The 42,505-nt window shown below is 60.3% G+C and carries 34 protein-coding genes; 15 read left to right on the top strand and 19 right to left on the bottom strand.

Translation table 11 applies throughout. The features are described 5' to 3' along the window. The 4 genes from IT585_10070 to IT585_10085 form a co-directional block, all read left to right on the top strand. Window positions 1–391 (top strand): hypothetical protein (locus tag IT585_10070; protein ID MCC6963584.1); only part of this gene is annotated, 391 nt, incomplete at its 5' end. After that, a complete protein-coding gene (locus IT585_10075; GenBank protein ID MCC6963585.1) occupies window positions 360–641 on the top strand; it encodes a hypothetical protein in 282 nt (93 codons plus the stop codon). The genes IT585_10070 and IT585_10075, both read left to right, overlap by 32 nt. A gap of 12 nt (window positions 642–653) precedes the next feature. Next, window positions 654–1,565, top strand: coding sequence for a hypothetical protein (locus IT585_10080; GenBank protein ID MCC6963586.1), 912 nt, complete (start codon window positions 654–656; stop codon window positions 1,563–1,565). A gap of 54 nt (window positions 1,566–1,619) precedes the next feature. Beyond that, window positions 1,620–2,585, top strand: coding sequence for a hypothetical protein (locus IT585_10085; GenBank protein MCC6963587.1), 966 nt, complete (start codon window positions 1,620–1,622; stop codon window positions 2,583–2,585). A gap of 78 nt (window positions 2,586–2,663) precedes the next feature. Here IT585_10085 and IT585_10090 read toward each other — a convergent pair whose 3' ends face one another. Continuing rightward, window positions 2,664–8,003: a discoidin domain-containing protein gene (locus IT585_10090; protein ID MCC6963588.1), complete on the bottom strand. Its 5,340-nt coding sequence runs from the start codon at window positions 8,001–8,003 to the stop codon at window positions 2,664–2,666. A gap of 391 nt (window positions 8,004–8,394) precedes the next feature. Beyond that, window positions 8,395–9,489, bottom strand: coding sequence for a UDP-N-acetylglucosamine 2-epimerase (non-hydrolyzing) (gene wecB / locus IT585_10095; GenBank protein ID MCC6963589.1), 1,095 nt, complete (start codon window positions 9,487–9,489; stop codon window positions 8,395–8,397). Between the two features lie 153 nt (window positions 9,490–9,642). Here wecB and IT585_10100 point away from each other — a divergent pair, with 153 nt between their 5' ends. Together IT585_10100 and IT585_10105 are read left to right on the top strand one after the other, a co-directional pair. Continuing rightward, a complete protein-coding gene (locus IT585_10100) occupies window positions 9,643–11,133 on the top strand; it encodes an oligosaccharide flippase family protein (protein ID MCC6963590.1) in 1,491 nt (496 codons plus the stop codon). Window positions 11,134–11,181: 48 nt separating this feature from the next. Then, window positions 11,182–12,546: a glycosyltransferase gene (locus IT585_10105; protein MCC6963591.1), complete on the top strand. Its 1,365-nt coding sequence runs from the start codon at window positions 11,182–11,184 to the stop codon at window positions 12,544–12,546. Between the two features lie 13 nt (window positions 12,547–12,559). On the opposite strand, the gene IT585_10110 is transcribed toward IT585_10105, so the two are convergent. The 14 genes from IT585_10110 to IT585_10175 form a co-directional block, all read right to left on the bottom strand. Beyond that, on the bottom strand, window positions 12,560–13,588 hold the full coding sequence (locus IT585_10110) for a glycosyltransferase family 2 protein (protein MCC6963592.1): 1,029 nt from the start codon (window positions 13,586–13,588) through the stop codon (window positions 12,560–12,562). Between the two features lie 58 nt (window positions 13,589–13,646). Continuing rightward, complete coding sequence (locus tag IT585_10115) at window positions 13,647–14,717, bottom strand: polysaccharide deacetylase family protein (GenBank protein MCC6963593.1); 1,071 nt, start codon at window positions 14,715–14,717, stop codon at window positions 13,647–13,649. Between the two features lie 4 nt (window positions 14,718–14,721). Then, window positions 14,722–15,897: a GNAT family N-acetyltransferase gene (locus IT585_10120; protein MCC6963594.1), complete on the bottom strand. Its 1,176-nt coding sequence runs from the start codon at window positions 15,895–15,897 to the stop codon at window positions 14,722–14,724. A 137-nt stretch (window positions 15,898–16,034) separates the two neighbouring features. Further along, entirely contained in the window at window positions 16,035–17,435 is a 1,401-nt protein-coding gene (locus IT585_10125; GenBank protein ID MCC6963595.1) for a phenylacetate--CoA ligase family protein, read from the bottom strand. 28 nt (window positions 17,436–17,463) lie between these two features. Next, window positions 17,464–18,831 carry a phenylacetate--CoA ligase family protein gene (locus tag IT585_10130; protein ID MCC6963596.1) on the bottom strand — a complete coding sequence of 456 codons (1,368 nt, stop codon included), beginning with the start codon at window positions 18,829–18,831 and terminating at the stop codon, window positions 17,464–17,466. A gap of 54 nt (window positions 18,832–18,885) precedes the next feature. Continuing rightward, complete coding sequence (locus IT585_10135) at window positions 18,886–19,989, bottom strand: CapA family protein (GenBank protein MCC6963597.1); 1,104 nt, start codon at window positions 19,987–19,989, stop codon at window positions 18,886–18,888. 9 nt (window positions 19,990–19,998) lie between these two features. Next, complete coding sequence (locus IT585_10140) at window positions 19,999–21,234, bottom strand: glycosyltransferase (GenBank protein ID MCC6963598.1); 1,236 nt, start codon at window positions 21,232–21,234, stop codon at window positions 19,999–20,001. 2 nt (window positions 21,235–21,236) lie between these two features. Further along, complete coding sequence (locus IT585_10145) at window positions 21,237–22,373, bottom strand: glycosyltransferase (GenBank protein MCC6963599.1); 1,137 nt, start codon at window positions 22,371–22,373, stop codon at window positions 21,237–21,239. Continuing rightward, on the bottom strand, window positions 22,352–23,503 hold the full coding sequence (locus IT585_10150) for a glycosyltransferase family 2 protein (GenBank protein MCC6963600.1): 1,152 nt from the start codon (window positions 23,501–23,503) through the stop codon (window positions 22,352–22,354). Before IT585_10150 ends, IT585_10145 begins: the two co-directional genes overlap by 22 nt. Window positions 23,504–23,543: 40 nt before the next feature. Further along, window positions 23,544–24,707, bottom strand: coding sequence for a glycosyltransferase (locus IT585_10155; GenBank protein ID MCC6963601.1), 1,164 nt, complete (start codon window positions 24,705–24,707; stop codon window positions 23,544–23,546). A 29-nt stretch (window positions 24,708–24,736) separates the two neighbouring features. Then, window positions 24,737–25,303 carry an acyltransferase gene (locus tag IT585_10160; GenBank protein ID MCC6963602.1) on the bottom strand — a complete coding sequence of 189 codons (567 nt, stop codon included), beginning with the start codon at window positions 25,301–25,303 and terminating at the stop codon, window positions 24,737–24,739. Window positions 25,304–25,322: 19 nt separating this feature from the next. After that, a complete protein-coding gene (locus tag IT585_10165; protein MCC6963603.1) occupies window positions 25,323–26,402 on the bottom strand; it encodes a polysaccharide deacetylase family protein in 1,080 nt (359 codons plus the stop codon). Window positions 26,403–26,417: 15 nt separating this feature from the next. Then, the gene (locus IT585_10170) at window positions 26,418–27,620 is read right to left on the bottom strand and encodes a DegT/DnrJ/EryC1/StrS family aminotransferase (protein MCC6963604.1); all 1,203 of its coding nucleotides are present in this window, start codon (window positions 27,618–27,620) and stop codon (window positions 26,418–26,420) included. 44 nt (window positions 27,621–27,664) lie between these two features. Continuing rightward, the gene (locus IT585_10175) at window positions 27,665–28,696 is read right to left on the bottom strand and encodes a FemAB family PEP-CTERM system-associated protein (protein MCC6963605.1); all 1,032 of its coding nucleotides are present in this window, start codon (window positions 28,694–28,696) and stop codon (window positions 27,665–27,667) included. Window positions 28,697–29,123: 427 nt separating this feature from the next. Here IT585_10175 and IT585_10180 point away from each other — a divergent pair, with 427 nt between their 5' ends. Together IT585_10180 and IT585_10185 are read left to right on the top strand one after the other, a co-directional pair. Next, entirely contained in the window at window positions 29,124–30,251 is a 1,128-nt protein-coding gene (locus IT585_10180) for a GNAT family N-acetyltransferase (protein ID MCC6963606.1), read from the top strand. Beyond that, window positions 30,248–31,228, top strand: coding sequence for a hypothetical protein (locus IT585_10185; GenBank protein MCC6963607.1), 981 nt, complete (start codon window positions 30,248–30,250; stop codon window positions 31,226–31,228). The genes IT585_10180 and IT585_10185 overlap by 4 nt, the downstream gene beginning before the upstream one ends. Before the next feature lie 4 nt (window positions 31,229–31,232). Here IT585_10185 and IT585_10190 read toward each other — a convergent pair whose 3' ends face one another. Beyond that, window positions 31,233–32,627, bottom strand: coding sequence for an O-antigen ligase family protein (locus tag IT585_10190; protein MCC6963608.1), 1,395 nt, complete (start codon window positions 32,625–32,627; stop codon window positions 31,233–31,235). A 64-nt stretch (window positions 32,628–32,691) separates the two neighbouring features. Next, window positions 32,692–33,351, bottom strand: coding sequence for a serine acetyltransferase (locus IT585_10195; protein ID MCC6963609.1), 660 nt, complete (start codon window positions 33,349–33,351; stop codon window positions 32,692–32,694). 212 nt (window positions 33,352–33,563) lie between these two features. Between IT585_10195 and IT585_10200 the strand changes: the two genes are divergently transcribed. From IT585_10200 to IT585_10230, 7 genes are all read left to right on the top strand, one after another. Further along, window positions 33,564–34,262: a CpsD/CapB family tyrosine-protein kinase gene (locus IT585_10200; GenBank protein MCC6963610.1), complete on the top strand. Its 699-nt coding sequence runs from the start codon at window positions 33,564–33,566 to the stop codon at window positions 34,260–34,262. Between the two features lie 423 nt (window positions 34,263–34,685). After that, window positions 34,686–35,861: a hypothetical protein gene (locus tag IT585_10205; protein MCC6963611.1), complete on the top strand. Its 1,176-nt coding sequence runs from the start codon at window positions 34,686–34,688 to the stop codon at window positions 35,859–35,861. A gap of 25 nt (window positions 35,862–35,886) precedes the next feature. Next, window positions 35,887–36,393, top strand: a complete 507-nt coding sequence (locus IT585_10210; protein MCC6963612.1) for a dockerin type I repeat-containing protein — start codon at window positions 35,887–35,889, stop codon at window positions 36,391–36,393. Window positions 36,394–36,557: 164 nt separating this feature from the next. Then, entirely contained in the window at window positions 36,558–39,143 is a 2,586-nt protein-coding gene (locus IT585_10215; GenBank protein ID MCC6963613.1) for a protein kinase, read from the top strand. 173 nt (window positions 39,144–39,316) lie between these two features. Next, window positions 39,317–39,637: a TusE/DsrC/DsvC family sulfur relay protein gene (locus IT585_10220; protein MCC6963614.1), complete on the top strand. Its 321-nt coding sequence runs from the start codon at window positions 39,317–39,319 to the stop codon at window positions 39,635–39,637. A gap of 21 nt (window positions 39,638–39,658) precedes the next feature. Then, entirely contained in the window at window positions 39,659–40,288 is a 630-nt protein-coding gene (locus tag IT585_10225) for a hypothetical protein (GenBank protein ID MCC6963615.1), read from the top strand. Next, entirely contained in the window at window positions 40,281–41,618 is a 1,338-nt protein-coding gene (locus IT585_10230) for a (Fe-S)-binding protein (GenBank protein MCC6963616.1), read from the top strand. The genes IT585_10225 and IT585_10230 overlap by 8 nt, the downstream gene beginning before the upstream one ends. Here IT585_10230 and IT585_10235 read toward each other — a convergent pair. Continuing rightward, window positions 41,615–42,505 (bottom strand): aminotransferase class V-fold PLP-dependent enzyme (locus IT585_10235; protein MCC6963617.1); only part of this gene is annotated, 891 nt, incomplete at its 5' end. The genes IT585_10230 and IT585_10235 overlap by 4 nt on opposite strands.

Consider the following 42,505-nt stretch of genomic DNA (forward strand, 5'->3'; position numbering starts at 1 on the left):
CCGGCTCTGGCGCAACTTCAAGAAACGCTATGCGCTCGCGCCGATTCTACCGCCGGCGCTCGGCGTTGCCGTCGCCTGGCTGCTCACCCAGTCCGTGGTCTGCCTCACCCGAATCTTCTTCCGCGCACCCGATTTCGCGACTGCCGCCGAATATACCGCCGGTCTCTTCAGCTCGCCTGGCAGCGCGATTATCCCGATGAACCCGCTGCTGTGGATCGCTTTCCTTTCGCTGCCGGTCGACCACGCTGCCGGCTGGTGGATCGAGCACCGCGGCGTCGCCGTGCCGCGGATCCCCAACTGGGCTAGAGCTGCCGCCTATGCGGCCAAGATTGTGTTCCTGTTCCATGCAAGGATTTCGGATGTCCAACCATTCGTCTACTTCCAGTTCTGATCGCGCCCGCGGCGAACACGACTCCCGGCGGCCCAGTTTCCTGAGACGCCTGCACGACGGCTCGCCGACGCTCTTCTACACGATCGGCTTTCTGCTGGCGGCCGAATTCATCGCGACGTTTCTCGCGCCGAAGTTCCTGCCGCAACGACTTTATCTCAGTCTCTATCTCACCGATGGTTGCAAAACCGCGACCACGAAATTCCTCGATGGCACCCACCGGTACTTCATGTACGACGACCTGCTCGGCTAGCGCAATCGCCCCGTGTCCGGCGAAGGCTACTGGCAGATCGACAGCCTCGGTTCCCGCTCGACCCATCCGTTCACCCGCGAGCGCACCAAACCGGTGCGCGCGCTCTTCCTCGGCAGCTCCCTGATGAACGGCAGCGCCGTGATTCCGGTCGAACAATCGATGTCGGCGCAACTGGAGGACTCGCTGATCGAAGCCCTCAACTTCGGCTCGATGCGCTATGAGTTGGACCAAGTGGTGCTGCAATATGAGCGCCGTCTCGCCCCGTTCAACGCGACCCATCTGGTCGTCGGCCTGCCCGGCGCCGGCTCGCAAGGACTGCTCAATCGCTATCTCCCCTTCCGCTTTCACTTCGATGTCGACGACATGCCCTTCGTCAAGCCGCGGGCGGTGCTGAACGACACCGGGCTGATCTGGCTGGAGCCGCCGTCTCCTGGGCTGTGGAGCAGTTACCTGTCGAAGGGTGATTTCCTCAAGGCGGTTTCGGTCACTGAAGGGTTCCACGACCGCTTTACTGAGTACGAGGAGTGCGCCTTCACACCGATTGCGGCCTCGGTGGGATCATTCGTTCACCGCCTCGGGAACCTTCGGCGTTTGCTGCTCGGCAACCAGGAGTCGCTACCGCTGGAATTGCGCTTGATGGACGAACTCGATGTTGACGCCGCCACCAATCAGGCGCACGTCGTCTACCTGCTGTTCCCGGACATTGAAGTTGTCCAGCCGCCCGGCTGGCGCCGCTTCCTGCCGGACCATTATCACACACTCCTCGATTCGCTGCGGGCCCACGGTCACGTCGTGCTCGACATCCGCGAAGTCTTCCGTCACAGCGGTTTGCCCCCCCGCGACTTGTATCTCAATGACGGCTATCACTTCAGTCCGCGCGGCAATAAATTGATCGCCGCCGCCATTCGCCCCTACCTCTTGTAACCCTGATCGGAAAACGCGCTTGCCTTACGCTTGCGATTGCCTTGATTCTCACCCATGACTAAACGCCTCAAGATCATTTTCGCGCTGGCCGCGCTGCTTCTGGCCGTCTTCGTCCTGGACGGCATCGATCTGCCCGAACAAACCCGCGTCTGGCGCGAATTCACCAACGCCGGCCATGCTCTCTTGTTTGGAGTAGTCGCGATCGCCATGCTGCTCCTTGCCCGCGTCTTGGTGCGGCGCAATGGCGAACCGATCCGCCACTATCTCATCGCCTTTGTCGGTGCGACTGTGCTCGGCTTGCTGACCGAATTAGGCCAGATCATCGGCCCGCGCGACGCCAGCCTGATGGACTTCGTAAACGATGTTATCGGCGCTCTCGCGTTCCTCGGCGTCGCCGCGACCTTTGACCGCAGTTTCGGTGATCAAAGCTGGCTGCGCCTCCCGTTCAAGCGGTCGGCGATTCGACTCGCCTTCACTGCCTTGTTCCTGACGGCTTATATCCCCTTCGTCATCCTGGCGCTCGCTCACCTCCATCGGCGCGCGCAGTTTCCGGTGATCATGGATTTTGAATCGTATCTTGATTGGCAATTCGTCGGGTGGAAGGAAGCGAAGTTTGACATCGTCACGACACCGCCCGCCTGGAGCGGTAACACCAGCCGCCGCGTCGGCAGCCTGCTGCTCCTGCCGGCGCGTTCCTCGAATTTCGATATCGAATACCCCTACCCCCGTTGGCGCGGCTACCAAAGTTTCAGCTTCGAAATCTTCTCCGCCGCCGATAGCGTTTACGAGATCGGCTTTCGTATCGACGACTCTCGCCACAATCTCGAAGATTGGGATCGCTACGGCCGACGCCTGACCATCATGCCCGGGCTCAACCGCTACGTTATTCCGCTGGCCGACGTCGAAAACGCCCCGGCCGGCCGCAAGATGGACATGGAAAGCATCGCCAACATCATTCTCTTCTCTTCGCAATTGCGGCAGCCGCTGCAGCTGTACCTCGACAATCTCCGGCTCGAGTAAACATCCAGCCACCAATAAAAAAAGAAGGGAAGGAGCCTGGCTCCTTCCCTTCCGCTGTCCTTGGCGTGCGCTCTCGTGCTACCGAATCACGATGAACTTGCCGGAGATGTTCTTGTCGTCGTAGCGCACGTACCACAGGAAGACACCCGGACCCAGTTTTTCGCCGTTCGCGTTGCGGCCGTCCCAAACATACTCCCCGGCCAGGTTTTCCCGCTCGTAGACGCGGGTCGCTGACGCCGTGAAGACCTCAAACCGCGATCCTGCCGGGAGGTTATGCAGGGTCAAGCCCTCGAGATCATAGGTAAACTGCGTCGGCGAAAGGTAGATCGGCGCGGCCACCGTAAACGCATTGACCTTCGAATAGCCGCTCTCGCCCCGCTTGGCGCGCCAATAATAGCGGCCCTCCGTTAGCGGTTCGTCCGGCACCCACTCCGCCGCCGTGCCCGAGCCGCGCACGCTCCCGCCACTGACCAGGTCGACAAACTCGATGTCGCGGGCGATTTCGAACACACAGACACTGCTGTCCGTCGCACCCACCCAACTGATCCGGAACTGCGGATTCACCGTCCGCTCGATCGCGCCATCGCTCGGCGCATCGGCACTTGGCGCATCCGTGACATCCAGCACCATTTCGCGCTGGTAGAACATCTCCGTCGGAGACCAGTCGGATGTATGCGTCGAGTCGTTCGAGCGGGCCCGCCACCAGTAGAAGTGGTTATTGATGTAGCCGGTCGTCGAGATCGCGCTGGTCGTCGTCGCACCCGGCGTTACCGACACCTGCCGTTCCACCAGCTCGGTCAACAGCGAGTCGGAATAAACTTCGAACTCGTAGGTCAACGAGTCGCCGTCCGGATCGCTGGCATTGTTGACGATGTACTGGTGTACCGATCCGAAGACAGTGTCGCCGTCGATCGGCGAAACCGGCGTCGGCGACAGCGGCCGGCGATTGGTGCGGAAGTACTGCGCCGAGGTCCAGTTCGAGTATGCCTGGTTGTCGTAGGCGCGCGCCCGCCATTGATACTTCGTCTTGTTCGCCAGCGTGAACGGCACCGTCCACTGCGAGGTGGATGCTCCCGGCGCCAGCATCGTCGACTGCGACAACAGCGTGCTGCCGCTCTCATTGTAAAGTTGGAATTGGTAAGTCAACGCATCGCCGTTCGGATCGTTGGCATTGCTCACCACCAGATCCGGCGTCATGTCGATTACGCGCCCGTTGTTCTCCGGCGACAACGGTCCCGGGCTTCCCGGCGGCGTGTTGACGCTGACCACAAAGGTGCGCGACGACGAATACGCCGAGTATAGCGACCCATCATACGCCCGCGCCCGCCAGTAGTAGGTTGTGCCGTTAACCAGGTCCGGGCTAACGACCCACGAGGTTGTGCCCGTTCCCTGGGCGCGGCCGGTCACCTGCGCCGCAATCGTCGCGAACGACGAAGACGTGGACACCTGGAAATCATAGGTGATGGTGTTGCCCTCGGCGTCGGTCGAATTGGTCAACACCAAGGTCGGAGTTAACGTCGTCACGGTTGCACCCGCTGCCGGACTCGACAATGCCGGCACCGTCGGCGCCGTATTGACCGCCACCGTAAACGACCGATAAGCTGCCCAGCTTGAATACAACGCCCCGTCGTAAGCGCGCACGCGCCAGTGATAGGTCGTCCCCGTCGTCAAGTTGGTGCTGACAATCCACGAGGTTTGACCGCCCGCTCCTTGTGCCACGCCGGTCACCTGCGCCGCAATCGTGCTGAACGAGGTCGAGGTCGATACCTGAAAATCGTATGTGATGGTATTGCCCTCGGCGTCGGTCGAATTGTTGATGGTCAGCGTCGGCGTCAGGGTGCCCACTTGCGAACCCGTCGCCGGACTCGCCAACACCGGCACGCTCGGTGCGGTGTTCGTGCCCACCACGAATGATCCCGTGGTCGAGTAATTCGAGTAGAGGAAACCGTCATACGCCCGCGCCCGCCAGTAATAGGTCGTCCCGTTGGTCAGCGTCGTGTTGACTGTCCAGGCGGTCGTTGCGCCGCCCCCCTGCGCCAGGCTCGCTGCCTGCGCCGTGATTGAGCTGAACGATGACGAAGTCGAAACCTGGAAGTCATAGACGATGGCATGCCCGTCGGGGTCGGTCGAATTGTTAATGGTCAAAGTCGGCGTGAGGGTGCCCACCGAGGCGCCCCCGATCGGACTCACCAACGTCGGCACCGTCGGCGCCGTCACGCCGAAAACTGCCAGCTCGCTCAGCCACGCCACCGTCGGGTACGTCGCCGGCCCCATGTTGGCGGGCTGGTAGTACCGGATGCGCGAGGTCGTTACCGGCGTAAAGTCGACATACGTACAACTGTCGGCCGCGCTGGTGTTAACCGTGGTCACATCGGTGAAAGTCGAACCGTTCCAGGTCTGAAAGCGAAATTGCTGCGAGGTCATCCAGCGACTCTGCGTGGCGTTCCACGCCCAGTACACCGCCGCGCGCTGAATCTGCCGCGTCGAACCGAGGTCAACCTCGACCCAATGCGGGTTGGTCGCGCTCTCGGCTGCCCACGTGGTCGCCTCCGCCCCGAACGGGTCATACACGCCGTCCGTCACATTCAGCGAATCGTAACCCGGATAGGTACCCGACACGTGTGGCGCCATGCCGTCCGCCAGATTGCTGAGGGTTGTGAACGAGAAGTCGCCGCTGACCCCTTCATTGCCGGCCGCGTCGGTTGAACGAACGCGATAGTGATAGGTCGTCAACGCGGACAGGCCGGTCAATATCTGCGCGTGCGCTGTTACCAGCGTCGCATTGAGCGCGGTCGTTGAACCGTAGGAGGTCGTCAATCCATAGTTCACCTGCGTGCTCGCCACTTCGTTCGTCGTCCAGGTGATCAGCGCCGAATTCTCGGTTATTTCGGTCGCCGTCACGCTGCCGATCGTCGGCGGCGTCACATCCGGCGTCGAAGTCATAAACGTCCGACTGCCGCTCCAACTGCCCCAGCCGCAGGCATTCTGCGCGCGCACGCGCCAATAATAGGTGATGCCGTCGACCGGCGCCGAGGTCGAGTAGCTCGAAGTCGCCGACTGCTGGTCGACCACCGGGCTGGAAAAATCGGAATTGTCGTCAATCTGCACTTGATAATTGGTCGCCCCTGAGACATCGCCCCAGTCGGTAGTCACCGGCTTGGCCACGCCGGTTGCGCCATTGGCCGGGCTGACCAGGGTCGGCGTTGCCGGAGTCGAACAAGCTGTACTAAATGAGCGCGCCGTGCTCCAGCTACCCCAACCGCAGGCATTTTGTGCCCGCACGCGCCAATAATAGGTCACCGATGCCGACAAACTCGACACCGCGAGATTCGAAGTCGCGCTGGTCTGGTCGACCGCCGGACTGGAAAACGCCGATTGGTCGTCCACTTGAATCTGATAGTTGGTGGCGCCGCTGACGTCCGCCCAATCCAGCGTCACCGGCTGCGTCAGGCCGGTCGCGGCGTCCGCCGGTGTAGCCAACGTCGGCGTCCCCGGCAGCGGACAGGCAGTCGTAAAGGCACGCGCCGATGTCCACGGGCCGTAGCTGCAAACGTTCTGCGCGCGCACGCGCCAGTAGAACGTCGTGCCACCCGCCAGCCCGGTCACCACGTAGCCGGAGGACACGGTACTCTGGCTGACCTCCGGGCTGCCAAAATTCGAGTTGTTGTCGACCTGCACCTGGTACGACGTCGCGTCGGTCAGGTCGTTCCAGTCGAGCGTCAACGGCTGCGTCTGATTGGTCGCGCCGTCCGCCGGCGAAACCAGCACCACCGAACTTGGCGCCGAACACGGCTCGCCGCCGCCCGGCTGCCACGCGCCGAAACGCGTCCAGGTCTTGCCCGCGTAAGTCCGGTTCATCTCCTGCGCCGAGGCGTAACGCGCCAGATCGGCCTGGTCGGAGGCCGCAAATCCCGGGTTCGTCCCGTTCAACCCGCGCACGTCAAAACCGGCGTTGCGCCAGCTCGTCCACGATGAACCCGAATACCCTGAATTTGAAGTGAACGCGCAGCTAAACGACCCGCTGCCGTGGTAATACATGTTCGAGTCCGCCGACCAGTAAGTCTCCAACGCCGGCGATTGTTGCGGCGCCTCACCGCCCTGCGTGACGAATGCAATCGAATTGGTAAACGAGGTTGTATCAAAAATCAGGTTGTAACGCACCTCGTTCTTTGAACCTGTTCCACCCGCCGTCGGCGACATCAGGATCGCCGTCGGTACGTTATAGAATGTGTTATTGAAGACTTTGACGCGATTGTAGGCTTGCGGCGTTCCCGAGCTGCTTGACGCCACCAGCCCGCGATAGGTCTGGTTGATGAATTGGTTGCCGCAAACGATGATCGAGTCGGTGTGCGCGGCTATGCGCACGCCCAGCGCGCCGCCGATGAACTTGTTATCCATGATCACATTGTTGGCGATGTTGACGCTGGCGCTGTACCCGTTCTTGAAGTTGATACAGACGCCCTTGAGATCCAAAAAGACCGAGGCCGAGCACAACACGTTCGCCTGCACATAAAAACCGATACCGTTGCCATTGTGCTCGTCGACCGCGTCATCGGCCCAGCAATAGCGGAACGTGTCGTTGACGGCCGTGAAGAAATGGCCAAGATCATTCGTTGAGGCAATGCCCGGATTCCCGGAGTACACCAGTGCCGGATTGGAGGCCGGGGACGTGCTGCCGCCGTTTTGGATATTGCAGTTGCGAACCACGATCGAGTCCGGCGCATCGGTGTCGCTGCTGTTGGCGCTCGCAATCACGATGACGCCTTGCACGCCCAGGTCAAGGGTCAGGCCGTCAAAAATGATCTTGTCCTGGTTGCCGTAGTCGAAATTTACCACCGGACTCTGTGACTGGCGAATCGTGTAGTTTGCCGGCGTTCCCCCGCCTCGCACATACACATACAAGTAGCGCGTTGACGTGTTGTAGTACGCTTCACCCTCCGCATTCACATCGGCCAGCGACCGTTCCTGGTGCAGCAGGATATTGTCCTGCGAGCAGGTCATCTGTCCGTCGCCATACCAGGAATTCCAGCGCACCGGAATCGTATTGGTTGAGCGATAAACGTTGCCGGAGTATACCGTCCAGCCGCCGGTCACCGGCAAACCGCTGGACAAAATCGTCGCGCTGCGCATCGTCAGCGACGAACAGGCATACACGGTCGGCAAACTGCCGCCGCGCGGCGGTGTGATGTAACAGGTGTCATATTGGCCGGGAGCGATGATAACCGAGTCACCCTGGCTGATCCGCCCGTTCGTGTAGTTCGGATGCTTCCAGGCGTTCGCCCATGAAAGCCCGTTGGCGGTGTTGCTGCCGTTCGGACGAACGTAGTAGTTCGTCGCCAGCGCCCCTTGCGCTACGGCCAGCGTCAATACGGCAAGAAGAAACAGCGCTTTTCCAAACACGATTTTCATGGTTCCCATAACCCGATCTCTGTCTTTTAAGCTTCGCAGAATTCGCCGACCATCATTAGTAAATGGCGGCAGTTCTCCGTCATAGCTGGTTGCAATCGCCATACCGGTTTAGCCGAACTTCGCAGTTTCACCATCATCTTGTCTTACAACGACCTACGAACGCGGAAGTATTCTCGGTAGCGATTCTTCACGGCCGAACCTGTTCAAGCCATGAATTTGAACCGAAATTGAACATTTGAACGCAGTTCGACAAGCATTTTATGCGGCATTTTGCGTCCGATCGTCAAAGCTGCCCCGGCCATCGTGCGCCGGTCCTTAACATTCGGAAGTCGTCTTGCCCAACGACTCAGCGAAACACCTCAACGCACCTCTGCCTGTCACGAATTAGCGTTATCTGCTTTTACACTTTTCTCAATATTTCGACGATCCGTTTCGCTGCGTGGCCGTCCCACAACTCCGGGATCCGCCCGCGCTTCGGCGCGCCGTCCAAAATCGCCGCCACCGTCTGCAGGATTTTCGCCCGGTCGTTGCCGGTCATCACGTTGGTGCCGACATCCACCGTAATCGGCCGCTCCGTGTTCTCCCGCATCGTAATGCAGGGAATCTGCAGGTAGGTCGTCTCCTCCTGAATCCCGCCCGAATCAGTCAGCACGAACTTGCACTTGTGCGTCAACCGGCAAAAATCCACGTACCCCAGCGGCTCGGTGATCATCAGGTTGCCCTGCTGAGTTGCCGCTTCCAAACCGAACCGCGCGATATTTTGCTGCGTCCGCGGATGGCACGGAAACACCACCGGAATCCGCTGCGCCACCTGCCCGATGGTCTCCAGGACGTACCGCAGCGTTTCCGGATGATCGACGTTCGACGGCCGGTGCAGCGTCATCAGCGCATAGCCCTGCGGCTGCAAGCCCAACTGCTCCAGCACCTCCGACCGTTCGGCAACCTTGATCGTCTCCAGCAGCGAGTCGATCATGATATTGCCGGTGAAAAACACCTTTTCGTCCGCGATCCCTTCGTGCCGTAAATTCCGCATCCCCGACTCTTCCGTCACAAATAAGTAATCCGACAAATGATCGGTGACAATGCGGTTGATCTCCTCCGGCATCGTGCGGTCAAAACTGCGCAGCCCCGATTCCACGTGCGCCATTTTGACCCCCATCTTCGCCGCCACCACCGCCGCCGCCAGCGTCGAGTTGACGTCGCCGAACACCACAATGATGTCGGCCTTCTCCGCAATCACGGCCTCCTCGATTCCGAGCATGATCTTGGCCGTCTGCTGCGTGTGCGAGCCGGAACCGACGCCCAGGCTGATGTCGGGCGGCGCCATGCCGAGATCGTTGAACAGCCAATCGGAAAGATTCTGGTCGTAATGCTGACCGGTATGGACCAGCTTGGTCGTGAAATCATTCGTGTATTTATTCAGTTCCCGCATCAGCGGCGCGGCCTTCACGAAATTCGGCCGCGTCCCGACGACGCAGAGCAGCTTTTTCGCCATTTGCGTTTCCTCCGGCGCTAATATACTATTCATCGGCATTGAGACCAGAACTCCCTGCAAATTTCCCGCTCCCGAAGTGGAGTTTCTGGATCGTTAACACCAGACTGAAACCGTGTTGTACATTTCGCCAAAACTTCCGACACTCTAAGCGCAATGAGCAGAGAGCTTAAGACCCTTCTCAAACACGGTTCGGTCTATACCTTCGGTATCATCCTGGGACGCCTGGTCTCGTTCCTGATGATCCCCCTTTACACCAATTATCTGACCGCCGCTGATTACGGCGTCCTGCAGCTGCTCGCCACCACGATCGATATCGTCTCGACGGTCTTCGGCGTCGGCCTGTCCACCGCCATGGTCCGCTCCTTTCATCAAACCGAGGACGAGGCCGAAAAACGCCGCGTGGTTTCCACCGCGCTGGTCGGCGCCGTCACCTTGATGGGTACCGTCGCCGGCATCTGCCTGCTCTTTGCGCCGCAGTTCTCGCAACTGCTGTTCCATTCGAACGACAATGCCTACCTGTTCCGCATCATGTTCATCAGCATGTTCCTCAGCAGCGGCATCGAACTACCGATGGTCTTCCTGCGGGTCAAACTCCGTTCCGGCCGCTTCGTCCTGATCAGCCTGCTTAAGACCACGGTCCAGCTGTCGCTCAATATCTACTTTCTCGTCGTCCTCAACCAGGGCGTCGCCGGCATTCTTTACAGCACGCTGATCTCGTCGCTGATCTTCATTGCCTATCTTGGGATCACGACGTTCCGCGAGGTCGGCTTCCGCTTCGAGTTCGCCAAGTATCGCGCCATGCTCAGCTTTGGCGCGCCGCTGATCATCTCCGACGTCTCGGCGTTCATCATGACCTATTCCTCGCGCTACTTTCTCAATTATCTGGCCAACCTGACCGTCGTCGGCCTCTATTCGCTGGCCTTCAATTTCGGCATGGTCCTCTCGCAGTTGCTGAATGCACCCTTCATGTCTATCTGGGGTACCGAGATGTTCAAGTACGCCAAGCTTCCTGACGGCAAAGCGATCTTCTCGAAAATTCTCAACTACTACCTGCTCGTCGCGCTCTTCGTCACCCTCGGGCTGTCGCTGCTGACCCGCGACGCCTTGCGCATCATGTCCAAACCGGAATTCTGGAGCGCCTACAAATACGTCTCGCTGATCAGCATCTCCTACATTCTCTTCGGCGTCATGTATATCGCCGGCGCCGGGATTCTCATCATGGGCAAGAGTAAGTACCGCGCGATCTCAACCGCACTGGCGGCGGTTGCGAATCTCATTCTCAATTTCGTCCTGATCCCGCCCTTCGGCGGCTTCGGTGCGGCGCTGGCGGCGGTCGGCTCATTTTTGGTGCGCGTTGTCATCGACATCTACTATTCGCAGAAGCTGTTCCCGGTCACTTATGACCTGCGCCGCGTTGTCCACATGAGTGTGATCTTCACCGTGCTGCTGTTGGCGGCGATCGGCGTGCAAATCGAGAATCTCTGGCTGTCGATCTTGTTCAACATCGGCGTTGTTCTGCTCTTTCCGTTGTTGGTCTATGCCACCGGCGTTCTGACTGCGGAGGAGAAGTACTGGGCGCGCCGCTTGATCAAGAATCCAATCGCCGCACTGGGCGCGTTGCGCTCGCGGGAGTCGGTCGGATGAACACCGGTCGGAACTTCCCAAAAAACGATTCCCAAGCAGGCTGAGACTATGGCCACCAAGCAGAAACAAATCGTCATGATCGCTTACTACTACCACCCCGACCTCGAGGTCGGGGCGGTGCGCAGCGTGAAGTTCACCAAGTTCCTGCCCGAGAGCAACTGGCGACCGATCATCGTGACAGTGCACACCAAATACTATCAGCGCCTCGACCCGCATCCGTTGCCGTTTGAATGCGAAGTCCATCGCACCTCCAAGTGGCCGACGCAGGCGGAAATCTACCAGTGGCTGAAGAGCCGGCTGCGCCGGTCGTCTGCAGCCGCGACTGCTTCCGGCTCGGCTCCGGCTTCGAGTCTCGATTCTGCCGCGCCCCCGGTCAGCGGCCGCCCGCCGATCTGGAAGCGGCTGATGAGCGCCCTCTTCTGGATTCCCGATTATCAAATCGGCTGGCTGGTACCGGGCACCTGGCGGGCAATCAAGCTCGTGCGCAAGTACGATGCGGACGTGCTCTACAATTCCGGCCCGCCGCGCACCGGCCATTTGATGGCGCTATTGGCCAGTCTCGCGACCGGCAAGCCGCTGGTCGTCGACTATCGCGACCCGCTGGTCAGCCTGCAGCCACCCCGGACTCTTGGGCGCAAGATCTCCATTTTCTTCGAACGGTGGATCGAGCGCCGCGTTCTTAAGCGTGCCGCCCTCGTCATTACCACCACGCCGGAGTATCGCGATCTGCTCAGCCAGCTCTACCATCCGCTTCTCCATGGTAAGTGTCATTCTGTCATCAACGGCTTTGATGCCGAGGATTTCCCCCAGGTGCCGGAGGCTGCTCCCGCCGTCAATCGGCCGATTCACTTTCTTTACGCCGGGACGCTCTATCAGGGACGTGATCCGCGCGAACTCGTGGTCGCGCTCGGTGCGCTGGTCCGTGAGGGTTTCCTGCGATTGAGTGAGATTGCGGTGGATTTTTACGGTCCGGTCGAGATCGATCCGGCGCCGCTCCGCCAGATCATCGCGGACAGCGGTCTGAGCGATGTTATCACTTTCCGACCGATGGTACCGCGCCGCGATTATCTGCAGCTCATCGGCTCAGCCGACGTGCTCGTCCTGCTGCAATCGGAAACGACGCCGGTTCAAATCCCCGCCAAGGCTTTCGAGTACCTGGCCACCGGCGGCGAAATCCTCGTGATGAGCCAGCCGGGATCGACAACCAAGCTCTTCCACCAATTCCCCAATGCCCATATCGCTGCGCCGAATGATGCCGCGGAAATCAAGGAACGCGTCCGCGCGATCATTACCCGCCTGCGCTCCGGCCTGGGCGATCGCCGCAAGAATCTCGCGGCGCTTACCCCGTTGCATAAACGTGAATTGACGAAGGAATTTGCCGGCTTGCTCGATGCCCTCCTCGAGCGACGCTAATCACTGGAAAGCATCAATTGTGGCGCCTGAGCAGCGTCCGCACGGCCCGCCGGCCATCGAGAATCCCTTTGGCAAGACTGCCGGGAAGCGCTGCCAGCACCGCCAGCGGTAGCGGCGGATGGTTGATTCGGCTCAATTCGGTGCGCGCGGCCCGCGTGTCGCCCCGCAATATCAACCGCCCGACACGGTACACCTGTTCTTCCCGCAGCCTTTGATAGTAGTAATCTCCATACTGCGATAGAAACTCAGGATCTGCCCCCCACACGCGCTGCATTATCGTGATGCGCGCCGTCGCCAGTTCCAGCATGTCCAGATCGGTAAGCTGCTGCCCCGTGTGCTGGTGTACGAGCGTCGTCTCGCAGTGGAGGTATACCCCCTTGCCGTGTCCCGTCAACTGACTCGAAAATTCCCACTCCTCGGCCGTCGACGTGTCTTCGGCAAACCGCACGCGTGCCTCAATCAATTCGCGGCGCACGATCAGCGTATCGACCGAGACATAGTTCGTGCGCAACTGTGAGCGATAGAGATTGACACATTCGTGGCAGGGACAGTCGGTTGCGCCGGCCGGCAACGGCATCCAGGCCGACAGCGGCTGCGCCGGTCCAACGATCTCGTCCCAGTTGAGTTCGCGGTCCTCCTGCGTCTCCAGCGCAAACGGCCGCACCGTCCCGTCACGGAACTCCGTCCGAAAATTCGTGTAGCAGTACAACAACTCGCTGCGCGCCGCCATTACTTCCCGCAGCAAGTCGAGATGTCCCGGCATCCACTCGTCGTCCGAATCGAGGAACGTCAACAGCGGCTTGGTTGCCTCCCGCAGGCCGCGGTTGCGTGCCGCACCCGCTCCACCGTTCGACGCCTTAATGTACCGCAGCCGGCCGCGATAGGCAGCCAGCACCTCCGCCGTGTTGTCGGTCGAGCCGTCGTCAATGACGATAAGCTCGTCCTCCGCGCGCATCTGCGCCAGCACCGATTCCACGGCCCGAACGATTAGATGCGCCCGATTGTAGGTCGGAATGACAACCGAAACCGCCAGAGAAAGCATTACCGAAATCGCCTTATCCTTGCCCTTCGCCGCGGCGAAGCACCATCGGAGCTACCGGCTACTGCGCCGGGTCCGGAACCGGCCAGCGCCTGCGACAATATTCCTGCCCCAACGACCGCGACAACAGCGGTTGTGATGTCGACAATGGCAGCATCATGCGCCGCAACAAGAAGAGATCCGAGTCCTTATCGACATATCCCCACCAACTCGTCGCCGCATAGAGGAAATGGTGTTTCTTCAATATCTCTGCAAAGCGCCGGTAGCCCTCGACATCGTAGCCGTAGGGGTAGGCGAAGCCGGTCACCTTGGTCCCCAGCCGCTTTTCGATTACCCGCCGCGATTCTACGATTTCCTGTTCAGCGGCCGCGAGGTCCAGGTATGACAAGTTCGGATGCGAGCAGGTATGCGCGCCGAATTCGATGCCATAGGCGGCCATCTCCTTAATCTGCTCCCAGCTCAGCGGCGGTTCCGTTGCCGGCGGCGCCTCTCCGTCACCCAACACGCGGTAGATCTGCGCCAGCAGTGTCGTGCGCGCGTTATCCGCCATCCGCATCAGGCAATTGCCGAGGTCCTCGTGAAACCGCTCTTTCCCGGCCGGCGTGTTCGGCGCGGCGCGGCGCGTCCCCCGCAACTTAATCTCGAGCAGGCGTTCGATGGCGGTAATCTTCTCCCCGGTCAGCTCGCAGCGGTCGATTCGCAGCGTCAAGTCGGTCCACCACAACCGCATCTTCCCGTCGATCCAGTCGGTCGGCAGGTAGATCGTCGCCTTGATGCCGTGCCGCTTCAGTATCGGGAAGGCGATCTCGAAGTTTGACCGGTAACCGTCGTCGAAGGTCAAGGCTGCGGTCGGTTCGCGCAGATCGCCAAGGTGCTTGATCTCCGTTAGCGCTTCGGCGACCGTGAGGATCCGGAACCGCTTCTTGAGCGCGACGATCACCGCCTCAAGTTCTGCGGCGCACGGCGGATCGATGTTGTACCAGTGGCGGCCCTTGTCCTCGTCGCTGACCACGTTGTGAAACATCTGCATCAGCAGACGCTTGTTCTTCGGCCGGCTCAATTTCTCTTGCAGCCAATAATAGCCGCCATAGTAGAACGCGGTCTTGACCAGGTCTTTCGGATTCGGACTCACGGGACTAATGCGCTCTTTGGCCTTTCCCCAGCCAGCGTTTGATTCGTGCGGTCTGGCCGCCCAGGAATAGTTTGCCGGCCTGCTTGCTGAACCGATTCACATAGCCATGAAAGATACACAGCAGAGCCGCAAAACTGCGATTGTAAATCGTCATCGCCAGCTCCCGCTGCTCCGTGTCGGTCCAGGCATACTTGTACTCCTCAAAACCGCGCAAGAAATCGAACCTGGTGCAACCGCGTTGAATGGCCGCCTCGAGACACTGCGTTAACAGGATCTTGATAACGCTGGCCCCCGGCACCGCTCCGCGATCAATCCCGGGCAAATAAAAGTGCACGGCCTTGTTGTACACGAATCCATAGAACGCGGCAATCGGCCGGCCGCTGAGTTCCAGGCTGCACAGAAAGAGCTGCTTCTTGCCGACCAGACTGGCCGCCAGCTCATGGTGGAACCGGGAAAACCGCGGGCTGGCAAAACTGCCCGCCGCGCCGCGCTCCTGCCACGATTTCTCATGCAAGTCGATCAAGATCTGCAAAAACTGCGGCACCTCTTCGGGCCGTTCGCAAAACCGCAGCTCCAGCGGCCCGAGTTTCTGCGCGACCTCCACCGGCTCGCGAATGTTGCGCCGCTGCTTCGAATTGAACGAGGCAAAAAACTTGTCCCAGGAATCGGGCAGATCGACATAGAGGCAGATCGTGTAGTCGCGCAACACCAGCCCCAGGCACCGGTCGTCACTTTCCGCCAACAGGTGAATGTTGTGGAACACGTGCGAATCCGCCGGCACGTACTCGTAGCTCCAGATGTCCCACTCCTTGCGCAGCGAACCGTAAAGCTCGTCCCAGATGAGACGGCTAATCCCATAGGTATGGCTTTTGGGAATAATCAAGTCCATGTGATCCGGACAAGCTTCTTCCGAACCGATAAAACGGAGAATCTTGAGCCGGCCCACGCCCCACTGCCGCCGTGTCTCCACCCAGAACGGCGCCAGTGCGACCAGGTTCTCGTCGTCATATACGCCCAGGCAGAGCAAGGAATGGTCGTCGAGATAGACATCCAGCCAGTGCGACAACCAGGTCCAGGTCATGAAGAAGCTGTTGTTCCAGCTGCGACGGACGATTTCGTCCCACTGCTTGGCGATCGCCTCAACCTCGGCGCGCGTGCGAAAACACTTGATGTGCAACATCTATACTTCGACCACCGGCGTTGTGCCCCAACCCATTCTGACTATCGGCAAATTGAAAAGTTTTCCCGTAGCGCGGATATGAATATCAGTTCTGCCCGTCCCTGTCAATCTCAGTCCGTGCCGGATCGCCCGCACGGCTAAAACCCCAGCGGCACTTTCGAGATCACCCAGCGGAATTTACCGGCCGCCGTGCGCGGGATGGAGTCGACGAATACGACCGACACCGTAACTTGCTCTCCGAAAACTTCGCGGAGCAGATTAGTGATGAACTGCGTGTCACCTTCCTGGTAGCCCGGTCCGCGCTTCACGCGCATCTCCACGTGGTGCAAATCTTCCTGGACAATTTGCGACTCCGTGATGTTGATCAGATGCTTGGTGACGGCATTCAGAACTGACGAGGAGATATAGCGACCGTCCGGAGTCACTACAATATCCTCATCCTTGCTCGTTACTCCACTCATGCGGGGAAACGGGCAGCCGCAGCGGCACGTCTGTCGGTCCAGTGCCGTGACATCACTCGTTTCATATCGCAACAGCGGCATCGAGAAGTTGTGCAAACCGGTTGCGATGATTCGCCCCATCGCTCCATCGGCGCCCCCGCTGGGCGTGCCGTCGGCGATCTCGACCAGTCCGAAATCGGTGTTGAAATGTTTCTCTTCGTGCTCGCGACACTCGGTGGCAAACACGACCCGTTCAGCCATCCCATAGAAGTCGAATACGCGGCAGGCAAAGGCCCGCTCAATCGACTTACGCTGCGTCACCAACAACGGCTCCGACGACGTAAACACCGCCTTGAGCGGAAAGGTCTCGCCGCGACGATTGAGATACCCGGCCAGAATTGAAATTGTCGAAGGATAACCCTCGACGGCCGAGGCCTCGAACCGCGCCAATTTTTCGAAATAGGCCGGCAAATTCTCCGACGCGAGATGAAATGACGAACAGAACAGATGATTCAGTACCCGATTGTGGCGCCAATACGGCGGCCGCGTCTGCTCCAACGGCGCGACCCTCCGACCCAGAAAGAACGCGATGGGATCGCCGGGGTTGATCCCGGCCAGTCGCTTCTGCCGCCAGTCAACCACCGTTTTCAGGACGCAGACATTCCGGTCCCACACCAGCCGCAACGGCGATCCGGTTGTGCCGGAGGTATAGCCGACAATGCGATCCGCCTTCCCGGCATTGCCGGCAATCAGCCTGTCACCGTTCTCCGCCACCTGCCGGCGCGTCAAGACCGGCAATTTCGCCAAGTCGTCAGCTCCCCGAAAATCGCGCGGCGTTAGCTTCCGGTCGTCCATAACCTCGCGATAATATGGCACGTGGTGATAACAGTGTTCGACCAAGTGGCGCAGTCGCTCCGACTGGTACTCCGCCAATTGTGCCGGTGTCCAATTGAGGTGATGCTCGAACTCGGCCAGCAGGCGTTCGAATTTCCGGCCGTATTCGCGGAAAAATAACTTCAGTCCGTAGAGACTGATTCCCAGATCCTGCAGAAAAAAGGGGCTGTGTTTATAGATCGATTGCAGAAGCGCGCTGCTCATTCCACCTGACGATGTTGGTTCTCTGCTCTCAATGCCCCCGACTCGTCTCGTTATACACTCCACCCTGAAGTTCGGAGACAAAACATCGAAGTTTGCCCGACGTGTCAAGCGGAATTCTTTCAACCACTTTGATTTCCAGTTGCATCCGGTCGCCCAGGTAATGCACCAGTTTTGCGCGAATTTCCGCCACCGCCCGCTCCGGCAATTCGCCGCCGCCTTCCAGCAGCAGCGTCATGCGATCCACCGCATGTTGAATCGCGCGAAATCGCGAAAACTGCGTGGGCACCGAGTAATCAAGCACCGCCGCGGCGACGCGCTTTCCCTCCGGCGTAATGATCAGCTCTGAGACGCGGCCGACGATATCGGCGATCACCGGCGTCGCGCGGCCGCACCGGCACGGCTCGGTGCTGATCCGCGCCAGATCGCCGACGCGATAGCGGATCATCGGCATCGCCCGCGCATGAAGCTCGGTGATCACGACCTCCCCCGATGCGCCGCCCCGCACGACTTCCCCCGTCGCTGGATCGATGATCTCGACATACAAATTGTGGGCGGCAATATGGCGACTGCCCTCCGCGCACTCGAAAGCAATAATCCCCGATTCGGTACAGCCGTACTCGTCAACCACGCGGCAGCCGAAATGCTCGCTGATATAGGCCTTTTTGGCCGCCACTTGCCGCTCGCCCGTCGTGATCACCAATTGCAGCCCGATGGCCCCCGGATCAAGGCCGGCTTCGACCAGCTCCCGGCAAAACTCGTGGATCGGATTGATCAGGCCATAGAGGTAGTACGGGCGGAAGCGCAGCAACTCGTGGTAGAACGTGCGGCTGTAATCGCGGTTGATCTCGAACGCCACCATCCGGCGTCGGTTCAGCAGGCGATCTTTGGTCCGGGCAATCATCCGCGCCTTGCGCGCCAACGGGATCCCCCAGATCCGCGCCTGCCGCGTTCCGACTGCGATGCCGAACCAGCCGTACACCTCGTACATGTAGGCATCCATCATGGCTTCGGCCCGGCGGTCCTTAACCAGCACCAGCGGTGTCCCGGTTGAGCCCGAAGTCTTACGCACCGACACACGGCCGGGCGTCGCAGCGATCAGCCGTGCCGAATCGGCTTGAATAATCTCCTTCGTCAAAAACGGAATTCGCTCGAATTCAGCGATGGCAAGCCCCTGCGTTGGATCGATCCCGTGAGACCGAAACAGCTCGCGATAGTACGCGCTCTGCGTTGCGGCATCGCGCACCAGTTCCTGAAGCCGTGCCCGCTGCCACGCCCGCATTGCGTCCGGTGTCAGTCGCTCGAACTCGCGGATGCGCCGCCGGCACTTCGAGACCGGCTCGCCGCGCAGCGCAACTACCGGATAGTAAAACAGATGTCGCGATAACCACGGATACATGGTTGCCCGATCTCCTTGCGTCTCCGGCCTCCCGGAGTACGGGTCAGCCCGTCGTTAGTGAGATTCCGCAACGCGGCGCAGCCGCCGGCCCACGATGCCCTGCAAGTTCGCCCAGAATCTTTTCACCCCAAATCGCCGTGCGTTTCTAATGTAATGCAAGTAAACTTCGCGCCGGAATCGGCGCAACTCGCTTTTCACCAGCTCATCATATTCGGCCGCGGGAAGATCAGCGTCGATCCATCCCGATAGGCCCGCGATCCGCGCCTGCAGCGCTGCAGCCGCGCTCCCTTCGAGGAGTTCCGGCTGCCAACTGCGGTTGATGCAAATCGGCCGGACTTCGTGCGTGACGCGCGTCGGCTCGTGCAGAGTCAATCGTAGCACCATCGACTCCCGCAAACGCTGCTGCCACAGATCGAAAACGAAGTCGCCGAGGCTGTAGGCAATCACGCGTCTGCGATAGGTCTCGATCCCTTGCAGAATGTGCGGATGATGCCCCAGGATCGCGCTCGCCCCGGCGTCAATCATCTTGCGCCCCAGCCGCACCTGCTCGCTGGACGGCCGGTTGACAAATTCCTCGCCCCAATGCAGCGCCAGCACCAAAAAATCCGCGCTCCCTCGATAGCGTTCCAGGTCGGATAAGACCCGTTCTTCGCTGCCGGCGACATCGATCGGCGGGTCGACGAAGTATTGCGGCGGCCGGAAGTTGTACGCCAGAAATCCGACGCGCGCGCCTTTGACCGTTGTCACCGCCAAATTCTCGACGCCGATTTCGGCCGCCTCAATGCCGGTAGCCGCGATCTGCGCTTCCTTCAGAGACTTCAGCGTCTCCTCGACTGCGGCGCGGCCGTGCTGCATGATGTGATTGTTGGCCAGCGCCATAACGTTGAACCCCGCCTTGCGCAGCCCCGCGAGCGCTTCCGGCTGCGCCCGCAGGTGGATGCTGCCGAACGGATCGCGCGCGCGATCGAATCGCGACAGGACGACTTCGAGATTCCCGAAGACGATGTCTGATCCCGCGAACGCCGCGCCGATCTTCGCAAACGGAAACTCCGGTCCGTAGCGTTCAATCATGCTGCCGACGCCGAATCCGGAGCATGCGGGCAATTCGCCCATCATCACATCGCCGACGGCGCTCAGGACAATCTCACTCGTCGCCATTTCTGCTTCTCAGCCTCGCCTTGCGTCGCGCGCCGCGACTTCACGATAAAATTCCACCAACCGGGGCACGATAATTCCCCACGCGTACTTCTTCATCACCGACTGCCGCGCATTGGTCGCCAGTTGCTTCCGCCGTTCCGGATCACGAATCAGGTCGATCACCCGGCGGGCAAATTCCTCGGGCGCTTCCGCAATGACGATATCATGGCCGTCGCGCACATCGAGTCCCTCGGCGCCGATCGGGTGGCTCACAATCGCCTTCCCCATCGCCATGGCATCGAGAATCTTCAGACGCGTGCCGCCGCCGACCCGGATTGGGACGACATACACGGCTGCGGCGGCGATGGTCGGCCGCACGTCGTCGACAAATCCCAGCGTTCGAAACTGCGGGTCGTTTTCCGCCAGTCGCAGCACGGCCTCCGGTGCGCGCGAACCGATGAGATTCATCACCACCTCCGGCACCTCGGCCTTGATCAGAGGCCAGATCTTCTCGCCGAACAAGATCATCGCGTCGCTGTTCGGATACCATGCCATCGAGCCGGCAAACACCAGGCTGGTCGTCGGCGGCGTTGTCTCGTCGGGATGGAAGAATTCCGTGTCGGTGCCGTTCGGGATTTCGACCACCCGCGCGCCGGGCGCATAGCTCAACAATTCCTGCCGGTCCAATTCCGACACCGCGATATTGCCGTCGTAGGTTGTCAGCGCCGCGATCTCCGCCGCGCGCAGCTTGTTGCCCTGCTGCCGCACATACCACCGCGCCGCCGGACTCTTTTCGATCGCCGACCGGCGCAGCAGCAAACTGGATTCCACGTTGTGGTGGTTGAGCACCGCCGGCAGCCCGCGTAAATACTGGTGATATCCCGCCAGCGCAATCGTGTCGACATGCACGACATCAAATTGGTGGCGCTCCAGCGTGCGGTTTAGCACCGCCACCATCTCCTTCGACCAGAATCGCCACGCCGAATACGGCGCCGCCGAAAACGTATTAAACGCCAGCAGCGCGTACCACTTCAGCCTGCTGTAGTCGGTCGGAACATCGACGATCGTGACCTCGCGGCAGAACTCTGCTAACACGCGCCGGCTCTGCTCGATCCGCTCGCGCGTCGGATGCCGGTCGCGCTGCGAGAACGTCACTAGGTGGACGTCGTTGGTCTTCGCCAGTTCCTTCACGATATTGTAATTTCGCAGCGACGCACCCCCGGTCGGCGGATGCGGGATGAAGTGCGCCAGAAACAAGATTCGCATGATTACCGCGCCACTCTCCGATAGATTTCTTCCAGTTGTTGACATTGCCGCGTCGTCGAAAACGCCGTCTCGACACGAGTGCGCGCTGCGCTCCCCGACTGAGCGCGCAGTGCCTGATCGCCGGCCAGCTTCGCGCAGGCTTCAGCCAGTCGCGCCACGTCTCCCGCCGGCGCCAGCACACCACTGACACCGTCCGCGATCACTTCGCCGACTCCCCCCACGGCGGTTGCGACCGTCGGCTTGCCCAGTGCCATCGCCTCCAATAGTGCCACCGGAATTCCCTCGTGCCAGGAGGTCATCAGGAGCACATCAAAGCTATTCATCACATCGAGAATGTCGTCGCGAAATCCGGTCATTACCACGGTTTCCGTCAAACCGAGTGATTGCCGCAATTCCTCCAATGACCGCCGTTCCGGACCGTCACCGACAAGAACAAACCGGACGCCCGGCTGTCTCGCCGCAACATCCTTGGCGACGCGCATGAATACTTCGAAGCCTTTGATCGCTGCCAGTCGTCCGACCGAGCCGAAGACGATTGCGTCGTCCGCGATTTCCAATTCTCTGCGCACCGTCGTTGCCGCTTTCTGCGTTCGCACCCCCGCGACATCAATTGCGTTGTGCACCGTCTGCAGCTTGCCGGCCGGGTAGATCGTCTCCAGGTGTCGGCGGATGTCCTCCGAGACCGGCAGAATCAATTCGAAGTAGCGGCGCGAAACGAACCGGTTGAGTTGGCCGTAGGCGCGCACCTTGAGCGACTTCAACCCCGACATGCGCTCCTGCACACCATGGACGGTCTGGACCAGTGCCCGCACGCGCGTGCGGCGTTTGATCATGGCCGCCAGAATATTCTCCTTGTAGCGGTGCGAATGCAGGATGTCGACCGGGTGATCGTGCACGATCTGGCGCGCCGCGGCCACAATCTGTCGAAACCGCAGCCGGCTCTCGTCGATGACATCCACCGGGACACCTTCGGCGCGCAGCCGCTCGACCAGCTTGCCCGGGTTCAGCACCATCGCCGAGACCGCGACCTCCCCGCGTCGATGCAGCGCCGTCAGCATCGTGCAGGCCTGCGCCTCGGCGCCGGCCCACAGATCGCCGGAGATCACGTGACTGACGGCTACCTTTCGGTCGCTTTCCATACCACGTACTTCTCGCCGCGCCAGTATTGGATCCACGCGACCAGAATCGAAAGATTGACCATGATAAAATAGAGCGGAATGCGGAGGATCAAGTACTGTTGCAGCGACTTGATCAGATAACCCGCCAGTGCCAGCACGTACAGCGCACTTTGCAACACCAACAACACCTGCAACCACAGCCCCGCCGACCACAGCGCCACGTTGGCGGCATACGCCGCGATCAGTGCGAACGGCACCAGCCACCGCAACAGCTTGTGGCTCCACATCTGAATCGCGTAGATGCCGTAGCGAAACGGATTAAGAATCCCCTTCAGATGGAAGATCACTTCCAGCCCGTGGACGATCGTCCGCAGCTTGCGCTGGAACTCGCGCGACGGATCGTGCAGCACGCTGTAATAGCCGATTGCCTGCTCGTCAATGATCGAGCGAAAACCTTTCATGTAGGTCATGATCGGCAGGTAGAAATCGCTCGACATGTCGTCGATCCAGCGCTCGCACATGTCCTTGCGCACCGCAAAAAATGAGCCGCTCGCGCCGACGATCGAAGTCACCCGGCTCTCCAGCCGTCGCAGGGCCATCTCGTAGCGCACGTAGGCACCCTCGCCGGCGGAGGTGTCGGCATCCTCCTTGATGCCATCCTGCCCCGACACGCAGCCAATCTCCGGATCGGCGAAGTTGCGGACGATGGTGCGGAGCGCATCGTTCTTAAGAAATGTCGTTGCATCCGACAACACGACGATGTCGGTCGCCGCCGCCTGCACTCCACGTCCCTGGCCGTAGTGCTTCCCCCGCCGCTCCGGTATGACCATCAGCTTCACGCCGCGCTCGCGATAGCCGTTCACGATCTCTTCGGTACGATCGGTTGAGGCATCGGACACCACGATCACGTGCAGTCGCTCGGGCGGATAGTCCTGCGCCAGCGCATTGTCGAGCTTCTGCGCGATCCGCTTCTCTTCATTGTGCGCCGTGACCACCAGCGTTACCTGCGGCAGCTCCTGCGTGCGCAGCGGCTCGCGGCGCACCAGGCGCGCGCACAACCACAAGAACAGCGGATAACCGGCATAGACCCAGAGGGTCATGAGAATCGCCGCCAGCAGAATTGCGAGGAGAGTGTAATCGATCGTGCTCACTGTCTGATCCGGTCCTTCTGCGGCCCGATGGCAACCATGTTTAATCGCGCCGCGCTGCTTCCGCCGGCACCAGGTGCCGGAATTTTCGCCGCCGCCGCAGCAACTCGTAATAGATGGCGACGTACTTGCGCGCCATTGTCTCAATACTGAATTCTTCGTGCACCTTGCGTGTCGCCCGCTCGGCGATCACGCGGCGGCGCGTGTCATCAGCAAGCAACTCGACCATCGCCGCCGCCAGCGTCTCGGGATTTTGCGGTTCCACCAGCAGGCCGTCGACTCCATGCGCAACGATTGCCGGATTACCGCCCACCTTCGTCACGATCGGCGCCACGCCGGAGGCCATCGCCTCCAGCAGCGAGATGCTCGTACCCTCCCGCAGCGACGAGAGCACGAAGATATCAAACAGATTCAGCAGCTTGGGTACGTCACTGCGCTGGCCGGTGATCTGCACGACGTCGGCTAGGCCGTTACCTCGGGCATACTCTTCCAGCTCCGCCCGCAGCGGGCCATCGCCTACCAGGAGCAACCGCGCCTGCGGCACACGCTGTCGCGCCAGCGCAAACGCCTTGATCATCGTCAGCTGATCTTTCACACTGTCGATGCGCGCCACCGTGCCCAGCACCTTGGCGTCCGGGGCAATGCCGAACTCGTGCAGCAGAGCCGGCGCCTTAGGGCGCGGCTGAAAATCCTTGACGCAGATGCCGTTGATAACGGTGCAGATTTTCCCGGCCGGCAACTTGACCGTGTCGGCCAGATAAGACTCCAGATCCTTCGAGACGGCGATGATCCTATCGACAAAGAAGCCGGAAACCCGATCCTCCATCACCCGGACTCGTTCCTCCGGTACCGCGCGGCCGTGCTCGGTGTAGACTACGATCGGGCGACCGGCAAAGGGCGAAGCCAGTGCGCCGAAGATGAAGGTTGCCGGATGCATGTGGATGATGTGCGCCTTGCGCGCCCGCAGAAACTTGGCCAACCGCAACGGATAGAGCGCCAGATGCCGGTCGTGGCGCCGCAACAAATGCACCGCAACGCCGTGCGACTGCAGCACCTCGGCGAAGCAGCCCAGATCATCAAGGCAGATGACTTCGATATTGAAGCGCTCGCGATCCATCGCCAGCGTCATGTCGGTGATCAGCCGCTGCAAGCCGCCGATGTTCATCTCCAGCACGATATGGATGAGATTAATCTTGGGGCTGGACACGCCGCTGCCTCCCGCCTGGGCCGTTATCGTCACGTTGTCTTGCCCGGCTCCGACTGGCTGCCGGGATCGAGCGTCTTTACCACGCGCGCCGGATTCCCGGCCACCACTGTGTACGGCGGGACATCCTTGGTCACCACCGCGCAGGCGCCGACAATTGCTGACTTGCCAATATGCACGCCCTTCAAAATCGTCGCCCGCGCTCCGATCCAGGCATCGTCGTCGATGATTATCGGCCGCGGCTCGCCCGCGCCGTGATGGGCCGCATGGTAGTCGCTCTCCATCACCAGGACGTCCCACGACAGACTGACGCGATTACCAATCACAACCTTGCTGCCGCAATGAATCTCGGTGCGATCACCGATATGTGCGTGCTCGCCGATTGTCACCTCCGGCTGCGTGCCCGGGAGCGCCGCTTCAAAGTCGAAGACGACCCCCGGATAGAGCTTGGTGCGCTTGCCGATCGTGATTCGCCCCACCGGATTTCTGATCTTGATCTTTCCGTACACCTTGATCGGCCCGGTCGTCTTGACTCGCCGCATCAGCCAATAGCCCCGCAAGTACCCGATGATCTTTGTCAGCGTCGTTCGCATTTCCATCCTGTCTCAGCGCCCACAACTAATACCCGCCTCTCGCCGACTGCGACGGCTGCCGCCGCGCCCGGCTGAGCAGCAGCGCGAATTTCGCTCGCGAGAACCTGCCGCCGAGGCCGGCCGTAGCACCTTCATGTAATCCGACACGCGGCACCGCAAACAGGTCTTGACTCCCGTCGCCGACATCAACAGCAAACGCTCCCTCATAACCCGCCGCCACCGCATATCCCTTGATAGTTTCGTCATATGCGCCGTTCGGATAAGCCGCGACGCGCACTTTTCTACCCGTCTTCGCTTCCAGGATCCGCTTCGATTCAAGCAATTCCTGCCGCGCCTCCGTTGCCGGGATCGCCGTCAGCAACCGATGGGACCGCCCGTGTGAGCCAATCTCAACAATATCCGGTTCCATCGCCGCAATCTCGTCCCAGCTCAACACAAATCGTCGTTCCGCCCACTCCGACTTTTCGGCGCCAGCCGCCGGTCGCACTGCCGTCAGGAGTTTATCAATTTCGGGTGCCGTAAGCGATTTCGCAAGGCGCAGGAAGTGATCGAGCAGGTAAACCCCGGCCAGCGTCTCCGGAACCCGCAAGTCGTCTCGCCTTCCATCGGCCGCCGTCTCCAGCGCCGCTTGCAACTCGCGCGGCCCCAATTTCTGTGTCACCACCGCATGCAGCAAATCGTGAAACCAAAACTTGGCCGTGCTATCGACAAAATCGCTGCAGACGAAAATCGTGGCCGGTATCCCGTAACGTTTGAGAATCGGATACGCGTGTTCGAAGTTATCGCGCCAGCCGTCGTCGAATGTGATCACGGCACATCGGGACGGCAATGGCTCGTCGCGCCGCAGCCGTCCGACGTAGTCGCCGGCCGTCAGCACCGTGTAGCGCCGCGCCAGGTGCGCCACTTGCGCGGCGAAAGTCGCCGTCGAGACTGCAATCCCCGTCTGCGCGTACTCCTCCCGCGCTTCGGGATCATCGAGCACGCGGTGATACATCAACACGCAGGCGCGCCGATTGCCGCGGTTCTGTGCAATCCAGTCGCGCACGGTCAACAGCCCTGAATAATAGAGGAGTGCCAGGATAATCTGCTTGAATACTCGTGACATGCTTCGATAGCGGCCTTAAATCTCGCCCAAACACCGAATGATCGTCTCGATATCCGCATCCGCCACCAGTGGATGCGTCGGCAGCGTAAACAGCCGGTCAACCAGCGTCCGGGCTCCCGGAAAATCGCTTGCGGTGGTCGCCAGATGCTTGTCGATTCCGGGAATGTCGCAAAGAGTCGAGGGATACATTCTGGTGGCAACAACTCCGCGGTGCCGCAATTCCGCAATCGCCCGCTCGCGCGTCTCCCGATCCGGCGCCAGCACCGGCAAGCGCAAATATGGAGGGCACTCTTCTTCCTGCCAGCCGGGAATAGCGAATCGGCCCAGCTTCAACACCCGCCGACCCAGCTCTTCCGCGTTGGCGGCGCGCATCCGGTTGAAGAACAGCACGTTCTCCAGGACCACCGTGGCCGCCGTGGCCTGCACCCGCGACAAGCGCGCGATTTTAAAGTCGGCCTCGTAAACGGTCTCGCCGATTCCCAAGAACGGTAACGAAGCCGGTATCCAGTACAGCTTCGGCTTGATGAACGTCGCGTATAGAAACATTCTCAGGTAACTGCTGACTTCGGCCAACACCCCGGGCGCTCGCAGCGCCGTCACTCGCGCCGCCAGAAGTCGCGCCAGTTCCGGGTTGTCGGTCACCAGGATGCCGCCGTTGTAGGTCGTCAGCGCTTTGCCGCGGCCGAGGCTGTAAAATCCCGCCGTGCCGAACGTCCCCGAGACCTGACCTGCGCGCTTGGCGCCGAACGATTGCGCGCCATCGTCGACCAGCAAGTAGCCGTTCGCCTTGGCCAGTCCCTGAAGCCTGTCCCAATCATTGAGAACTCCGAAGAGATTGCACCCCACCACGGCCACGACTTTCCGGCAGTCTTGTCGCCCCAAACTGGTGTAGTCGAAGTCGAAATTCAGCGGGTCAACATCCACCAGCCGCATCTTCAGCCCGGCGCGTACCGCGGAAGCAGCCACCGAATAGCAGGTGTATGCCGGCAACACGACCTCGTCGCAGCCGGGACGAAGTTCCTTCATCGCCGCCAGCAACAGCGCTTGTGCGGCGCGGCCGCTGCCCAGAAAATAGCAGTACGGCTGTCCGGTGAAGCGCACGATCCGCGCGGCCAGCGTCTCGTAATGCGACGATTGGTTGATGCGGTCGGTCAGCGTCCGCACCAGTTCGCCGAGGATAATCGGCGTTCCGGCCGGCGCGACAAGATGATTCTGCATATCGTTCAATGAAATTCCGGTCGTTCCTGCTTCCGTGGCACGCGCTACGGAAAGTTCTTGATAACCGCCGGCCCCAGCCAGTTCGCCAGCGGTAGCGGCAGACGCCGCCAAATCTTCTGCGCCAGCCGATACTTCGGGTTGTGCGGATTGATCTGCGGCACTTCGGTGATCCCGTGCATCGAATATTGCCACGCCAGCGGCACCGGCGTCTCCGACCACTGAATCTTGAATTTATACGTCGGCGAGTCGATCGATGATCGGCCAAAATCAAACCAGCGGCTCCCCTCCCGGCAACCGCGCTCGATCACCGACCAGTACAGCGCATGATAGGGGCAGCTCTTGATGAACCGATCGTACGCCGCTGCCGAGGGAATGTAATCCCGTCCGCGAAACTTCAGCAGCAACGCACCCGTCGCCGTCTCTTCTCCGTGCTTGACCAACACGATCTCAGCAGAGTCCGGAAAGGCATCGAGCACCGCAGCAAAAAGCCTCTTGCTCCACACCGGCGTGCCCAGATCGCGCATCCGCCGAGCAAATACCCGGTAGAATTCGTCAAGAAAATTGTGTCGGCCGTACTCGACCGTCAGTCCCGACTTTTGGGCCTTGCGCACCTGATTACGCAGCTTGGCGTCAAAATTCTTCCACAACGATTCGGACCCCGCGCTGAGATCGGCGAGAAACGTGACCCGCTCCGTCGCCGTCGCCAGCTCACAGCCGATCGGCTCCACTGAACGCAGTTCGATGAAACTGGCGCCGGTGGTCTTCGCCAATTCGCGTGAGCGGTCGACCAGCAGGCACGCCGATTCTTCATCCGCCGCGCACACGCCGCCGTAATCAAGCCACGGCACCGAGATCAGGTAGCGCGCGTTCCACCACGTACGTACAAGAAAGAGCGGTAGCACACCCGACACCGCCACGCCGTCGCGCACGAGCAAATAATGCGGCTGACATCCCAGACCTGCGGCAATAACTTTCCGAAACTCGATCTGATGCGCGACCGTTGCTCCCGGTGCCTGGTTGACAAAATCCCGCCAGGCGGCTTCCATGTCGTCGCTGTAATTCTCTACTCGCCTCAAAATCGCCCTTCTGCTTGGCATGAGTTTGCCGGGTACAGACCCGGCGTGCATTGTGAGATATTACCCAATTAGCGAAATCTGCGCGACCAGCCGGTGACTCCCGCTGCCGGCATGGCGTCCGATCCGATGCTCGCGATCTGCCCTACTCTACGGTATCGACCGGCATCCTTTTTCGGTTACCAAATAACTAAAGTGATTCTGGCGACAAGATGCAAGCGAAGATGTTGCCGATGAACGACTAAAACCAGACCGTCTGGACTCGGCTCGCGGTACCCGCGATGCGGCTAAACGGATCGACTTAGTAGATAATGGCGGCCGCCGCCCGCGTTTCTTCCTGAAACGACAAACCCGTTGTGCATCGGGTTTCAAACGATTGCTTAGCACCCGCAGTAACACTGCCAGGATTTCAGCCGAGAAAGATTGGTGCATGGAAGTCAGATTATGCCACGAAGGTCCGGAGCGCGAGTTGGTCGCGGAATTCTGCCGGCGCGTCTTTGATGTCGCTCCGAACGCCCGCGCCGACGCTGCGGTTGATTCCACCTTGGCGAATCCCTACGATGCCGGACCGCCGCCGACTGCCATCGCGATTCATGACGGCGCCGTTGTCGGCCACGTTACCTCCACACCTTTCCGTCTTTGGGTGAACGGTGTCGAACGACCGGCCCACTGGCTCAGCGGCATCCATGTCCTGCCCGAGTATCGCGGCCAGGGCGTCGCCCGCCAGTTGGCCGCCTGCATCACCAATGCCCTACCGCTTGTCACCGGTGTTGCGCGCGTGGCACCGTCACTGCGCGCCTTCATTGCTACCAATTGGGTCTGGCCCGGCAAAATCGCCGATCACATTCACATCGTGAACCCGGGCGCCTTTCTCCGCCAGATGTCGGGAGAACGGGTCGAGCGCTTCGTCCCGCGCGGATTCAAGACCGCCGCCGACCTGGCGCTGCGGCTCTTCCGCGGACCGTTGCAGCTCGGCATCCGTTGCTGGCAGCGCTTGCGCACGGTCGACGCCAAATTCCGGCACGGCGCCATGCTTCCCTTCGTCGAAGTTGCCAACTTCGAGTGCAACATCGACGCGCTGTGGGAGCAGGAAAAATCCACCTTTTCCCTGACCCACGTCCGCCGCGCCGGCTACCTCAATTGGCAATTTCCGGTCGCCAAAGGTTGGCAGAAAGTCGTGTGGACGGCGCCCGCGGGTGTCCGGGCCTGGGCGATCTTCGCCATTATGGAATATCGCGATGGCGGGCAATTGCACGGGCTCAAAGCTCTGAATGTCGTCGATGCACTCTGGGACAGCGGTGATCCGTCCACTCTCGACAGCCTGATCAGCTACTTTCTCCACCGCGCCTATATCGCCGGCGTCGACATCACGATGTTCTCCGGCGATCGCCCCGACTTACGACGTGCGTTGTCGGCAGCCGCATTTATCAAACTCCCTTCGACGATCTATGCCGGCTTCGGCAGTCAGGATCAGTCCGACAATTTCACCGAGCTGTTTCCGGGCTCCTACATCACTCGCGGCTACGCTGACGCCGCGGGGGGGCTCGGACCCGCGTGAAGCTTACCTTCCCCGGCGGCAAACGCTGCGCCTTTTCGGTGTTTGATGACACCGATGTCGCGACCCTCGACTCGATTCGCCCACTGTATGACTACCTGAATGAGCTGGGAATTCGCACGACCAAGTCAGCCTGGGGTATCACTTATAGCGGCCACAGCAACTACGAAGGCTCCGATACGCTCGAAAACGCAGCCTATGCTGCCTACCTGCGCCAACTGCAGAACGCCGGCTTTGAGATCGGCTTCCATGGTGCCTCCATGGAAAGCGCCACCCGGCCCGAGATCGAGCGCAGTCTCGCCAACTTCCAGTCCACGCTCGGACGCATCCCCCGCATCAATGCTGCCCATGGCCGCAATCGCGACAATCTCTATTGGGGCGCCAATCGCTTCGCCTTCGCCCTCTCCCGGCGGCTCTACGCTCGCTTCCGCAGTGACGACGCCGCTCACTTTCAGGGCCATCTTCCCGACTCGCCGTACTTTTGGGGCGATCTCGCCCAACAGCACTTCGACTATGTGCGCAGCTTCACCTTCACCGGCGTCGACTTGTTGTCGTTGAATCTCCCGGTCGTCTATCGCAGCCGCCACACGCCGTATGTCAAGAACTGGTTTCTGACGAACGACGCGGAGAATGTCGAGGAGTTCAACAACCTGCTCTCCAGCCGCAATCAGGAAAGGCTCGAACGCGCCGGCGGACTCTGCATCATTTCAACTCACTTTGGCAAGGGTTTCGTCGCCGGCGACCAGGTCCACCCGGTCACGCGGCGGTTACTGGAGGAACTCAGTCGTCGCGACTGCTGGTTTGCGCCTGTCTCCGAACTGCTGGATTTCTACGTGAGTCGATGCGGCTGCCCCGAGCTGGCGGGCCGGCGGCTCTTTCGCCTGGAAATGCGCTGGCTGCTCGACAGCATGAAACGCCGCCGCGAACGGCGCGGCTATCATCCGACCGAACTGGAATATCTGAAAACGCAACCGCGCTGACGACTCAAGCGCCGGCGCTCGGCAATCCCGGCGTTGGCGCTGGTGCGCTCGCCCGCGCCTGCGGCTTGGAGCAGAGATAGAGCACGACGGTCAGCGCGTGCAATGTCCAGAGATGGGGATAAAATGTCACGGAGAGGAAGGTGGCTGAAGTCAGCCAGCCGAGCATGCCGACGGCAATGGCGCTCGCGATCGACCATTCGAGCGACTTGTGATCGCCGCTGTATTGCCTCTGAATCTTGATCAGCGCCCGAAACGACAGAATCAGCATCGCCACATAGGCGATCAATCCGAGCGAGCCCAACTCGGCGATGATCAGCGGGAAGTTGCCGTGAAAAGTTCGCCCCCATTGGGTATTGGGATCGGAGAAGCCGGTGACGTATTCCGGCATTCGGACCGGCCCGTTACCGGCGCCGACGCCGATGATCGGATAGTCCAGGTACATCCGCACCGCCGCTTTCCAGTAGTTGATGCGGGAATTCGCCGTGCCCTCGTCGGTCCGCGTAATCGACTTCACCTCGCTCCAGTAACTGCTCGGCGCAAACACGATTACCGATAGGCACAGCATTCCGACAATCACCATGCTGATCAGCTTCTGCTTCGACTTGATCATGCAGAACAGCGTCACGACCGCCAGACCGATCACGCCGCCGCGCGACTGGCTGGCGACCACCCCCAGCACCAGCGCCAGCATCGTCCCCAGCAGGAAGAACTTCTTGAATTTGCTCTTTTCTCGCATGAACAGGAAAAATGCGAATGGGATCATCGCGTTCAACGCAAGCGCGAAGTCGTTCTCGTCAGAAATGAAACTCGAACCTACCGATCCGCTCGTCACGAGCCCGGCATACGAAATGCCCACGAAGGCAAAGTTGTAGATGCCCTTGATTGCGTAATACAAGTGAATCAGCAGCACGAGCCAGACGACCAGTTTCAACTGCTGCGTTGTCTTGACGATGTTGACAACCAACAGGAACATAACGAACGTCGTCAACATGCCTTCAAGCACCATGTAGGCCCGGAAGTTATTGGCCGCCGTCAAGACCCCCATTGCTATCACCAGCAGGAACACCAAGAACCAGGTTGCGGTCGGATGCCACCGCACTTTCTCCTTGTTGATTGCCTGATGCACGATCCACGAAAACAAGGTCACCGCCACGGTCAGAATCCCCAGTCGCAACGGCCGCAGCGCCGGGATAAACGTGTAGGGTCGCAGATAGTCCATCAGCATGAACATCCAGACCCCGGCAAAGGGATTGATCAGCGCGTACGCCCCCGCCAATAGAGCCGGAATCGCCGCCACCATCGCGTACTGAACCTTGTCCGGCATCCGCACCAGTACCAGGCCCATGATGATCGACAACAGCGCCAATCCCAGAATTGCCAGCCGATAGGCGGTAACCAATTGAAAACTCGAACGGGGCGTTTCCCGCCTCGTTGATTCACCCTTTTCTTGTTCCACGTCTGGCTTAGTCTCGTGATCTGGCGCGGTCATCGCTGACATCCGCCCCCACATTTGGGGTCTCGGGTTCCGCCGGCTTGTCGAACTTCGGCAGCGCAAACAATTGGCTGTTGTCGAAATCGTTCATGATCACTCGCCCCGGATTGCCCGCCACCAGACACCGGTCCGGCACGCTGCGCGTCAGCATCGTCCCGTTCGAGATCGTCACCTGGTTACCCAGGGTAATCAACCCGGAGATCACCGAGCCCGTGCCGACCCAGACGTTGTCGCCGATGGTCGGCGTACCCGTCTTGCCTTCGGAATGACCGACGCCGATCGTCACATTGTGCGTCACCGAGAAGTTCGCGCCGATCTTGACCGGTCCGATGTAGATCGTGCCGACGTGCCCGATATAGAACCCCGGCCCGACGTCGGCATCATCAATGTTGACGTGATGGAAAAATTGCATGCCGTAGTTCAATACGAAGTGAACCAGCACCAGCGGCAGCCCCAGCACCACATTTCGCCGCCGCACGCGCTCCGTCATCTTCCCGAAACGATAGACGGCCACGCAATGCAGCCCGAAACTGCGGATCCAAAACCGCAGTCGTCGCCACACAGCGACTCGTTCAGTCCCGAATTGAATCCGGTAAAACTTGTTCAGATCTTCGCGAAATGCGCCTCTCATCTTCGTCCTCGATGCTGTCGGTGCTGCCAATCTTTCCGCCGCGGCAACGATGACAACAGCCGCCTCGATTTCCGTCAGGAACTCAACGAACTATATTGTCTTGCCGATCAACATGCACGTATTATCTTATCGGTCACTGGGCGGCCGCCGCTACCACTTCCGGCAGCGCCGCGCCGCGGAAATCATAACTTGTTGAGGGACGCGCAGACGCGATGGCGAAAGACAAACGACAGTCAATCCTGGATCACTACAAATTCGACTCGGTTGTCGGCACGGAATTGCGCCGGCTCTTGCACAACGTCACGCGCCCGATCAAGGGGTCGGCGCCGCACTCGATCCTGGTGACCTCCGCCGTCAGCGGCGAAGGCAAATCGACCATCGCGTCGATGCTGGCGATTACCTCCGCCCAGCACAAGAAACGCAAGACTTTGCTCATCGACTCCGACCTGCGCCGGCCGATTATTCATCGCATGTTCGGTCTCGAAAATTCGATCGGCTTTGCCGACCTCATGGCGGAAAAGGTCGAATTTGAAGCCACCCTCAAATCGACGCCGCTCGAGCATCTGTGGATTCTCCCGGCTGGCAACGTCGAAGGCGATCCCACCGACCGCATGCGCGAAGAGGTCGTCAAGAAGATCATCGAGCGTGCCGAGTTCAGTTTCGAGAGCGTCATCGTTGACTGCGCGCCCGTGATTCCAGTTTCCGATCCGGTGATTGTCGCCTCCGCCGTCGACGGCGTCGTTGTCGTCATTCGCGCCGGCAAGACCCAAAAGGAAGTTGTCCAGCGCGCCTGTGATATCATCGTCAAGGCGGACGCCAACGTCATCGGCCTGATCCTTAACAATGTCCACGGCGCACTCCCCTACCACTACGACTACCGGTACTACGGCCACTATTACGCCAAGCGCTGATCACCGGGGCGCAAGCTCAGGATCCCTGCCTGCAACCATTAGACCGCACGATTTTCGATATCTGTTAGTCATTGTTTAGCAGTAGGTTACGCGTATTTCATAACTTATTTCATTAAGATTGTGCCTGGTCAGTCTCAAACGCGGCGACACCTCTGCAAGCATTCTGCCAGGAAGAGGTGCGCGGTCGAGCGATGGCGCGAGATCATGTTGCTGATAAATATCGACTTTATAGTTCTATAATTGTTATTTTTATTTGGTTTCTTCCGGCCCGTTGTGCATTATAACAGGGAAATCTTCAAAACCAGCAAGACGTCTCGTTAGATTCGGCAGCGCCTCTTGCACTCTGTGTAGCTCGCTACGCCCGCTGTCGACGGCAGTCGTCTGATCCGTAGTCCAGCAACCCTATCCAGGAGTCTCGTCACTATGCGCCACTTCGTCAAACAATCGCTCGCGGGAATTCTCCTCCTGCTGGCCCTCGGGGCCGCTGCGCAGGCCGGGGTTACCCCCTCGCGCTTGAATTACCAGGGACTGCTCACCGATGCCAACGGCCAGCCGCTCAACACGGACGGTATCCTGATCACTTTCCGCATCTGGAGTCACCCGACCTCCACCGATCCGGCGGATCTCAAGTGGCAGGAGCAGCAAACTGTCCGGGTGGTTGACGGCTTGTTCAATGTGATCCTCGGTGACATTTTCAAAATCAACGATACCGTCTTCGCTTCCTCCAACAGCTTTCTCGGTATCCAGATCGATGGCGACGTGGAAGGCTTTCCGCGGACACGGCTGGTCTCGGTCGGCTACTCCACCCGCGTTGAAACGCTCGACGGTGCGCGCGGCGGTGTTATCTCCGGACCGGTGACGTTGCAGCCTCCGACCGCCAAGGACAATGACTCAACCACACAACTTCGCTACGAGCTGGTGGATGAATCCCAGGTCACGCGTTTTTGGGCCAGTGCGCAGGAGGTCTTCACGCCCTGCGTGGAATTCGCCGGTGATTCGACACGCCAATGCACCGCCGCCTTCAACTCCGGCGCCGCGCAATTCGAGGATGCGGCAACGTTCACCACGATCGGCAATACCAAGACAATCCTGGCGCAGCAATCGATCACCTGTCCGACCGACGGCTTTGTCCTCGTGATCGGTTCGTGCCAGGCCGACGTCGCCCATAGCGGCGGCGGCAATTCCACCGCTGAATTCGGCGTCTCGAATCAGTCCGACATGTTGGATAGCGACCAGGAGAAAGAGTGGACGATCGCAGGCATCCAGGCCTCGGCCACCTATCGCAACGTCATTTCTGCGCAGAAGGTCTTCCCGGTGACGGCAGGGACCTCCACCTTTTATCTGCTCGGCCGCCGCATCGAGGGGAGTTCCAGCTTCAAGGCTTACAACAAGACCCTCTCGCTGATTTTCGTGCCCACGGCCTACGGCTCAGTGTCCGGATCGACGATGCTCCAGACCGCTGCCGACCCGCAGTCCGCAACGATTGCTGCTCGTCCAGTCACCGTGTCTGCACCAAGCGAGATCGAACAGCTACGCGCCGAGGTGGCCGAGCTGCGCCGCCTGCTGGAAATGAATCCTCAAAACGGCGCCAAACAGTGACGGCGGAACGAAGCGAGGTCATATCATGAATAAACTCGGTTCTCTCATAGCGGTCGTCGTCCTGCTTACAGCGGCTGCGCTTTCCGCCACCGCCAGTGCGCCGGAACCCGCGGCACCGCAGGCGGCGGCACCGCCGGCTGCCGCGGCGGGCAAGTCGCCGCAGTCCGGAAATACACGCGCTGCGGCCGATGATTACACGATTCTCTGGTACGTCGTCGCCGCCGGCGGCACCAATAGCACGTCGAACAACTACCGCCTGCGGGGCACGGCCGCGCAGACGGCCGTCGGCGATGTGCAATCGACACTCTACCGCGTCCATCAGGGTTTCTGGCAGAATCTGGTCGCGCCCTGTTTGGCGGGCGATGCTGACGGCAACTCCAGTGTGACGATCTCCGACGCCGTCTATTTGGTCAATTACATCTTCGCCGGCGGACGGCCGCCGGTCACCGCTTGTGGTGGCGATCCCGACGGCAACGGCATGATCACCATTTCCGATGTCGTCTTCCTCACGCGCTACATCTTCCTGTATTAGTCGCGCGCCGTCCCAACTTCACGTCTCGCCGCCGACCACCGGGTCGGCGGCGCGCGGCGTTTCTTGCCATCATTCTGCTTGCGCAGCCGCGTTGGTTGTATAATCTCTCGACACCGGGTGGTCGCCATCCACCAATAGACCGAAGTGCCAACAAGGAAATGTGCGTGAGTCCTGCCGACGCGTTCGAAAATCTCGATCCGACCCGCATCGCCAAACCGGCGGTGACGGCCATTGCGCGTTATCGCGTCATCGACAAGCTTGGCGCGGGCGGCATGGGCGAAGTCTATCTGGCGTTCGATCCCAAGTTACAGCGGAACGTTGCGATCAAACTTCTTCCTCCCGGCCTCGCTGATGACCTGGACACGCGCACCCGCTTTGTCCGCGAAGCGCAGACGGCCGCCGCCCTCAATCATCCCAACGTGATCACCATCTTTGAAATCGACGAGCACGAGAACCGCTACTTCATTGCCATGGAGTATGTCGAAGGCACTTCGCTGCGCGATCTGATCAAGCATGCGCCGCTCGAATTACCGCAGGTTCTCGATCTGGTCCAGCAGATTTGCGCCGGTCTCGCGGCCGCTCACGAACGCGATATCATCCATCGCGACATCAAGCCGGCCAACATCCTTGTAACGGCCAAGGGTAGGGTCAAGATTCTCGACTTCGGATTGGCGCGCTACCAGACCGTCTCCGGACTGACCTCCACCGGTGTTCGTCTCGGCACGATTACCTACATGTCACCCGAGCAGGCGCAGGGCTACGAAGTTGATAATCGCTCCGACATTTTCTCGCTCGGCGTGCTGATCTTCGAGATGCTCACCGGCAAATCGCCGTTTAAACGCGACACCGAGGTCGCCACTTTGTTGGCAATCCTGCAGCAACCGGCGCCCGCTCTGAACGAGTTGCGCCCCGGTCTGCCGCCACAATGGCAGGCGATCCTCGATCGCTGCCTGCACAAGGAGCGCGAATTGCGCTACAATAGTATCGAGGCGCTCATCGCAGACGTCAACCTGCTCGGAGCGACAACTGCCCCGCCCGCAGCCGTGGCGGCAGCGACACCGGGTGCACCGTCGCGGATATCCGGCATCGATACCAGCAGCGTCACGCGCACGGCCCTGGGCGCCAAGCGCGCGATCGCCGTGCTGCCCTTCGAGAATCTCGGCACCACCGAACACGATTATTTTGCCGACGGCATCACCGATGAAGTCACCACCAGCCTCGCCAAAATCCGCTCGCTGAAAGTCATCTCCAACAATTCCGCCCGCCACTTTTCCGCCAAGGAGAAGAGCGTAGCGGCCATCGCCGCCGAGCTGGGCGTCGAGTACTTGCTGACCGCCACGATTCGCTGGGACAATTCGCAATCCCCGTCGCGCTTCCGCCTGAGCTGCAAGCTGGTCGATGCCAAAGATGAATCGTACCTCTGGGCGGAGTCCTACGACCGGGTGCTCGATCAGATTTTCGCCGTGCAATCGGAGCTGGCCGCCGAAGTCACGCAGGCCCTTGGCGTCGCGCTGGCAACCCCGGAGCTGGAAGGTCTGGCCAAGACGCCGACGCAGAATCTCGAAGCTTATGATTTCTATTTGCGGGGCGCCGAATTTTTCCCGCGCAGCACCAGGTCCGAAGACATCACGCGCGCCATCACGCTGTACGAACAGGCCGTTGCGCTCGACCCGAATTTTGCCCTCGCGCACGTCCGACTCGCGCTGGCGCATTCCACGATGTACTGGTTCTTCCATGATCGCACACCGGCCCGCATTGCGCGGGCCAAGGCCGCCGTCGACGAAGCCGTTCGCGCTGCGCCGCAATTGCCGGAAACGCATCTTGCCCTCGGCTACTACCACTATTACGGCCGCAAGGACTACGTGCAGGCGCTCGAGGAATTCGCGCTTGCCGGAAAGGGCCGCCCCAACGATTCGAGTCTGCTGGGCGCGATTGGATTCATTCAGCGCCGCCTCGGTCTTTGGAATGAGGCGCTGCGCAACATCCGCAAGGCCGCCGAACTCGATCCGCGCTCGGCGCTGCTGGCCGCCGAATTCGGCAACACGTTGATGTTGATGCGGCAGTACGATACCGCGATCGCGCAATTCGACCGCGCCATCTGGCTGGCGCCCGACTGGGTTGACGTCTACGCCCGCAAAGCGCACTCGCTCTATCTGCGGGACGGCGACGCGGACAAGGCCGCGACAGTCTTCCGCGAAGCGCAAGGCAAAATCAATCCGCCGGAAATGGTGATCGAATGGTCGCTGCTGGATCTCTTCGTCGCGTTCTGCGACAACGATCTCGAGCGGGCGATGGAGGCGCTGGCGGTCGACGACACCGAATTGGAACTGCACTTTATCGACAAAGGCCGGCTGGCGTTTCGTGCCGGCCGCCCGCACGAAGCCCGCTCGTACTTCGAGTCGGCGCGCGTGCTCCTCGAAACCAAACTCAAAACGAATCCCGACGATGCCCGCTATCTGGCCAACTACGGTATTGCCTGCGCCGGTCTGGGTCGCCGCGATATCGCGATTGCCTCCGGTCAGAAAGCGACCGCGCTCTTCCCTTACGACAAGGACCAGGTCTTCGCCGTCGTCTACCGCGAAACGCTGGCCCTGATCTACCTGATGCTCGGAGAAATCGAGTCGGCCGCGGCGGAATTGCGCTTCCTGCTCTCCGTCCCGTCGTACGTCTCGAAAGCGCTCTTGCTTGGTGCGGTGGATTTCGCAGCCCTGCGGCACGATCCCTCATTCCAGCAACTCATGCGCGAATAGCCGCCCCGAACGGAACCTGCGCCGGCACCAATGAATGCCACTAACCTGAAGTGGCCATCAGAGGATTGGGCGCACCGCTATTCCCGCCTCTTCGCCACGATTTTGACTTTTTAACTTCTCAACTTTGGCTATATTAGTGGGGTATTGGGCTTCAACGTTTGGAGGAGGATCGAATGACAGAGATTCATGCCAACGGCCGTACACTGCAACTCAACGAAGAAGGCTTCCTGACCAGTCCGGCCGAATGGAATGAGACCGTGGCCGCTGCGCTCGCCAAAGCGCAGGAGGGCCTGGACACTCTGACGCCGGAGCACTGGGCTGTCATCAACTTCATCCGCGATCATTACCTCCAGACTAACCTCGCGCCGATGGTGCGCGCAATCTGCAAGAACACCGGCCTGCCCTTGAAACGCATCTACGAGCTCTTTCCGTCCGGCCCGGCGAAAGGCGCTTGCAAGCTTGCCGGCCTGCCCAAACCGGACGGCTGCGTTTAACCGCGGACACTTAGCCTCTCTATGGACTTGCCCCGTCTACTTGTCGTCCTCAGCGCGGCATTCGCACTACTCGTCTTGACGATTCACTATTTCCGAGCACGGCGCTGGGGGGTCAAGCCGGTCTACGCCAAGATTCAGGGCACGCCGCGGCAGGCGCTGATCTACACCTTCACCGCCGGCATGATGCCCTGGAGCAAGGAGAGCGCTTCCAAACATCTGCCGACCTTCATCGTCGGAATCATCTTCCACCTTGCCGTCGTGGCGGCGGTGGTGACGCTTCTGGCCGCAATCTTTGTATGGACATTGCCGTCGTTGTTGAAGTCGGTCCTGCTGGCAACGCTGTTCGCCGGTCTCGCCTGCGGTCTCGGATTATTTGTCAAGCGCATGGTTGTCGGCTATCTGCGCGCCATCAGCGTCCCCGATGATTTCGTCGCCAATCTCCTGGTGAACCTCTTTATGATCAATGCGGCGGTCAACCTCATCGCCGGCGTGTCGACGGTCTTCTTCGTGACGGCGATCGTGCTGTTCGCCTATATCCCTTTCGGCAAGATTCGCCATTGCTGGTTCTTCTTCTGCAGCCGCCTGCTCTTCGCAGAATTCTACGGTTACCGCGGAGCCTTGCCGCCGGCGCAACAGGTGCACCATGACTGAGAACAACGCCTGCCCGATTGACGCCTTCCAGCAACGGCTCGCGCAACTCGACGAGACAGCTCTCGATCAGGCGCGCGCCACGCTGGTCAGCAAATGGAGCTACGCGGCCGAGGTGTATGCGCGCGCCTGCGTCCACTGCGGACTCTGCTCCGATTCGTGCCACTACTTCCTTATCGATCCGTCCAAGGAATCGGTGCCGGCCTACCGCCTGAAATTGGTGACGGATGTATTTGCATGCCATCAGTCAAAATCGCGGAAGATCTCCGGCGCCCGCGAGCTTGATCGCAACACTGTCGACGAATGGATCGACTGCCTTTTCGGTCGTTGCACACTCTGCAATCGCTGCGGTCTGAATTGCTCCGTCGGAATCAACATCGCACAGATGATTCGCATCGGTCGCAGCGTGCTCGCGGCCAGCCGCCTGGTGCCGCCGGAACTGCAGTCCACCGTCGATGCCGCCGTCAACACCGGCAACAACATGGCAATCTCTCGCGAGGAGTGGTTCGAGACGATCGATTGGCTGAACGGAGAACTGCAGCAGGAGGTCGGCGATCCACAGGCCTGCCTGCCGCTCGACCGCGCCGGCGCCACTATCCTCTACGCCGTTAATCCGCGCGAGGTCAAGTTCTTCCCGCTCTCGCTGCTGGCCGCTGCCAAGATCTTTCATACCGCCGGCGAGAACTGGACCTTCTCAAAGGAGTATTACGACGTCACCAATTACGCGCTGTTCAGCGGCGACGATACGATCGGCGGGATGCTTTCCAGTCGTCTGATCGAGACCGCGCGCAAGCTGGGCGTGCGCACTCTCGTGCTCGGCGAATGCGGCCACGGCTTCAAGGCTACGCGCTGGGATGCGCCCGAATGGCTGGGACAAACGCCCGATATCGAGATCAAGAGCGTTCTGGAGGTCGTTGAAGACTATATCCGTCAGGGCCGGATCCGCCTTGATCCCAGACTCAACAGCAAGCGCGTCACGCTGCACGACCCCTGTAATCTCGTTCGCAACGGTGGTATCGTCGAGCAGTCGCGTGCCATTCTCAAGGCCGGCGTCAGCGACTTCGTCGAAATGATTCCCAACCGCCTGCAGAACTACTGCTGTGGCGGCGGCGGCGGACAGCTCTCGATGACCCGCTACGCCAAACGCCGGCTCGCCGCCGGCAAGGTCAAGGCCGACCAGATCGCCGCCACCGGCGCCAAGATCGTCGTTGCGCCCTGCCACAACTGCATCGATCAACTATCGGAGTTGAATCGAGATTACAAACTGGGGGTGGAAGTGAAGACGGTGTGTGAGATGGTGGCGGATGCGATCGTCGGCACGCCGGCGTCTTAGCTGCCGGTAACCCGCGCCGCTTTGCGGCTTGCAACGATCTCGCCGACCGCATTCACCGCATGATGAATTTCCGCTTCGGTCGTAAACGGTCCGAGCCCGAACCGCACCGTGCCATGAATCTTGTCGGTACCCAACTGCTCGTGCACACGCGGCGCGCAGTGCAGCCCGGTGCGACAAGCGATATTGTAGTCGACATCGAGGATCGTTCCGGTGTCGCCCGCTTCGAGATTTTCGATATTGAACGCCAGTACGCCGATGTGATTGGCCAGATCATCCTGGCAGTACATCACAACGCCGTCGACATTGCGCAGACCATCGCGCAGGATCTTCAGCAGCCGCGTTTCTTCCCGATGCACGTTGTCCATGCCCCGCGCCTGCAGCCACTTGAGACCGGCGTTGAGACCGGCGATGCCCGGCAGATTTGGCGTGCCGTATTCGAGCCGGTACGGATATTCGTCGAGATGGCGCCGCACCGCCGAACGCACACCGGTGCCGCCGGCGCGCGTGTGGCGAATTTCGACGTGCTCGCAGACATACAATCCCCCGATGCCCATCGGCCCCATCAGTGACTTGTGTCCGGTAAAGGCCACAACGTCGATGTAATCGGCCTGCACGTCGATCGGCAGTTTCCCCGCCGTTTGGGAAGCATCCACCACCAGCAGGATGCCGCGCTCGCGGCAGGCGCGTCCAATCTCGCGGATCGGTTGCACCGTGCCGATGACGTTGGAGCCATGATTGACCGCAACGACCTTGGTGTTGATGCGGAATTTGCGGATGATGTCGTCTGGATCGACGAATCCCTTTGCGTCGAACGGCACATAGTCGACTTCGACCGCCTGCTCCTCGTAGAGGTGATGAAGCGGCCGCAGCACGGAATTGTGTTCGAG

This window comes from Candidatus Zixiibacteriota bacterium (assembly GCA_020853795.1).
Taxonomy (GTDB): domain Bacteria; phylum Zixibacteria; class MSB-5A5; order CAIYYT01; family CAIYYT01; genus JADJGC01.

Bases quoted from the DNA above. Each gene is read 5' to 3' on its own strand.
- IT585_10075 (MCC6963585.1), top strand. From the start codon at position 360: ATGTCCAACCATTCGTCTACTTCCAGTTCTGATCGCGCCCGCGGCGAA.
- IT585_10085 (MCC6963587.1), top strand. From the start codon at position 1,620: ATGACTAAACGCCTCAAGATCATTTTCGCGCTGGCCGCGCTGCTTCTG.
- IT585_10090 (MCC6963588.1), bottom strand. From the start codon at position 8,003: ATGGGAACCATGAAAATCGTGTTTGGAAAAGCGCTGTTTCTTCTTGCC.
- wecB (MCC6963589.1), bottom strand. From the start codon at position 9,489: ATGGCGAAAAAGCTGCTCTGCGTCGTCGGGACGCGGCCGAATTTCGTG.
- IT585_10100 (MCC6963590.1), top strand. From the start codon at position 9,643: ATGAGCAGAGAGCTTAAGACCCTTCTCAAACACGGTTCGGTCTATACC.
- IT585_10105 (MCC6963591.1), top strand. From the start codon at position 11,182: ATGGCCACCAAGCAGAAACAAATCGTCATGATCGCTTACTACTACCAC.
- IT585_10110 (MCC6963592.1), bottom strand. From the start codon at position 13,588: ATGCTTTCTCTGGCGGTTTCGGTTGTCATTCCGACCTACAATCGGGCG.
- IT585_10120 (MCC6963594.1), bottom strand. From the start codon at position 15,897: ATGTTGCACATCAAGTGTTTTCGCACGCGCGCCGAGGTTGAGGCGATC.
- IT585_10125 (MCC6963595.1), bottom strand. From the start codon at position 17,435: ATGAGCAGCGCGCTTCTGCAATCGATCTATAAACACAGCCCCTTTTTT.
- IT585_10130 (MCC6963596.1), bottom strand. From the start codon at position 18,831: ATGTATCCGTGGTTATCGCGACATCTGTTTTACTATCCGGTAGTTGCG.
- IT585_10135 (MCC6963597.1), bottom strand. From the start codon at position 19,989: ATGGCGACGAGTGAGATTGTCCTGAGCGCCGTCGGCGATGTGATGATG.
- IT585_10140 (MCC6963598.1), bottom strand. From the start codon at position 21,234: ATGCGAATCTTGTTTCTGGCGCACTTCATCCCGCATCCGCCGACCGGG.
- IT585_10145 (MCC6963599.1), bottom strand. From the start codon at position 22,373: ATGGAAAGCGACCGAAAGGTAGCCGTCAGTCACGTGATCTCCGGCGAT.
- IT585_10160 (MCC6963602.1), bottom strand. From the start codon at position 25,303: ATGGAAATGCGAACGACGCTGACAAAGATCATCGGGTACTTGCGGGGC.
- IT585_10165 (MCC6963603.1), bottom strand. From the start codon at position 26,402: ATGTCACGAGTATTCAAGCAGATTATCCTGGCACTCCTCTATTATTCA.
- IT585_10170 (MCC6963604.1), bottom strand. From the start codon at position 27,620: ATGCAGAATCATCTTGTCGCGCCGGCCGGAACGCCGATTATCCTCGGC.
- IT585_10180 (MCC6963606.1), top strand. From the start codon at position 29,124: ATGGAAGTCAGATTATGCCACGAAGGTCCGGAGCGCGAGTTGGTCGCG.
- IT585_10195 (MCC6963609.1), bottom strand. From the start codon at position 33,351: ATGAGAGGCGCATTTCGCGAAGATCTGAACAAGTTTTACCGGATTCAA.
- IT585_10200 (MCC6963610.1), top strand. From the start codon at position 33,564: ATGGCGAAAGACAAACGACAGTCAATCCTGGATCACTACAAATTCGAC.
- IT585_10205 (MCC6963611.1), top strand. From the start codon at position 34,686: ATGCGCCACTTCGTCAAACAATCGCTCGCGGGAATTCTCCTCCTGCTG.
- IT585_10210 (MCC6963612.1), top strand. From the start codon at position 35,887: ATGAATAAACTCGGTTCTCTCATAGCGGTCGTCGTCCTGCTTACAGCG.
- IT585_10220 (MCC6963614.1), top strand. From the start codon at position 39,317: ATGACAGAGATTCATGCCAACGGCCGTACACTGCAACTCAACGAAGAA.
- IT585_10225 (MCC6963615.1), top strand. From the start codon at position 39,659: ATGGACTTGCCCCGTCTACTTGTCGTCCTCAGCGCGGCATTCGCACTA.
- IT585_10230 (MCC6963616.1), top strand. From the start codon at position 40,281: ATGACTGAGAACAACGCCTGCCCGATTGACGCCTTCCAGCAACGGCTC.